Consider the following 45173-nt stretch of genomic DNA (forward strand, 5'->3'; position numbering starts at 1 on the left):
GCATATGACCCTGGGGGCCGGCCGGGTCGTCTACCAGAACTTCACCCGTATCAACAAGGCGATCGAGGACGGCGACTTCTTCAAGAATCCCGCCTATACCGCCGCCGTGGACAAGGCCATCGCCAACGACGGCGCCGTGCATATCATGGGACTGGCCTCCGCCGGCGGCGTCCACAGCCACGAGGACCATATCGTCGCCATGATCACCCTGGCGGCCCAGCGCGGCGCCAGGGCCATCTATGTGCACGCCTTCCTCGACGGCCGCGACACGCCGCCGCGCAGCGCCGAACCGACCCTGGCGCGCCTGGCGCAGGTGTGCGATTCCCTCGGCAGCGCCCGCATCGCCAGCCTTTCGGGCCGCTACTTCGCCATGGACCGCGACCAGCGCTGGGACCGCACCCAGTCGGTCTACGACCTGCTGACCCTGGGCGAGGCCGAGTACAGCGCCGCCGACGCCCAGGCCGGCCTGGCCGCCGCCTACGAGCGCGGCGAGAACGACGAGTTCGCGGCCCCCACCCGCATCGGCGAGGCGGCGCCGATCCGCGACGGCGATGCGCTGATTTACATGAACTTCCGCCCGGACCGCGCGCGCCAGCTGACCCGCGCCTTTACCCAGGCGGATTTCGACGGCTTCGAGCGCCGCTCCAAACCGCAGCTGGCGGACTTCGTGATGACCACCGAGTACGCGGCAGACATCGGGGCCAGCTGCGCCTTCCCGCCGGAGGAGCTGGTGAACTCCCTGGGCGAATACCTGGCCGGGCAGGGCCGGAAACAGCTCCGCATCGCCGAGACCGAGAAATACGCCCACGTGACCTTCTTTTTCAGCGGCGGCCGCGAAGAGCCCTACGCCGGCGAGACCCGCGAGCTGATCAAGTCCCCGAACGTGGCCACCTACGACCTGCAGCCGGAGATGAGCGCCCCCGAAGTGACCGAAAAGCTGGTGGCGGCGATCGAGAGCGACGAGTACGACGCCATCATCTGCAATTACGCCAACGGCGACATGGTGGGTCACAGCGGCGTCTTCGAGGCGGCGGTCGCGGCCGTGGAGGCGCTGGACACCTGTGTCGACCAGGTTACCAAAGCCGCACTGGCGGCCGGCGGCGAGGTACTGATCACCGCCGACCACGGCAATGCGGAGGAGATGTTCGACGAGAACTCCGGCCAGGTCAGCACCCAGCATTCCACCCTGCCGGTGCCCTTCGTCTACGTGGGCGAGCGCAAGCTGAGCCTGCGGGACGGCGGCAGCCTGGCGGACGTGGCACCGACCATGCTGGCGCTGATGGACCTGCCGCAGCCGGCAGAGATGACCGGCCAGAGCCTGGTTGAATTCGAGTAACCCAAGTTTCGGAGTTGGAGGTGCCTGCCGATGGCACAAGCCGGTGAAAACGCAGGATGGGCAGGGGAGCGCAGCGATGTGCCCGTCAAATATCGCATGATGGGCACACTCGCTGCGCTCGTTTTGCCCATCCTACTCCTGCTGTCTGCGCCATCGGCGCAGGCAGACTCGGACCAGCAGGCGCGCCTCAAAGAGATCAAGCAGCGCATCGAGTCGCTGCAGGAAGAGCTGGGCGAGGTGCGCAGCCGGCGCGACCAGCTGCTCAAGGATCTGGAAGACAACGAGAAGGATATTTCCGAGCTACACAAGCGCATCGACCAGATCAAGAGCGATATGCGCAGCCGCGGCGAGAAGCTGCAGGAGCTGAAGCGAGAGCAGCGGGAACTGGAGGAGTCGCGACGAAGTATGCAGCGGCGGGTCGAGCAGGAAGTCGCCGCCGCTTACCGACTAGGCAGACAGGAGCAGGTCAAACTGCTCCTGAACCAGCAGGACCCGCAGAACATCGCCCGCCAGCTCCACTACCACCAGTACTTCCTCCGGGAACGCAACCGCATCATCGGCGACTACCTCGCCACCCTCTCCTCCCTGCAGACCGTCAGCTCCAATATCGAGCGCGAGCGCGACACCCTGGCTGCGGAGCGGCGACAACTGCAGCAGCGCGAACGGCAACTGGTGGGCGCCCGGCGTTCGCGCCAGGCGACGCTGGACGAACTGGCCACGCAGCTGGCGGACAAGAGCGGCGAACTGCAGCAACTGAAGAGCGACCGCTCGCGACTGCAGAAATTGGTGGACGAAGTCGGCCGCGCCATCGCCTCGCTGGTGAGCCCCCAGGACCAACAACCCTTCGCCAAACAGCGCGGCCGCATGCAGTGGCCGGTGGAAGGCCGCCGCGCCAACGCCTACGGCCGGCGCCGCGCCAATGGCATCACCTGGAAAGGCGTCACCATCCGCGCCGACGCCGGTACCCCGGTGCGCGCCATCCACCGCGGCCGCGTGGTTTTCTCAGACTACCTGCGCGGCCAGGGCATGCTGATGATCCTGGATCACGGCGACGGCTACATGAGCCTCTACGCCCACAATCAGTCCCTGACCCGCAGCCTGGGCGAATGGGTGGAGCGCGGCGATACCATCGCCCGGGTCGGCAACACCGGCGGTCTCAACCGCAGCGGCGTCTATTTCGAAATCCGCCACCGCGGCCAACCGCAGGACCCCACCATCTGGTGCCGCGGCTGACGCCCCTCTCCCCCGGCCCCTCTCCCGGCGGGAGAGGGGAGCTCTGCAGAGGCACCTGTGCCAGCTCACCATCTACAGCCCCATACAATCCCCTCTCCCCCCGGGAGAGGGTTAGGGAGAGGGCGGCCGAATCAGCCACCCAACAACAAAAACCCACCCCACCCAGCTAACCTGACAACAAACCCCACAAACTCGCATTCGGCTATGCCCGCCCCAAAATCCATTCACTGCAAACGCGCCTACGAACCACCCGAGCGAAACGACGGCTACCGCGTACTGGTGGACCGCCTCTGGCCGCGCGGCGTCAGTCGCGAATCCCTGCAACTGGACGACTGGCGCAAGGACCTGGCGCCGTCCGACGAACTGCGCCGCTGGTTCAATCACGACCCCCGGCTGTGGGCCGCCTTTTACCAGCGCTACCACAGGGAACTGCGCGAGAGGGAAAAGGAAATCGGGACGCTCCTGAAAGCCTGCAACGGGCGCCCGCTGACGCTGCTCTACGCCGCACGGGATCCCGAACACAACAACGCAGTGGCATTGAAAATGTTCCTGCAGCGTCATTGAATTCACAGGCTCGAACGGAAGGTGATAACACAGACGGCTTTTCGCGCAGCAGAATGCCCCGCCAACTTGAAAACCCTGCCACCCCCCGCGGTCTACACTTTCGCAAAGAACGGACGCAATAAGGCAGAGGTCTCAACGATATGTTCACTCCCAAAGCGCTGACCACCTTCATCGGCGCAGCCGCGCTCACCGCCCTGCCGCTGATGGGTTTCAGCGAAGGCGATTCCGGCCAGAACCTGATCCCCGCGGCCGAAACCCGCCTGCCACTGGAGGACCTGCGCAGCTTTGCCAAGGTGTTCGAACAGATCCGCCAGGGCTATGTAGAGGAAGTGGATGACAGCACCCTGCTGGAATACGCAATCAAGGGCATGTTGCAGGGCCTGGACCCGCACTCCTCCTATCTGGACCGCGCCTCCTTCGACGACCTGCAGGCCAACACCACCGGCGAATTCGCCGGCCTGGGTATCGAAGTGGGGATTGAGAACGATTACATCACCGTCGTCACCCCCATGGACGATACCCCCGCCGCGCGCGCCGGCCTCAAATCCGGCGATATCATCCTGCGCCTGTCCGGCAAGTCCCTGAAAGGTGTCGGCCTGGACGAGGCGGTGGAGCGCATGCGCGGGCCCAAGGGTAGCAGCGTGACCCTGACCATTGCGCGCCAGGGCCACAAGGAACCGTTTGACGTTACCATCGAGCGCGACACCGTGCGCGTGCGCAGTGTGCGCAGCAAAATTCTCGACGACGGCTACGGCTACCTGCGCATCAGCCAGTTCCAGCTGGATACCGGCAGCGACGTGGCGGCGGAGATCCGCGAGCTGCAGGAAGAGGGCGACCTGAAAGGTATGGTCATCGACCTGCGCAACAATCCCGGCGGCGTACTGCAGTCCTCGGTGGAAGTGGCGGATGCGTTCCTCGACAGCGGCCTGGTGGTCTACACCGAGGGCCGCTCCAAATCCGCCAGCCTGGAATATTCCGCCGAACCCGGCGATATGACCGAAGGTATTCCACTGGTGGTGCTGATCAACGACGGCTCCGCCTCCGCCGCCGAGATCGTCGCCGGTGCGCTGCAGGACCACCGCCGCGCGGTGGTCATGGGGACCGACAGTTTCGGCAAGGGCTCTGTGCAGACGGTGATCCCGATCAACAGCGAGCGCGCCATCAAACTGACCACCGCCCTCTACTTCACCCCCAACGGCCGCTCCATCCAGGCCCAGGGCATCACCCCCGATATCGTGGTCGAGCGTGTAAAAGTCACGCGCATGGAATCCGGAGGCCGCACCACCGAGGCCGATCTCGCCGGCCACCTGGGCAACGGCAACGGCGGCCGGGACCGCAACGCCGCCGACCGCAAGCGGGCCATGGAATCCCGCGAAGACTGGTACGGCCGCGACAACCAGATTTTTGAAGCCTTGAATGTACTGAAGGGGATGAATCTCTACGCCCGGCAGCACGATAAAAAACGCGAGCGCGTGGCCCGCGTCGATTGATCCGGTCGGAAGGGGCGGGCTCCCGCCCCTTCCGAGTATTCAGACCCGCATTTCTATTCCCGCACTCTCCATATAGGCCTTGGCCTCGGCGATGCTGTATTCGCCGAAGTGAAAGATACTCGCCGCCAGCACCGCGTCGGCACCACCGTCGAGAACCCCTTCAGCCAGGTGCCGCAGGTTGCCGACGCCGCCGGAGGCAATTACCGGCACCGGCACCGCGTCGGAGACGGCACGGGTCAGGGCCAGGTCGAAACCGTTCCTGGTGCCGTCGCGATCCATGCTGGTCAGGAGTATTTCCCCGGCGCCGTAGTCGGCCATTTTTTTCGCCCATTCCACCGCGTCGATCCCGGTGGGCCTGCGGCCGCCGTGGGTGAAAATTTCCCAGCGCCCCTCGCCCACCCGCTTGGCATCGATGGCGACGACAATACACTGGCTGCCGAAACGTTCGGCCGCCTCGCGCACGAACTCGGGATTCTTGACCGCGGCGGAATTGATCGCTGTCTTGTCGGCGCCGGCGTTCAGCAGGTTGCGGATATCCTGCAGGCTGCGCACACCGCCGCCCACGGTCAGCGGGATAAACACCTGCGCGGCCATCTGTTCCACCGTGTGCAGGGTGGTGTCGCGCTCCTCGTGAGTGGCGGTGATATCGAGAAAGGTGATTTCATCCGCACCGGCTTCGTTGTAGCGCCGCGCAATTTCCACCGGGTCGCCGGCATCGCGGATATCGACAAAGTTCACGCCCTTGACCACGCGGCCGGCGTCCACGTCGAGGCAGGGAATAATCCGTTTCGCGAGCGCCATGACTATTTTCCCCAGCCGTCGCAGAGCTGTTGCGCCCGGCGCAGGTTCAGCTTGTCTTCGTAGATGGCGCGGCCGGTGATGGCACCGTGGATGTCGCCGGCTTCCAGCAGTTGCTCGATATCCCCGATACTGCTGACGCCGCCCGAGGCGATGATCGGCACATCCACCGCGCGCGCCATCTCCTGCGTGGCCGGGATATTCACGCCCTGCATCATGCCGTCGCGGGCGATATCGGTGTAGACGATGGCACTGACACCGCAATCGGCGAACTGTTTCGCCAGCTCGGTGGCCTTCAACCCGGACACTTCCGCCCAGCCCTCGGTGGCCACCAGGCCGTCCTTTGCATCCAGGCCGACAATGATATGTCCCTCGAATTCGCGACAGGCTTCCTTTACCAGGCCGGGCTGCTTGACCGCGGCGGTGCCGATGATCGCCCAGGTGACGCCGGCTTCCAGGTATTTTTCCACCGTGTACAGATCGCGTATACCGCCGCCGATCTGCACCGGCAGGTCCGGGAACTGCTTTGCGATGGCGGTGACCGCCTCGCCGTTGACCGGGTTGCCGGCGAAGGCGCCGTTCAGGTCCACCAGGTGCAACCGGCGCGCCCCCTCGTCGACCCAGTGCTGCGCGGTGGCCAGCGGGTCGTCGGAGAATACGGTGGCGTCGTCCATCTCACCCTGGCGCAGGCGCACGCACTGGCCGTCCTTTAGATCTATGGCGGGTATAACAATCATAACTGGAAAGAATCGTAGGATGGGCAAAGCGCAGCGTGCCCATCGGCCGAAATTTGATGGGCACGCTGCGCTTTGCCCATCCTACCAGGGGAAAAATCAGGCGCGGCCGCTCCAGCCGACAAAGTTTTTCAGCAATTGCAGGCCGGCGTCCGCACTTTTTTCCGGATGGAACTGGGTGGCGAAAATATTTTCGCGCGCGACGGCCGCGGCCAGAGGCACGCCGTAGTCGGTGCGCCCGGCAACCTGGTCATTGTCGTCCGCCGGTACATAGTAACTGTGTACGAAATAGAAACGGCTGCCGTTTTCGATCCCGGCCCACAGCGGATGTTCCCGCGTCTGCTCGACCCGGTTCCAGCCCATATGCGGGACCTTTAACCTTGAGCCGCAGGCGCCAACCGCTTCTGTTTCACGCAGATCGTCGCCGAAAAACTTCACCGGCTGCGGGAAGATATCCAGGCAGTCGACGCCGTCGTTTTCCTCGCTGCGGCGCATCATGATCTGCATACCGACACAGACGCCGAGAATCGGCAGGCCGGCGTCGATGGCGTCGCGCAGCAGCGGTTCGAAGCCGGTCTCGACGAAGCCGGCCATGCAATCGCGGATGGCGCCGACACCGGGTACCAGCAGCCGATCGGCCCCCTGCGCCTGCGCGGGTGTCGAGGCGAGCGCGATCTCCTCGTCCGGCGCCACCTGCTGCAGGGCACTGACCGCCGAGTGCAGGTTGCCCATGCCGTAGTCGAGTACTGCGATTTTCTGCATCAGAGATTACCTGTTTTCCCCTCTCGCACGGGGAGAGGAGAGCTTCAAAGAACACCCTTGGTGGACGGTGTGGTGCCGGCCATGCGCGGATCCGGCGTCAGCGCCATGCGCAGGGCGCGGCCGAAGGCCTTGAATACCGTCTCCACCTGGTGGTGGGCGTTGTGGCCGCGCAGGCAGTCGATATGCAGGGTCACCAGGGCGTGATTGACGAAGCCCTGGAAGAATTCGTAAAAGAGCTCGGTATCGAAATTGCCGATGCGCTTCTGGGTAAAGGGCACGTGCATCTCCAGGCCCGGGCGGCCGGAGAAATCGACCACCACCCGCGAGAGCGCCTCGTCCAGCGGCACATAGGCGTGGCCATAGCGGGTCATGCCCTTCTTGTCGCCGATCGCCTCGGCGATCGCCCTGCCCAGGGTGATGCCGATATCCTCCACCGTGTGGTGATCGTCGATATGCACATCGCCGTCGCAGGTGATATCCAGGTCGATCATACCGTGGCGGGCGATCTGGTCGAGCATATGCTCCAGGAAGGGCACGCCGGTGTCGAACCGGCCGCGGCCGTCGCCATCCAGATCGAGGCTGACCTCTATCCGGGTTTCCAGAGTGTCGCGCTTGACGCTGGCCTTGCGCATAGACGAATTCATCCTTATTTCAGGCGTTGAGATGGAAGGCGCGAATTATAGGACTAATAGCGGCCTCTGTGGCCACTTAGTGTCAGATGAAACTTGATTAGTGAGCCACAGCCCATATCATACAGGCCATGATCAATCGCTCCCGCCAACAGTCCCGCTTCTGGGCCAGCCTGTTTCTGCTGCTTGCACTGCTGGCAGCGCAGCCGCTGTGGGCGGAGCATATCCACCTGGACGACGGCCAGGTGGAGCTGTGCGATCTCTGCTTCAACCATATGCCCGGCGCCATCGGCAGCGACTTCCAGTTCGCCCAGCCGGTGCCGGTCGCGCCCTACAACAGCCAGTCCGCACCGGTACCGGGCGACTGCCAGCCGGAGCGCCAGAGCGCCCGCGCCCCTCCCGCCCCCCTGTCACTCAGCTGATCCAGCCCCATTTAGCGATTTCCGGCGACGGCTGTCCGCCCATGTCTGCGTATTGCGGTACGCGGCGCCCGTTGCCCGTGTGACAGGAATAAAAACCGATGTATAACACCAGCAAACTGGCCCTGGCGATCGCCGGCGCCCTGACTCTATCCACCTCCCATGCGAATGCCGCCGACACCGGCGAGCGCCTGGAACAGGTCAATGTAACCGTCTCTCCCCTGGAGAAGTCCGCCGACACCGTGGCGGCGCCGGTATCCGTGCTGTCCGGCGAGGCGCTCCGCGACGAAGCCACCGCTACCCTGGGCGAGACACTGAAGAACCAGCCCGGCGTCGCCAACGCCTCCTTCGGCGGCGGTGTGGGCCTGCCGGTAGTCCGCGGCCAGAGCGGTAACCGGGTCAAGATCCTCAACGACAACCTGGATACAGCGGATGCCTCCAGCACCTCCTCGGACCACGCCATCAGCGTCGAGCCGCTGCTGGCCAAGCGCATCGAGATACTGCGCGGCCCGGCCGCGCTGCGCTACGGCAGCGGTGCCATTGGCGGCGTGGTCAACGTGATCGACGGCCGCATCCCCACCGAAGTACCAGAAGACCTGGAAGGCGCACTGGAGATGCGCCACAACAGTGGCAACAGCCAGGACGCCGGCGTCTTCCGCCTGTCCGGCGGCGCCGGCCAGCTGGCCTGGTACCTGGACGGCGTCTACCGCGAGAACGACGACACCGAGATACCCGGCCTCGCCATCCGCCACCACGAAGAAGAACATCACGGGGAAGAGCACCACGAGGAGGAACACGCCGGCGAGGAGCATGAGCACGAAGAGGCATTCAACACCGACGGCTTCGTCGGCAACACCAACGGCCGTGCCCACAGCGGCAGCGGCGGTATCTCCTGGGTCACGGACACCGGCTTTATCGGCCTGTCGGTCAGTCGCCTGGAAAACAACTACGGCATTCCCCTGGGTGCTCACCAGCACAACCACGAGCACGGCGAAGAAGAGCACCACGAGGAGGAGCACGCCGGCGAAGAGCACCACGAAGAGGAACACGCACACGGCGAGGACCCGGCAGCGGTGCGCATCGATATGGCCCAGACCCGCTACGACCTGAAGGGCGAACACCGCTTCGGCGGCGACTACTGGGACAAGCTGAGCGTCCGCCTGGGCTACAACGACTACGAGCACGTGGAACTGGAACCCCACGGCGACCACTACCACGAGGGCACCCGCTTCACCAACGAGGCCTGGGAAGGCCGTGCCGAGCTGACCCACGATGACGGCGGCGAGTGGCGCGGCGCCTACGGCCTGCAGGTCTCGGAGAAGGACTTCGCCGCCATCGGCGAGGAGGCCTTCGTGCAACCCTCGATCACAAGCAGTATCGGCGCCTTCACCATGAAGGAACGGCAGTGGGACGACTGGCACCTGGACCTGGGCGGCCGCCTGGAACGGGTCAATGTGGATCCGCAGGCGGGCGCGGAGCGGGACTACAACCTGGTCGGCGCCAGCGCCTCGCTGCAGTACTTCCTCGCCGAGCACCAGCACGTCAGCCTGGGCCTGACCAGCGCGGAGCGCGCCCCGGTGGCGGAGGAGCTGTTCGCCGACGGCGCCCACGTGGCCGAGGCCCGCTACCTGCAGGGCGACAGCGAGCTGGACACGGAAAACTCCATCAACCTGGAACTGGGCTACCACCACCACAACCAGGAAGCCGACGGCTGGCACGCCGCGCGCGTGGAGGCGAGTCTCTTCTACAACCGCGTGGGCGACTATATCTACGCCGCCAACACCGGCCTGGAGAACGAGGAAAGCGAATTCCCGGTCTACGCCTACGCCAACCGCGACGCCACTTTCTATGGCGCCGAGGCATCGGTGGAGTTCCCCCTGGTCAACCGCCTCTCCCTGACTCTGTTCGGCGACAGCGTGCGCGCGCAGTTCGACAACCGCATCGACGGCCTCAGTCGCGACGTACCGCGCATGCCGCCGCTGCGGGTCGGCTTCGCCCTGGGCGGCGACTACGATCGGTGGAACTGGGAGTGGCGCACCACCGAAGCCGCCGAGCAGGAACGCGCCGGCGCCTTCGAGGAGCCTACCGACGGCTACACACGCATGGACCTGACCGCGCGCTACAACCTCGAGCTGGCCGGTACCGACGCCGTGTTCTTCGCCAGCGGCCGCAACCTGCTGGACGAGGAAATCCGCAACTCCACCTCGCTGCTGCGCGACTACGCCCCGGAGATGGGCCGCAGTGTCGAGGCCGGCGTGCGGTTTGTGTTCTGACCGTTAACACCCATCCACTGTAGGGGCGAACCTTGTTGTTCGCCCCGTCCCCACCGGGTACCCCAGCCCGGGCGAACACAAGGTTCTCCCCTACAAGCGATCGCCGCCGTGTCGGCAGCGATCGCTTTCTTCTACAATACCCCGGCAAACGATTGTCCGTAGCAGCGGCCTCGGCCGCTACTGCAGAATAACGACAGGGACCCAATCTCCATGGCCTGGATCAAGCACACTCTTATCGCCCTGCTGGTCGTATTCCTGCTGCTCGCCGGCGCCGTCGCCTGGCTGCTGGCCGGGGTCGACGTCAACCAGTACAAACCGCAACTGGAACAGCTCGCCGCCGAGCAGGGCGTCGCCCTCAAACTGGACGGCGATATCGGCTGGCAGCTCTGGCCCAATATCGCCCTGGAACTGGAGGGCGTACAGCTGGCGCCCCTGCCGCAACCGGACGAGCCGCTGGTGCGCGCCGAACGCGTGGCCGTGGGCGTGGCGCTGATGCCACTGCTGAAAAGGCGCGTCGAGGCAAAGGAAATAGTGCTGCTCGGCCCGCAGATAGACCTGAGCGTCGACGAACAGGGTCGCGGCAACTGGGAACGGATCACCGAGGCCATGGAGGAAAAACAGAAGCAGCGGGCCGAGGAGCCGCCCGAGCTGGAGGTTCCGCGAGAAGGGGAGCAACAGGCGCTGGACCTGGCACTGGAAAAACTGCGCCTCGAAGACGGCCGCCTGAGCTACAGGGACGCCGGTAGCGATACCGAGTACAGCGTCGAGCAGTTGCGCGTCTCCGCCGACAACCTGGTGCCCGGCGGCGAACCCGGCCGGATCGAGGCCAGTGCGGAGATGACCGGAAGCGCCCTCAAACAGCCGGTGCTGCTGCAACTCACCAGCACCCTGGCCCTGGACGAGGGCCTCAACGGCCTGCGCCTGCAACCGGCGACCATCGACCTATCCAGCGGCGAGGCCGCCGCCAGTATCAACCTGCGCGGCCATGTGCGCCGCAGCGCCGCTGATCGGCCCTGGCAGATTCAGATGCAGGTCACCGCCGACGCCGAACCGCTGCGCCCCTGGCTCGCCGTCACCGGCACCGAACTGACCACCCAGAGCGCCTCGGCGTTGCAGAAACTGAGCCTGGAAACCAGCATCGAAGGCACCGACAAGAAATTCGACCTGAGCCCGCTGCAACTGGAGCTGGATGGCACCCGCTTCACCGGCAACGCCCAGGTGCGCAACGCCAACATACCGGGCCTGGACCTGACCCTGCGCGGCGACACCCTGGTGGTAGACGACTACCTGCCGCCGCCCTCGCCGGAGGCGGAACAGCCACAGGAACCGGAGGCCGCCGCCGAGCCCACGCCACTGCCGCTGACCGCCATGCGCGGTTTCAAGGCCAACCTGGACCTGTCCCTGAAGCAGCTCAGGGCGGTGGACCTGCAGATGGACAACCCGCAACTGCAACTGACCGTCGACAACGGCCTCTACCAGCTGCAGAAACTGGCCGCCGACCTCTACGGCGGCGAGCTCAATACCGACGGCCGCTTCAATGCCCGCGGCCAATCCGCCGAGGCCACCCTGAACGGCGGCCTCACCAACGTGGAAATCTCCAGGGTGCAGCAGGCCCTCTTCCCCAGCGACAGGGTGAAGGTATCCGGCAAGAGCAGCGTCACCTGGGAGGCGCGCACCAGCGGCGCCGACACCCGGCAGTTGCAGAAGCAGCTGCGCGGCACGGTACAGGTCTCCAGCGACCAGCTGGCCCTGGCGCCCTTCAATCTGGAAAAGGGCATGTGCCAACTGATCGAGCTGGCCCAGTCCGGCGGCGATACCGGGGAAACGGAACAACCCCAGCGACAGTGGCCCGCCAGCACCCGCCTGCAGGACCTGCGCGCCAATATCACCATCGAGGGCGACAAGGTCACGGTGCAGGAAATACTCGCCGGCGTGGAGAAAATCGCCCTCACCGGCGACGGCGACGTCGACCTGGAAGAGGGCAACTTCGACTTCGCCCTGGGCCTCGCCGTCGTCGGCGAGCGCACCTCCGCCGACGGCTGCCGCGTGACCAGCGACCGCTGGCGCAACCACCCGCTGCCCCTGCGCTGCAAGGACAGCTTCGCCGACGCCAGCGCCACGAGCTGCAAACCCGACAGCCGCCGCATCGGCAAGCTGCTGGGCGAGGCGGCCAAGCAAGAGGCCAAACAGAAGGTAGAAGAAAAATACGGCGAAAAACTGAAGGAAAAAACCGAAGAGCTGAAAGACAAGTTCAAGGGCCTGTTCGGCAACGACTGACCCCCCTGGGTGCGCCGAGCTATCTATTTGAAGAGCTGAAGGCTCCAGCTCGGCCAGGCGGCCTAGTGGGCCGCTTGTAAAGTTCGGTAGCAAAGGAGCACAGCCAAATCGTTCAGATCAAGGCGAGAAAGCGCTGGAATAGCAGCGTTATTTCAAGCTTTCTCAACGCAGAGCTGGACGATTTGGCGAAGCGAACTGTTACCTAACTTTGCGAGCGGCCCACTAGCGACCGCCTTCCCCCTCGGCCCCACAAGTCTTAGCATGGGCCACCCAGCGAGCCGCAGTAACCCGAGCCCCATGACCCCAAGCCGATTCCAACAAGCCGTCCTCACCTGGTTCGACCGGCACGGCCGCAAGGACCTCCCCTGGCAGCGGGATATCACCCCCTACCGCGTCTGGGTCTCCGAGATCATGCTGCAGCAGACCCAGGTCACTGCCGTGATCCCCTATTTCGAGCGCTTTATGGCCAGCTTCCCCACCCTGGCCGACCTGGCCGCCGCCCCGCAGGGCGAAGTACTGGCCCACTGGAGCGGCCTCGGCTACTACGCCCGCGCCCGCAACCTGCACAAGTGCGCGCAGGTGGTGATGGAGGAACACGGCGGCGAATTCCCCCGCGATGTCGAGGCCCTGACCGCACTCCCCGGAATCGGCCGCTCCACCGCCGGCGCCATCGCCAGCATCAGCATGGGCCTCAGGGCCCCGATCCTGGACGGCAACGTCAAACGGGTACTGGCCCGCCTGCACGCCGTCGACGGCTGGCCGGGCCGGACCGCGGTGTCCAGGAAACTCTGGCAACTGGCCGAAACCTACACCCCGGCGCAGCGCTGTAACCACTACACCCAGGCGATGATGGACCTGGGCGCCACCGTCTGCACCCGCACGAAACCCGACTGCGAAGAATGCCCCCTGGAGCGGGCCTGCGCCGCCCGCAGCCAGGGCAACCCCCGGGACTACCCGGGCAAAAAACCGAAAAAGAAAAAACCGGTCCGCAGCGCCACCCTGCTGCTGCTGGAGCGGGACGGCGAGATCTACCTCGAACAGCGCCCGCCCACCGGCATCTGGGGCGGCCTCTGGAGCCCTCCGCAACTGGACGAGGAGAGCGGCGGCGAGGGCGGCGCGCGGGCGTGGCTGGCGGCGCGCGACCTGGACGCCGGCGAGATACAGCCACTACCGCCACTGCGCCACACCTTCACCCACTTCCACCTGGACATCAGCCCGGTCTGGGTGCAGCTGACGGATACACCGCCACAGGTAGCCGAGCGCGGCAGTGGCTGGTATAAACTGCGCCAGATCAACCGCCCCCGCGCGGCCCAGGAACTCGGCCTGCCGGCGCCGATCGTCAAACTGGCCAAACAACTGCTGGCCCTGCAGGCACCATTGCTGAGCGAATCCCCGGCGCCCTGACCACATCCCCCCGGCCTCTCTCCCCCCGGGAGAGAGGCCGGGGGGGAGACCGCCCGCCGGGAACGCCGAGCCCCAGCTCGGCAAACGGGCCGCAGGCCCACCCGGGAACGCGGAGCTCCAGCTCCGCACGCGGGCCACAGGCCCGCCGATCACAGCCAACAGACTCAAACCGACAACGGAGACCCCCATGTCCAGAACCGTACATTGCCGCAAATACAAGCAGGAACTGGAAGGCCTGGACGCACCGCCCTTCCCCGGCCCCAAGGGCCAGGACATCTACGACAACGTCTCCAAGAAAGCCTGGCAGGAGTGGCTGTCCCACCAGACCATGCTGATCAACGAAAAGCACCTCAACATGATGGAACCCTCCAGCCGCGCCTACCTGGGCGAACAGATGCAGAAATTCTTCAGCGGCGAGAGCTACGACGAGGCAGAGGGCTACGTGCCCCCGGAAGAAGGGAATGACAGCTAATCAGTAAGCGCCCACCAACCCAAAAACTATTTAGCAATCAAAGGCTTGACTCGGGCCCGGCAAGCGGGTTTAATACGCGCCTCGCCGCCGGAGACCCCGGCCACAAGGCGACGCCCGGATAGCTCAGTCGGTAGAGCAGGGGATTGAAAATCCCCGTGTCGGTGGTTCGATTCCGCCTCCGGGCACCATCCCATTAAAAGCCTGCAATTTATATTGCAGGCTTTTTTATTCCCCCTGATACCGCAAAACAGCTCCATGTCACGACACAATGGGTGCCAACCTCTTGCAAGTATCTATGTTAGAGTGGAAAATCTGTGGAATAACGACAACAATTGGGATGAAGACATGGACCCCAAGAAGCTCGAAATGAGAAAGTCTTCTGACAACCGCCTCCGGGATATCAAACTTCTGGAGAAATACTATGATATCCACGGCGAAGGCGTGTCTGCACTTCGGCTGGATAAGGCTTTCAACTCTCCCAGATTCAAAATTGCTGTCCGCAAGCTTTTTGACGCTGATCTCACCGAAAAACAAAGTCACTCTCGACATACTCGATAAATGTCCAGCGGCACAGGCCTCCTCCTAGTTGCGATAGCAGCGGCAGGTTATCGCTTCTCTACTTACTGTTACGCTCTCAAGTTTCGAGTGAGCAGGGAATCGGGCCATCGCCTTTATCTAACATCATTAACCGTTGGCCTTCTCTTTCTGCCCCCAGCATGGCTAATACTTCAAGTTTCAGAATGGGCGTGCTCCTTTGCCTTTGTAAATAACTACTGCATCAAGATTTCTGAACTTGAGTACATCATCATTCTATCCTTATGGACGCTTGTCTTCGGCTACTTGACCGCCTATGCCTACAACAAATTTAAAAAACACGCAAAAGCCGAACACATTATTCGCGAATGGCGCAAGAATGACTTTGATTCCATATATCTCCGTGCCCAGCTCGACTTCAAACCCTTGGCAATCTCTTTAGATACAGGAAAAGTCTACGTTGGCATGCCAGTGCTATCCCGAGAGCCAGGCTCACAGGATAGCCACATTTCAATACTGCCAATCTATAGTGGTTACAGGACAGACAAGGATCTGAAGTTCGTTCTCGCAACTCGCTATGAGTCAGTTGCCGGACTGGTAAGCAGAGGAGCCCAATTCTCAGATGATGCCAAAGACTTTTACATGGCACTCCCAAGAGAGCGCATTGTCAGCATCCATATCTTCAACAATCATCTATATAAACAAGTGGACGCCTCTTATACCTCCAAAAAGGCACACTCCTTCGAGACGCTGATGCAACGCCTTCAGGGCTCAGATAAAAACAAATCCTCTTCATGAAAATCAGTTGAGATCCACCGCATACTGCCGCAGCAACTTCAGCGGTATTATTTCCAGTGCCTTCACGTGCGTCCGCTGCAGGTAAACCCGCGGTGCCGCATCCGCTTCCTGCGCCTCCAGCCAGCGCGCCGCACACAGGCACCAGCGGTTGCCGGGTTTCAGGCCGGGGAAGCCGAACTCCGGCACCGGTGTGCCGAGGTCGTTGCCGCGGCTGCGGGAGAATTGGAGAAACTCCTCCGTCATCTCCACACAGACCGTGTGCGAGCCCAGGTCCTGTTCATTGGTGTTGCAGCAGCCGTCGCGGAAAAAACCGGTGACCGGATCCAGGCTGCAGGCCTGCAGTGGATCGCCGAATACATTGACCGAGTCTTCCATTTGCATGATAGGGGTTTCCCTCTTGTTCAGTTTTGTGGTGTTTCAGTAAGCAGGGCGATATCGACCAGGCGCCACCGCAATCCCTGCCGCTCGAGCATCAGGCGCAGTTCGTGCCGCCCGCCATCGCCGTAGTCGGCCGATGCGCGGTCGATACCGACAAGCCCCCAGCCCTGCAGTTGCCAGCTGTCGGGCGCATGGTCGCCCGTTTCGGGGGCGGCTTCGGGTCCGCCGCCCGGCGGTGGCACCTGCCGGTAGAGTTCGCGCTCGAGGGCGCGCAGGTCGCGGCCGCCGCGCAACAGCCCCGCCACACCCTTCGGCGTGACCAGCTGGCGCAGCAACGGTGCCATAAACAGGTTGGTGCCCGCGGTGAAAAGATCGCCCCACTCCGCCGGAAGATCGTCCGCCATGGACTCGCGCACCCTGCGCTGCAGGCGCGACTGCAGATTGTCGCGCAATGCAGGAAAGTCTACATAATCCTGCAGTGTTTCCAGATCTTCATCGCGGGCGGCATTCTCCAACATCTCGATGCTGTAACGGGGCCAGGCGATATAACAGCCGGCCAGAACCACCAGGGGAATCAACGTCCTCAGAAACCACTTTGTCATGCGTTCCGTTTCTCCAGATTGCTGGCTGCAGTCTATCGCCTGTCGCGTCCTTGAGGAACTCGTTGGCGCCCGCCGGTGTGGCGCGGGATTGTTCATTGCCCTCAGCTGTGCGATATTTCGCTCCCAAAGGCTCTGTGTACACATTAAGGGAACTGACAAAGGACATTTGACAATGAGTGATATTTACAAGGCCCCGGACGCGGAGCTGACCAGCGGGGACGAGAGCGGCACATACGGCTCGCTGGAGAAGGGCATAGCGGGGGATTACACCCTTTCTATCGGCGATATTTGCAGCGAGGCCTGGCGCCGTACCAAGGGCAACAAGGGCACCATCTGGCTGGCTGTGCTGTTGTATCTCGCCGCCTTTTTGGTGGTGAGCTTTGTAGCCGGCCTGCTTACCGGCTATTCGGCCTTCAATATTGAGCAGCAGGTCAACGCCTCCCTGACCTCCTCCCTGCTGTACAACCTGATCGTCAATATCGTGGCGGGACCGCTGATGGCGGGCATGATAATGATCGGTGTCAAGATCGCCCGCGACGAAGAGACTTCGCCGACGGAAATCTTTGCCTATTTCGACAAGCTGCTGCCGCTGGTCGTGGCCTCCATACTGATGACCATCCTCACGATGCTCGGTTTTGTGCTGCTGATTCTTCCGGGCATTTACCTGGCGGTGGCCTATACGCTGGCGCTGCCGCTGATCGCGGACAGAAACCTGGGTCCCTGGCAGGCCCTGGAAACCTCGCGCAAGGCAATCACCAAGCACTGGTTCGGTTTCTTCGGCTTCCTGATCGTGTGCCTGCTGCTGTATATCGCCGGCGCCATTCCGCTGATGATCGGCCTGATCTGGGTGATTCCGCTGGTCTCCATCGCCGTCGGCATCGCCTATCGCAATATCTTCGGCGGTCCGGAATCCGGACAATCCGCTTAACCCGGAGAGGAGCGGTGGTTTGCTGGATACCGCCTACAACGTCGAGACACCCGAGGGGATCGATCTGCGCGCACAGGCCGCCGGGCCTGTGCCGCGCATCCTCGCCTATGCCGTCGACGTCTTTTACCGTTCGCTGATACTGGCCGCACTCGGCATCGCGCTGGCGTTCGCCGACCGCGCCGGTGTCGGTATCTGGCTGCTCTGCTCCTTCCTGCTGGAGTGGTTCTACCCGGTCTTTTTCGAAGTGGTCCGCGGCGGGCAGACGCCCGGCAAAAAGGCTTTCGGCCTGATGGTGGTCAACGACAACCTCACCCCCATCTCCTGGAGCGCCTCGCTGCTGCGCAACCTGCTGCGCTTCGCCGACTTCCTGCCCTTCGGCTACGCCGCCGGCACCATTGCCATGACCCTGAACCGGGATTTCCGCCGGCTGGGCGACCTGGCCGCCGGCACCCTGGTGGTGTACCGCCAGCAGAACAGCAGCGAACGCTCGCTGCCGCAGGCGGCACCGCTGGCACCGCCGCGCGGCCTGTTAATGCAGGACCAGCTGGCCATCATCAGCCTGGCCGAACGCCACCGGGACCTGAGCGAGGCCCGACAGCGGGAGCTGGCCGAGCTGCTGCAACCGGTAACCGGCAAATCCGGCCGCGACGGCCTCCATTATCTCCACGCCGTGGGCAACTGGCTGTTGGGCGGAAAATGAAACAACAGGACTTTGAACAGCGCTACGGCGAAAGCTGGCAACGGCTGGAGCAATGGCTGCGGACCGGCGACACGGATTCCGACCGGCCCGCGCCCGACCTGCCAGTGGCCTACCGCAGCTTGTGCCAGCAACTGGCGGTGGCCAAGGAACGCCAGTACACCAACCAGTTGATCGAACGCCTCAACCAGTTGGTAATGGCCGCGCACCACCGCGTCTACCGCCAGCAGACGCTGCGCAGGAATACCTGGGTGCGCTACCTGCTGGCCGGTTTCCCCCGGGCGGTGCGCGAGCAGATCCGCTATGTCTGGCTGGCTGCGGCGCTGTTTGTACTGCCGGCGCTGGTCATGGGAATCGGCAGTTACCACAACGACGCGCTGATCTATGCGGTCATGTCCCCGGAACAAGTGCTGCAGTTCGAATCCATGTACGATCCGGGCAACGACGTCATGGGGCGCGAGCGCGGCTCCGACTCGGACCTGCAGATGTTCGGCTTCTACATAAAGAACAATATCGGCATCGCCTTCCGCACTTTTGCCGCCGGCATCCTGTTCGGGCTGGGCTCCATCTTTTTCCTGGTGTTCAACGGTGTCTACCTGGGGGCGGTGTTCGGGCATATCACCCGCGTGGGCTTTACCACCACCTTCTACCCCTTCGTGATCGGCCACGGCGCCTTCGAGCTGACCGCCATTGTGCTGGCCGGCGCCGCCGGCCTGCGCCTGGGCCAGTCGCTGATCGACCCGGGCGGGCACCGCCGCCCCGCGGCCCTGCGCCTCGCCAGTATCGAGGCGATGAAAATCGTCTACGGCACCTTCCTGATGCTGGTGGTGGCCGCCTTCCTGGAGGCCTTCTGGTCCTCCAGCACCGAGCTGGGAGTCGGTGTGCGAGTGGCGGTGGGCAGCATTTTCTGGCTGCTGGTATTCGCCTATTTCGCGCTGGCCGGTCGCGGCGGCAATCCCGAAGGGGAGGCGCGCCATGGATCTTGAACGGCTGGCAGTGCGCGCGCGGCTGCGCTCGCCGTGGGAATCCGTCGACCTGGGCATCGCCCTGGCCCGCCGCCAGTGGGGCTCCCTGTTCCTGGTGTGGCTGCTGCCGGCGGCGCTGGTGTTCGCCGGTAGTGCGACATTCCTGTGGGAGTCCCCCGGGCTGGCCAGCCTGCTGCTCTGGTGGCTGAAGCCGGTGTACGACCGCCTGCCGCTGTTCATCTCGAGCCGCGCGCTGTTCGGCGAAAAGGTCGGCGCCGGCGCGGCGCTGCGGCAGTTCTTCGCCCAGAACCGGCGCGACTGGTTCGCCTGGCTGAGCTGGCGCCGCCTGAGCGCCACGCGCTCCTTCGATATGCCGGTCACACTGCTGGAACAGAACAGCGGCGCCGCGCGCAGCCGCCGGGTGGCAGTGCTGCACCGCAAGCACGCCGGCACCGCCACCTGGCTGACACTGACACTGGTACACCTGGAAATGATCCTGGCCCTGGCGGTGGTGGCGCTGGTCTACCTGTTCATTCCCGAACAGGTGCAGATTGACTGGCTGCCCTTCCTGAGCAGCGGCGAACTCTGGCTGCAGTGGGGCCTCAACGGTATCTACCTGCTGGTCATGGCCGCGGTGGCCCCCTTCTACGTGGTGGGCGGCTTTGCCCTGTATATCGGCCGCCGTATCGAACTGGAGGGCTGGGATATCGAAATCCAGTTCCGCCAACTGCGCGAGCGCAGCCGGCGTACCCGGCGCGGCGTGGCGCACGGCCCCGTCGCCGCGCAACTGCTGTTGCTCTGTGCGCTGGGCCTGGCGGGGGCCCTGCACGGCAGTCCGGCGCGGGCGGAAGCGGGGACGACACCGGAAGAGGCCCGCGAAACCGTCGACGGCATCCTCGTCGGCGAGGACTTCCACCGTATGGAAACGGTCGAGCGCTGGCGGCTCAAGGATTTCGAGTGGAAGGCGGACGCCTTTCCCGAGTGGATGATCAACTTTATCGAGCGGCTGGAACGCCTGTTGGCCGACGACGGTGACGACGCCAAAGACGGCCCCGGGTTCGGCCCGCTGATCGGCGGCCTGATCGAACTGCTGCTGTGGACCGGAGCCATCGGCCTGCTGCTGTACCTGCTGTGGCGCTACCGCGAGCCGCTGCGCCAGAGCCTGCAGCTCCGCCGGCGTGAAAAACCCGGACACACACCGCCGGAAACGCTGTTCGGCCTGGACGTGCGCCGCTCAAGCCTGCCGGACGACGTCTGCGCCGAAGTGCTGAGACTCTGGGCCGCCGGCGACCGCCGCAACAGCCTGGGCCTGCTCTACCGGGCCACCCTGTCGCACCTGATCGAACGCTACCAGTTCGAGTTCGGCGATCACCTCACCGAGAGCGAGTGCGCGCAGCAGGTGCAGATGCGCCGCCAGCGCGGCGCCGACGACGAACAGCAACCGGTCAGCGGCGCGCTGGGGGATTTCGTGCAGCAGCTCACCGGTGTCTGGCAGCAACTGGCCTACGCCCACCGCGCGCCGGCCACGGAGCGCGTGGAAAATCTCTGCGACTGCTGGCGGGAGGTGTTTGCCGATGACCGCTAAACGGATCCTTCTCGTGCTTGTGTCGCTGCTGATCGGCGCCCTGGTGGCGCTGTTCCTGACGTTTTTCGAGCGCTACGAACGGCAACTGGATCGCGGCTGGAGCGCGAAGGCCATCCGCAACCCCTATCTCGCCGCCGAGCGGTTTCTCGACGCCCGGGGGCTGGAGACGCGGCGCGCCGACAATATCGCCGCCGTCGCCGGACTCTCGCCGCAGGACACCCTCTACGTGGCCAGTTCCAGCCAGGTCTACAACGGCGAGCGCGCCCGGGAACTGCTGGACTGGATCGAGCGCGGCGGCAACGCCGTGGTGGTGGCCCGCCGCGGCACCGAGGGCGAGCGCGACTGGCTGCTGGAAGAGCTGGGCGTCACCGCGGAAACCGGCAGCGGCGACTTCTTTTTCACCAACCCGATGCGCCGCTTTATCGGCGAGGAAGCCGAGGAGTACAGCGGCAAGAGCGCCAGCGAACTCCTGCGCGAACACAACCGCAAACTGCGCGAAGGCGAAAACACCGACGGCGAAACACCCGAAGACAGCGGGGCGGATGCCGCCGAACCCGCGGCGCCCGAACCGCCCGAAGATCCCGATGTGGACCCGTCGGCACTGGTGACACTGACCTCCGACAGCGGCCACGACTACCGGCTGCACTTCAACCCCACCACATTACTGTGGCACCCGACGCTCGACAGCGAGGGCGCGAGCGGAGACAGCGACCCGGCCTTCTGGGCGAACATGGAAAACGAAACCGCGGGCGGAGACAGCGACCCGGTCTTCTGGGCGGACATGGAAAACGAAACCGCAGGCGTGCCCTTCATACAGTTCGAACGCGGCGACGGCCTGCTCACCCTGATGGCCGACGCCGGCCTCTGGCAGTCGGACCGCATCGGCCATTTCGACCACGTCTTCCTGCTGGAGCAGCTCGCCTCCGACGGCGATTTCGTCTTCCTGACCCGGCCGCAGTTCGACTCACTGCCGGTGCTGGCGCGCCGCTACGCCCGCGAGTTTTTCGGCGCCGGCGCGCTGGCGCTGCTGGCCTGGCTGCTGCTGCGCTCGCGCCGTTTCGGCCCGCGCGCGGCGGAACCCGAAACCGCGCGCCGCTCGCTGCTCGAGCATATCGCCGCCTGTGGCCACTACTACTGGCGCGAAGACAGATGCAGCGCACTGCTGGCGCGCTACCGCGACAGCCTGTTGCGGCGGCTCGGCGGCGACAACGCCTCACAGAAGACCCGGCGCCGACTCTGCGAACAGCTGAACGCGGCCACCGGGCTCGGCGAAACCCGGATTACCGACAGCCTCTGGGGCCAGCCCCCGCACAGCGAAGAGGCGTTTACCGAAAGAATGCGCAACCTGCAGCAAATCGAGGCAGTCCTATGAGCGACACCACTTACCAACCCGAACAACCCGAACAACAGAAGGGCGAACAGGCACCGGGCCCGGACTGGCAGGCCGCGTCCGAACAACTGGCGCTGCTGCGCAACACCGTCAACCGGCTGCTGATCGGCCAGGAAGCGGTGGTCGACCAGGTGCTGATCGCCCTGCTGACCTCGGGCCACGTGCTGCTGGAAGGGGTGCCCGGCCTGGGCAAGACCCTGCTGGTGCGCGCCCTGGCCAACTGTTTCGGCGGCAGCTTCCGCCGCATCCAGTTCACCCCGGACCTGATGCCGGCGGACGTCACCGGCCACGCCATCTACCAGATGGCCGAGGGCCGCTTCGAGGTGCGCCGCGGGCCGGTGTTCACCAACCTGCTGCTGGCGGACGAAATCAACCGCGCCCCGGCCAAGACCCAGGCGGCGCTGCTGGAAGTGATGCAGGAAAAACAGGTCACCATCGACGGCGAGGCGCTGCCGGTACCGCGGCCCTTCATGGTGCTGGCCACCCAGAACCCGATCGAGCAGGAGGGCACCTACCCGCTGCCGGAGGCGGAGCTGGACCGCTTCCTGCTCAAGATCCTGATCGATTTCCCCGACCACGAGGCGGAACTCAAGCTGGCCGCGGCCGCCAGCAGCGGCCGCATCGAGCAGCACCTGCAACAGCAGCCGGCGGGGCAGCTGACCATTGAGCAACTGCAGGAGCTACAGGCGTTGATTCCGCAGGTGGCGCTGGACCGCCAGGTGCTGGACTACGCCGTGCGACTGGTGCGCGCCACCCGCGACGCCGCCCAACTGCGCCGCCCGGCCGGGCCTCGGGCGAGTATCGGCCTGCTACAGGCGGCGCGCGCCCGGGCCCTGCTGTCCGGCCGCGAGTTCGTGCTGCCGGACGACGTCAAGGCCATGGCCGTACCGGTGATGCGCCACCGCGTGGGCCTGTCACCGGATATGGAAATCGACGGCGAGACGCCGGACTCGGTGCTGGCGCAGATCATCGACACCGTGGAAGCGCCCAGGCTGTGAAGAGTGCCGCCGCCCTGATTCCGCACACGCGCCCCAGCCGCCGCCTGGTGCGGCTGCTCGGTTACTGGTGCCTGGCGGCCCTGCTGATTTCCGCGGCCCGTATCTGGCTGCCGCAGGCGGCCGGCGCCGTCGCCGCCGGCTGGTGGACGGCCGGGGCGCTGCTGCTGGGCGCCGCGCTGCTGGACTGGCTCACCGGGCGCCGCGTAGCGGGCCTGGACGGCCAACGCTCGCTGCCGGGCAACCTGGCGCTGGGCGTGGAGAACCGCGTGCGGCTGCTGCTGCGCAACGACGGCGCACGCCGGCTGCGCCTGACGGTCTGCGACCGGTTGCCGCAACAACTGCAGGCGCGGGAGCTGCCCCGCGACGCGCAACTGGACCCGGAGCAGGAAGTCCGCATCGACTACCCGCTGGTGCCGCGCCGCCGCGGCCACGCGGTGTTCGGCCCGATCGAGGTACTGGCGGCCTCCCCCTGGGGCCTGTGGCAGAAACACCTGACCCTGGGCCGGGCGGATGCGGTCAAGGTGTACCCCAACTTCCTCGGCATCTCCTCACTGCAGTCCCTCAGCACCGAGCAGAGCCTGCGCTTCCTGGGCCTGCACCAGCAGCAGCGCCGCGGCGAGGGCATGGATTTCCGCCAGCTGCGCGAGTACCGGGAAGGGGACAGCCAGCGCCAGATAGACTGGCGCGCCAGCGCCCGCATGCACAAGCTGATCAGCCGCGAGTACCAGGACGAGCGCGACCAGGAAATCGTCTACATGCTCGACTGCGGCCGCCGCATGCGCGCCAAGGACGGCGAACTCAGCCATTTCGACCACGCCCTCAACGCGCTGCTGCTATCCGCCTATGTGGCCATCAAGCAGGGCGACGCCGTGGGCCTGCAGGCCTTCGCCCACCCGGGCGGCGCCGGCCGGCTGCCGCCGGTCAAGGGCGAGAGCGCCATCAACCTGCTGCTGAATCACGTCTACGACCTGCACTCCGGCACCGCCAGCGCGGACTTCAGCGGTGCCGCCCAGCAGATGCTCGCCGATCACAGCCGCCGCGCGCTGGTGATACTGGTCACCAACCTGCGCGACGAGGACAGCGACGAACTGCTGGCCGCGGTACAGTTACTGTCGCGCCGCCACCTGGTGATGGTGGCCTGCCTGCGCGAATCCGCCCTGGACGATCTCACCCAGCGCCCGGTGGCCGGTTTCGGCGACGCCGTGGAACTGGCGGCCACACGCGACTTTCTCGACCGCCGCGGCCGCCTGTTGCAGCAGTTGCGCGCGCGCAACGTACTGGTGGTGGACTCCGCCCCGGACAAACTGCATATGGCGCTGGTGGAAAGCTACTGGCAGCTGAAGCGCAGCGGTCGTATTTAAAGTTTACGGTGGCACAAGCCCCGAAACCCGAGTCGTTAGTCGCGTCAGAGTTGCTGTGACCAAAACTCACGCGCTGCAGCCGTCATCGCGCCCGCTTATGCCCGCCGTGGTCATCCCCGGACTCGATACGGGATCCAGTTGAGGGGCCCGTTCTCTGGATTCCGGCCTTCGCCGGAATGACGGTAGAGGGGGCCTTGTCATCCCGGACTTGATCCGGGATCCAGTGAGGGGCCCCATTCACTGGATTCCGGTACCGGATCAGGTCCGGCATGACGTTCCTTCGCCGGAATGGCGACTGGACTGACTGCACCGCGCACTAGCCCGCCGGTGGCAGAATCGCTATATTGACTGATCGGCCACAACAACGGCGATCAAGCGCATCATGCAAGCCACCCGAATACCGCCACAGCGCCCCATCTGCCGGCTGCCACGCGGCCTGGCGCTGCTGCTGTTGTGTGTGTTCCTCAGCGCCCGCGGCCTGGTGCCTGCGGGCTTCATGCCCGCGCCCCTGTCCGCCGGTGCGCCCTACGACCTCTGCCACGGCGACAGCCGCAGCCTCGAACTGCTGAACTGGCTGGCGGATCGGCGTGACAACCACCGCCCAGGTCACCAACACGATACGCTGACGGCCCAATCGTTCGCCGACAACCACTGCAACTTTTCCGCCGGCGCCATCCTTGCCGCGGCGCCGATCGCCGAGATCCCCCCCGCAATCGCCGGCGTGCGGGAACCGATACCGGCACTGCCGGCCCCGCCCGCACGGCACCGCCACTACACTCGGCCCCCCGGCCGCGCCCCGCCTTTTCTCCCCGACAGCTGATTCATTCAATACTTTTAATCCGAGGCGCGGCGGCCCGACTGTCGCGCGCGAAATCTGCTGCCGCCGCCCGACGCCGGCGGCGGCACCTGTATGGGGAAAATCTCAATGCACACATCCCACAACAACCACTTTCGCCCGGCCCTGCTGGCCACTTCCATCGCCCTCGCCGCGCCGCTGGCGGGCGCCCACGACGGGGGGCCGGCCATCCTGCCGGAAGGCCACGCCCCGGCCGGCGTGATGGCGGATCACCTGCACAACCAGGGCGAGTGGATGATCGGCTACCGCTATATGCAGGAAGACTACAGCGACGTCTATCGCGGCTCCCACAAGGTGGACGCGATGGATCTGCAGACGGCCGGCTATTCCATGATGCCCACCGGCATGAGCATGGAAATGCATAAGCTCGACATCATGTACGCCGTCTCCGACGACCTGACACTGATGTTCATGCCGCAGACCATGCACATGGATATGTCGATGGAGATGATTGGCGATGGCCACGGCCATACGGAGGGCGCAGGCGGAATGGCCGGCATGGACAATATGCACACCGGCGGCCACGACCACGGCGTTTCCGGCACCGGCGATACCGTCATCGCCGGCCTCTTCCGGCTGGTGGACAGCAGCACTTACAAACTGCACGCAACCCTGGGCGCCAACGCGCCCACCGGTTCGGTGGAGGAGAAAAACGCCGACGGCACCTTCACCCACTACGGTATGCAACTGGGCAGCGGCACCTGGGACCTGATGCCGTCGGTGACCTATACCGGCACCCTGGACCGTTTGAGCTGGGGCGCACAAGTGTCCGCGCGCCTACCGATGGAGGGGGAAAACGATTCCGGCTTCGCCTTCGGCGAGCGCTACGGCGCCACGGCCTGGGGCGCCTACCGCATTGTGGACTGGCTGAGCCTGTCGGCGCGGCTGGAATATTCGAAGGAGGGGGATATCAACGGCCACTACAATGGCCCGCATAACCACGCCAGCCCGGCGGACCTGCAGGCGAATTACGGCGGCGAGCTGCTGGACTACGGCATCGGTTTCAATACGGTACCGCAGGGCGGCCCGCTCGCCGGTGTGCGCCTGGGGCTGGAGTGGGTCGGCAATCTGTCCGCGGACTACAACGGCTACCAGCTGGCGCGGGAGGACGGGCTGAACATGAGCCTGAGTTACGCTTTCTGACCGCTCGCCGGCTGTCGGGCTGACCCTAGGCTCTCATCCTCCCGGACTTGATCCGGGATCCAGTTGAGAGGCCTCGTTCGCTGGATTCCGGCATTCGCCGGAATGACGGCAGGGGGGCCTCGTCATCCCGGACTTGATCCGGGATCCAGTGAGGGGCCCCGTTCCCTGGATTCCGGCATTCGCCGGAATGACGGCAGAGGGGGCTCGTCATCCCGGGCTTGATCCGGGATCCATTGAGGGGCCCGTTCCCTGGATTCCGGCATTCGCCGGAATGACGGCAAGGGGGCTCGTCATCCCGGACTTGATCCGGGATCCAGTTGGGGGCCCCGTTCTCTGGATTCCGGTACCGGATCAGGTCCGGCATGACGTTCCTTCGCCGGAATGACGGTAGGGGGCGGGGACGTCAAAAGCGGTAGCTGAGGTTCACCGTCAGTGAGCGCAGGTGGCCGAGGTCGAAACCGGAGACCCGCCCCACGTCGTTGTAGTTGTACTCGATCGAGGTATCGAAATCCCGTGTCCACATATAGCGATAGCCGACGCCGGCGTTCCAGTAGTTGTCGTCGCCGTCGTTGTTCACCGGGACAATCACGTGGCGATTGTCGCGGCGCACCGTGTCCACATCGAACTCGCCGTAATTCCAGCCGGCCATCCAGTAGAGGCACTGGACATCACAGTTCAGGGTAAAATCCACCTTGAAATTGATCCCGTACTGATCGACGGAGAGATGACCGTCGTCAAAATTGGAGTAGCGCAACTCCACCTGCCAGAGGCCCACGGAGGGGGTGATACCCACGCTGGCATAGCCGAATGTATCCCGCTCCTTGTTGATCTGGATCTCCCCGGTACCGGCGCCCAGGGTGCCGATCACCCGATACTCCCCGGCACAGATTCCCTCGACGGGGTTATTCCACTCCACAGCGCCGGCTGTGGACGAACACATCAGGGCGAAAGCCAACAAAAATTTCTTCATTATTACCTTCCTTGGTCCGTCGCTACTGCGAATCGATCAACGTTCTGATTTATTCGGGTAAACCTCGGAGTGCGCCACATCGATGATGGCCCAGATACCGCCGGCGAAAGCCGGGTTGTCGCGCAGGGTATCGATATCGCCCGGCTCCGGCAGCGCCTCGCCGGCAGCGTGGACATCCTCCAGCCGCTGCACAATGGTCTCTGCCATCTTCTGCAGGGTGTCGTCCAGGGTTTCGGCGTGGCAATGGCAATGGGGGAGGTCCGGCGCTATGGCGCCGAAGCCGGCGTACTCGATATTGTGAACCACAACCGGATAACGCATCGGGAATTACTCTTATTACATTAACCCACCAAGCGTAGACGGAATTGACAGTTTTTTGGCCCGGGCAGGCAAAAAATGGCGCGGCGAAATCCGGGCAGTAGCAGAGAGGGAGTGTGCAGTTTTGTGAAAGGAAAAAAGAATTTCCCGCTAGCGCGGGATCCTGCCCAGCAGGGCGCGCCGGGAAAAAATCATTTCCCGGTAGGTCTGCATCAGGGAGAGATCCAGTTCGGATCCGGTGCCGTACATTTCATCCATCTGCCGGTGCAGCCAGTTGATCTCGCTTTCCAGCTGGCGGCGCAGCTTGCGGGTCTCGCTCTCGCTGATATTGACGTGCGCACTGCGGGGTCGGGACATGGCTCTACCTGAACAAAACGCGCTCGCCGGCGGTGGCGGGCAGACATCTCGCCCGCCGCCGGTAAAGCGGGGGCGCTCAGGTAAAGCCTAGCCAAAAATTGGTTATTTTGTGAGCAGTGGACGCCAGTCGAACGACGAGTCACCGATAACATAAAAGAAGGGGTTCAGCAGCGAATCCTTGCTGTTGTAGCGCAGCAGCCGGAACTCTTCATCCACCACGGTACCGCCGGCGGCCTCCACCACCGCCTGGGCCGCGGCGGTATCCCACTCGCAGGTGGGGGCCAGGCGCGGGTAGAGGTCCGCGGCGCCCTCGGCCACCAGGCACAACTTCAGGGAGCTGCCCATGTTCTTGCAGGCCACCTCGCCCACGGCGGATTCGATGCGCTCCACCAATCGGTCCACCGCGCCGGCGCCGTGGCTGCGGCTGGCCACCAGTTCCACCGGCTCACCGGCGTCGAGGCGCGGCTGCAGCGCCCGCACCCGGATCGGCGTCTCGCCGTCGGCGGTACGCTTGAAGGCAACCGCTTCGCTGTCGGCACCGCCCCTACAGCCGGCGTAGGTGATATCCAGTACCGGCACATAGACCACCCCCAGCACCGGCTCGCCGCCGTCGATCAGGGCCACATTGACGGTGAACTCGCCGTTTCGGCGGATAAATTCCTTGGTGCCGTCCAGCGGATCCACGATCCAGTAGCGCTGCCACTGCCGGCGCTCCTCGAAAGACGGCATCTCCTGCTCTTCCGACAGCACCGGCACGCCGTCGAGCAGCTCCGCCAGTGCCGGCGCCAGGACCCTGTGCGCGGCCAGGTCGGCGGCGGTCACGGGGGAGTCGTCCGCCTTGGTGTCCACTTCCAGCTCGGCGCTGCTGTTGTATACCTCGAGAATGGCATCGCCGGCGCGGCGACAGATATCGATGGTCTGTTCCAGTAATGCTTTATCCATAAGTCCCCCGTTTGATTGGACCGGGCATTATACGCACTCGCCCGCGCCGGGCCACGAACGGTAGGAGCCTGCTTGCAGGCGAATGGAGCGGGGCCCCGTTCTTTTCGCCTGCAAGCAGGCTCCTACCGCCCACAATTCCGTAGGATGGGCACAAATCGGCAGGGACTGCCGATTTGGACGCCCAAGGCGCCCGCGAAGCGGACTAGTGGTTCATGCGGTAAATTCGGTGACTCTAGCTCACAGCCACGGGTTCCAGGGCAAGGCGAAAAAGCGCAGGACTAGCAGCGCTAATTCAAGCTTTTTCAACGCAGCACTGGGGCCTGTGGCGAAGAGATAGTGTTACAGAATTTGCCGCATGGACCACTAGGCCGGGAACAGATCGTCGATGGACAGGTAGCGCTCGCCGGTGTCGTAGCTGAACACCAGCACTTTGCTGCCGGCGGCGAAGTCGTTCTCGCGCTGTTTTACCGCCGCCAGGCTGGAACCGGAGGAGATGCCGACGAAGATCCCTTCCTTCCGCGCGCACTGGCGCACCATCTCGAAGCTGTCCTCCTCGCTGACCTGAATGGTGCCGTCGAGTGCCCCGGTGTTGAGAATATCCGGTATAAAGCCTGCGCCGATGCCCTGCAGCCGGTGCAGTCCCTTTTCGCAGCCACTGATCACCGCAGACTTCTCCGGCTCCACCGCGAACGTCTGCAGGCCCGGGAAGCGCTCCTTCAGCACTTCACTGCAACCGGTGATGTGACCGCCGGTGCCGACACCGGTGATCAGGTAGTCCAGGCCCTCGGGAAAATCCTCGACGATCTCCCGCGCCGTGGTATCCCGGTGCACCTCGACATTGGCCGGGTTGCGGAACTGCTGCGGCATCCAGCTGTTGTCGTACTCCGCCAGCAGCTCCTGGGCTTTGTCTATGGCACCGCCCATTCCCTTCTCCTTGGGTGTGAGCACCAGCTCCGCGCCCATCGCCTTCATGATCTTGCGCCGCTCCGTCGACATGGATTCCGGCATCGTCAGGATCAGCCGGTAGCCCTTCACCGCCGCCACCATCGCCAGGCCGACACCGGTATTGCCGGAAGTGGGCTCGACAATCACACCGCCGGGCACCAGCTCGCCGCTGGCCTCGGCCGCCTCGATCATCGACAGCGCGATGCGGTCCTTGATACTGGCGCCCGGATTGAAGCGCTCCACCTTCATCCACACCTCGATTTCCGGGCGGAACAGATGGTTGATGCGGACGTGGGGTGTATTGCCGATGGTCTCGAGAATATTGGCTGCTTTCATGTGCGATGCTCTCCCTGAGGCTCAAATTGACGTGTTGGCCGGCGGCGATTGCACCGCCACCCGCTTTGCCGAATACTGGCCCGGAGCAGACCACAAATACAACAAGAATACGAGTGAGACCATGACCACAGCCGCTCCGGCCACCGGCCGCTCTTCCCGTTCCGACGCGCCTTTCCTCATCGCTTTTGCCGCCGCTGCGATGCTCTATATGGGGCTCGACGCCACCGGCCTGGGCGGTCCCTGGATGGCCTCGCTGAAAATCCTGCCCATCGCGGTTCTGGCGCTGCTGGCCCGGCGCAGCCTGGGCGGCCCGACCCGTACCCTGGTGCTGGCCGCTCTCGGCTTCTCCGCCCTCGGCGACGTACTGCTGGCACTCGAATTCCCCCACCAGTTCGTGTTCGGCCTGGGCGCCTTCCTGCTGGCGCAGCTGATCTACGCCGGCAACTTCCTGCGCGCCGCGGACTTCCGCTGCCGGCGCTTCTGGCTGCGCGGCGCGCCGGTACTGGCCGCCGCCTTCCTGCTGGCACAACTGCTGCTGCCGGCGGCGGGGGAGCTGGCACTGCCGGTACTCGTCTACCTGGTCACAATCGTCGCCATGACCCTGTGCGCGGCCGGCCACCGCGGCGATTCGGCGCTGTTGTTCGCCGGCGCCGTCACCTTCATGGCCTCGGACACCCTGATCGCGCTGAACCGCTTTATCGCGCCGCTGCCGCTGGCCGGCACCGGTATCATGCTCACCTATTATGGCGCTCAACTGGCGCTGCTGTACGGCATAGGGCGCGCGCGGGCATAATACGGCGTTCACAGGGGCGGAGGACAATGGCCTGTGCTCATTTCCCTTCCCGCCCCGGAATACGAGGTAGTTTGACCCGATGCTCGACTGGCACGATATCGACACGGTGCTGCTGGATATGGACGGCACCCTGCTCGACCTGCATTACGACAACCACTTCTGGCTCACCCACCTGCCGCGCCGCTACGCCGAAATCCGCGGTATCCCGCTGGAGCGCGCGCAGACGGAACTGGGCGCCGAGATGGACGCGCGCCGCGGCACCCTGGACTGGTACTGCCTGAACTTCTGGTCGCGGGAACTGGAACTGGACGTGGCCGCCCTCTACCGGGAGACCGCCGACCGCATCGCCCTGCGCCCGCAGAGCGAGGCCTTCCTGGACGGCCTGCGCAGGCTGGACAAGAGGGCCCTGCTGGTCACCAACGCCCACCCGGACGGCCTCGGCCACAAACTCGAGATCACCGGTATCGACCGCAGGCTGGACGGCATCGTCACCTCCCACGAGCTGAAGCACGCCAAGGAGAGCGCCCACTTCTGGCCGGCGCTGCGCGAGCATACCGGCTTCGACCCGGCGCGCACCCTGTTCGTCGACGACAACGAGAGCGTGCTGGCCGCCGCCCGCAACTACGGCATCGCCCACCTGCTGTGCATACGCCAGCCGGACAGCCGCGGGCCCATGCGGGATATCACCGAGTTTCCGGCGATTCACCGGTTTGATGAGATTATGGCGATCTGAATTGGAGACTCGGGTAGGGTGCGCCGTGCGCACCGACCGATCAACGGTGCGACACTCGAAAAAGAATACCCAGGTCAGAAGCAAAGGCCCTGATGCCGGGGGAGGTTTGCGGGACTGTCTGCGAGAGGGGCCGAAGGCGCCGTGAATACCTGGAGCGGCCGGGACACCTCGCAGACAAGCCTACAGGGACGTATTCACGGCGTGTCCCGCAAACCTCCCCCGGCAGCAGGGCCGCCACTGACTCTTCTTACTGGCAAGTGGGAGCTCCTGTTCGCCTGCAAGCAGGCTCCTACAGCAGACAAAGACCGACATCCGAATGGAAAAAGTACGTATCGACAAATGGCTCTGGGCCGCCCGCTTCTTCAAGACCCGCAGTCTGGCCAAGCGGGCCATCGAGGGCGGCAAGGTGCACGCCGACGGCCAGCGGGTCAAAGCCAGCAGGGAGATCGGCACCGGTATCACCCTGACCGTGCGCCAGGGCTGGGACCGGATGGAGGTGGAGGTACTGGCGCTGTCCGACCAGCGCCGCGGCGCCGATATCGCCCGCACCCTCTATCGCGAAACCGAAGCCAGCGCCGCCGGGCGGGAACAGGCCCGCGCCGAGCGCAGGGCCAGTAACGCCGGTATCCGCAGCGAGCGCCCCAACAAGAAACAGCGCCGCCAGATACACCGCTTCCTGCGCGAACAGGAATAACACAGGGGAACCGCCCGCCACCGCCCGCGCGCCTGCTAAACTGGCAAGCCCATCAATAACGACGCCGCAAATCATGATGAAACGACTCCTGGCCCTCACGCTGCTGCTCTTCGCCGTCACCCAGGCAGCCAGTGCCGACAGCGAACACGAACAGCTCAAGCGCTCCATCATCAAGATCTACACCACCGCCGCCGCGCCGGACTACTTCAACCCCTGGGCACTGCTGAATGCCCAGCAACTGTCCGGCTCCGGCGCGGTGATTGGCGGCGAGCGAATACTCACCAACGCCCACGTGGTCGCCAACGGCAGCTTTATCCAGGTACAGCGCCACGGCGACCCGCGCAAATTCCGCGCCCGGGTCGAATTCGTCTCCCACGACGCCGACCTAGCCCTGCTCAAGGTGGAGGGCGAAAGCTTCTTCGACAGCACCCGCCCGCTGAAATTGGGCGAGCTGCCGGAGCTGCAGCAGGAGGTCAGCGTCTACGGCTACCCCATCGGCGGCAAATCCCTGTCCATCACCCGCGGGGTACTGTCCCGGGTGGAGCACCAGTACTACGCCCACGCCGAGAGCTATCTGATGGCCGGCCAGATCGACGCCGCCATCAACCCCGGCAACAGCGGCGGCCCGGTGATCTCCGACGGCCGCGTCGTCGGCGTGGCCATGCAGACCAACCACAGCCGCGGCGCCGAGAACCTGGGCTACTTCGTGCCGCCGAGCGTGATCGAACACGTGCTGGAAGACGCCGAGGACGGCGTGCACCAGGGCTTCCCGGAATTCGGCGTCCTCACCCAGAGCATGGAGAGCCCGGCAATGCAACGCGACGCCGGCCTCAGTGAGGGGCAGGAAGGGGCGCTGGTGGTCAAGGTCTTCAGCGGTTCCGCCGCCGCCCGGGTGCTGCGCCCCGGCGACGTGCTGCTGGAAGTGGACGGCTTCCCCGTCGCCGCCGACCGCACCGTCGAGTGGCGCGAAAACCAGCGCACCAACTACCACTACGCCGTGGACCGCTACCACGTCGGCGACCGCCTGCCAATACGCTTCTCCCGCGACGGCGAAGTACAGACAGCGGAAGTCACACTGGGTGAAGCACCGTCATCGCGCTCGCTGGTGGTGGGTGAAAAATACGACCAGCGCCCCCGCTACTACATCTACGGCGGCGTGGTGTTCGTGCCACTGAACATGAACCTGATCAAGCGCTGGGGCAAGAACTGGCACTCCAAGGCCCCCACCGAATACCTCAATGCCCGCAACCAGTGGGGCGACGAGGACCGTCGCGAGCTGGTGGTGGCCCTGAAAGTGCTGCCCTCCGGCGTCAACCTCGGCTACCACGACTGGAAGAACTGGATCATCCACTCGGTGAACGGCCGCGAGGTAGCGGATTTCGCCCAGTTCGCCCGGCTGATGGAGAGCAACGAAGAATCCTTTGTGGAGCTGCGGGACGACTCCGGCTATCGTATGGTGCTGGATGCAGCCGCGGCCGCCGAACAGCAGCCGCTGATCCTGCAGACCTACCATATTCCCAGCCGCCATTCCCCCGGCCTGTTCAGCACCCTGGCGCGGGAAGACGGCAGCGGGGGATCCGTAGCCAGTGACTGAAGGGTACCGGGGGAAGGGAAAGACCGATGATAAAAACAGGGATCTGCACACTTGCAATCGCGCTGGCCGCCGCAGCTAGCGCCGACGAGCTCTACCGCTGGGTCGACGAGGACGGCAAGGTCCACTTCGGCGACCGGCCGCCGATGCAGGCCGAGGCGGACAACATCGGCGACGAACTGCAACCGATCAACGCCGCCGACGCCACCAGGGCCCGCAAGGCCACCCAGCGCGGCCAGCGGGACGACCTGCAAAAGAACTACGAGAGCCGCAAACAGCGCAAGCAGAGACAGCGGCAACAACAGATGGCACGCGCCTGCCAGAAGGCTCGCAAAAGGCTGCGCGCACTGCAGGGCAGGGTGGCGTTTGTCGACGAAAACGGCAAAGAAATCAAAACGACCGAACGGGAGCGCCAGCGCATGGCGGAAAAACTCCAGCGCGAGATCCGCCGCGTGTGCCGCTGAAAAACCACCGGGCTCCCCGGCCCTTTTTGTTGGACTTCGCGGATCGATGCGTAGCACGGGAGCCCAACACTGAGCTCCCCTCTCCCACCGGGAGAGGGGCTGGGGGAGAGGGGACCGAAGAGCCCCGAGGCCTCCCCTGCCCCCGAACCGCAGGCTGCGCCGTGCGCACCGCTGACCCAGGCGGTACCCCACCTGAGCCCCGAATCCCAGATCCCGAAATTCAGTGCAACGTAGGCGGCGGGGCGTTGAAGAGGTTTTCGATATCCGCCCGGTCGAAGCGGTAGTGGGTATTGCAGAATTGGCAGTCGGCGCTGATCTCGCCGCCCTGCTGTTCCAGTAACTGGTAGACTTCCTCGGCGCCGAGGGAAACCAGCGCGCGGGCGCTGCGCTCGCGGGAGCAGCTGCACCGGAAGCGGATATTGGCGGTGCCGAGTGCCGCGGGCTTCATCTCGTGGAACAGGCGGTGCATCAGCTGGTCGTGGGGCAGTTGGTGCAATTCCTCGGCGGTGACGGTTTCCGCCAGGTACTGGGCGGTCTCCCAGCCGTCGCGGTTTTCCTCCTCGGAGGTGGCGTTGTTGCCGGGCAACACCTGCAGCATGATGCCGCCGACGGTGTCGGGGCTGGATTCGATCCAGAAGCGCGTCGCCAGTTGCTCCGACTGGGTAAAGTAGTCCTCCAGGCACCCGGCCAGGGTCTCCTTTTCCAGCGGTACTATGCCCTGATAGCGCTCGCCGTCGCGGGGCTCGATGGTGATGGCGAGGGTGCCGCGCTTGCCGATCAGTTGCGACAGGCTGGCGTCGCCGTCTACCTGAGCACCCTCGGCGATGCGGGCGATACCGCGCAGATCGCTCTGGTGGGTGCACTCGGCCATGATCAGCGGTACATCCCCCTCGCCGCGGGCCTGCAGGGCCAGCAGCCCCTCGAACTTGAGGGTAGTGGAGAGCAGGCAGGCAGCGGCGAGGAATTCCCCCAGCAACTGGTCCACCGGTTGCGGCAGGCGGTTGTTCTCCAGCACCTCGCGGTAGGAGTCGGTGAGGGTCACCATCTGCCCGCGGATATCGTGTTGGGAAAAGATAAAGCGTTCCAATTGATCGGACATAGGGCCTTCGCCTCGGTCAAAACCGCGGGATTTTAGAGGTGGATGCCCTTAAATGGTAGCCGCGGCAATAGATGGCGCGCCGCAGGCGGCGTGGCGCAGGCTGGAGTTCACGGAACTCGCTCCAATCTGCCCTCCCACCATTCACTCAGTTTATTTTTAGAAGACCAGCAATAACCCAAGAAAATCAAGCAGCGCAAATTTTTCCAAGACAGCGCTGTCAACGCGCAGGAAACAGCCAATCTTTCTACCCGCCCAAATTGAAGTTTGCCATAATGCGCCCCCGAACATGCCCGGTCGCCGTTTTCAGCGGCGACCCCTACTATTTGCAGTATCAATACAACTTTTACGGGTAATCGACGAATGGCACAGATCGACGATACGGCGCAGGTGCTGAAAAACCTGGCGCCGGCGCAGCTGGTGGAAGAAGCGCTCAAACGCGGCGAGGGCAAGCTGTCCGACACCGGTGCACTGGTGACCGAGACCGGCGCGCGCACCGGCCGCTCGCCGGCGGACCGCTTTGTAGTGGAGGAGGCCTCCAGCAGCGACAGCATCGACTGGGGCAGCGTCAACCGCGCCTTCCCGCAGGAGAAGTTCGATGCGCTGTGGAACCGCGTCGAGGAGTTCGTCGCCGCCTCCGATACCTTCGTCCAGCAGTTGCACGTGGGCCAGCACGAGGGCTACTACCTGCCGGTGGTGGTCACCGCACAGACCGCCTGGCACAGCCTCTTCGCCCGCAACATGTTTATCCGTCCGGACAAGTACAACCCCAAAGACAAAAAGGAGTGGCGCATCCTGCACGCGCCGGACTTTGCCTGCGAACCGGAACGCGACGGCACTAACTCCGAGGGCTGCGTGGTCATCAACTTCGCCAGCCGCAAGGTATTGCTGGCGGGTATGCGCTATGCCGGCGAGATGAAAAAGGCCATGTTCTCGGTACAGAATTTCCTGCTGCCGGAGAAAGACGTAATGCCGATGCACTGCGCTTCCAACGTGGGCAAGGACGGCGATGTGTGCCTGTTCTTCGGCCTGTCCGGCACCGGCAAGACCACCCTGTCTGCCGACCCGGAGCGCTACCTGATCGGCGACGACGAGCACGGCTGGGCCAAAGGCGGTGTGTTCAATATCGAGGGCGGCTGCTACGCCAAGACCATCGACCTCAGCAAAGAGAACGAACCGGTCATCTGGGATGCCATCCGCTTCGGCGCCATCGTCGAGAATGTGGTCACCGACGAGAAGGGCACCCCCGACTACCACGACACCAGCCTGAGCGAGAACGGCCGCTGCTCCTATCCGCTGGAACATGTGGTCATGCGCCAGCCCGGCAACCAGGCGGGCGAACCGAAGAACGTGATCTTCCTGACCTGCGACGTCTCCGGCGTACTGCCGCCGGTGTCCGTCCTGTCCAAGGAGGCCGCCGCCTACCACTTCCTGTCCGGCTACACCGCCCGCGTGGGCTCCACCGAGCTGGGCGCGGAAGCCGGCATTCACCCGACCTTCTCCACCTGCTTCGGCGCGCCCTTCATGCCGCGCGCACCGCGCGAGTACGCCGACCTGCTGATGAAGCGCATCGAGGATTTCGGCTCCCGGGTCTACCTGGTCAACACCGGCTGGACCGGCGGCTCCGGCGGCGCTTCCGAGAACCCGGGCAAACGCTTCCCCATTCCGGTGACCCGCGCCGTGGTGGCCGCCATCCAGAGCGGCGCGCTGGAAGACAGCGAAACCGAGCACCTGGATATCCTCAACCTGGATATCCCGCTGGAGGTGCCCGGCGTCGACAGGGCCTACCTGAACCCGCGCCGGGCCTGGGCGGATCAGGGCGCTTACGATGAACAGGCCGGCAAGCTGGCCAGGCTGTTCGCCGAAAACATCGAGAAGTTCCAGGTGGGCGAAGACGTCAGGGCCGCGGGGCCCTGGACCTAGCCCCTTTGTAGAACTTCGCGGCACCGAAGCTCAACGCAAAGCTCCCCCCTCCCACTGGGAGAGGGGAGCGGCGACCCCCTGGCCTCATTGGACTTCGCAGCGCCCCTCCCCGACACACCAGCCCCACCACAAAAACCCCACAGAACCATTCCGGACGGCTTTCCCCAGCCGCCAAAAACCGCGCCGCGAGCAGCTATAGTGAAATGGAAAGGTCGCCGATGTATCCGCATCGCCCCAAGACCACAAGGAGCGACTTCTCCCCATGGCGCCGCTCACTGCAGGAACCTACTTTTCACGGCAGCCCCCCGGCCAGCGGACCAACCGCGTGGTGGTGGCCGGCATCACACTACTGCTATTGCTGGTGGTGGCATCGCTTTGGCTGTACCTGTATTTCAAATCGCTGGAAAAGCCCTACCGCGAGCTGAAAGGCTACCGGGTCGCCACCACCGAGCACTTCAACAGCTTCCTGCGCCGCGGCGATAACCGCGAGCGCACCGCGCGGCTGTTCGACTACCTGAAAGCCGAAGGCGTCGACGGGGTGCTGGACGCCGAAAACCTGCTGCGCCAGGGCACCGACTGGCTGGACATCAACGAGTCCGCCTTTGCGATTCCGCCGCGGAATCTGTGGCGCAATATGGTCGCCACCCTGGTAGTCGTCCGGGACGAACTGGAGCCCAGCATCGGGCCGGTGAGCGTACTGTCCGCCTATCGCACCGCCAATTACAACCGCAGATCCGGCGGCCGGTCCAGCAGCCGGCACCGCGACTTCTGCGGCCTGGACCTGGTGCCGAAATCCAATATCAGCCGCAAGGAACTAGGCGAGGAGCTGCGCAGCCTGCACGCACGCCTGGGTCCCGACAGCGACATGGGGCTCGGCATCTACCACAGCGTGCGCTTCCATATCGACACCTGCGGCTACCGCAGTTGGTAGCGGGGGCCAGCGAGATCGGCAATGGATATCAAAGAGAGCAAAGACCACGAGTATTTTGACATCCATATCGAACGCCGCCGGGCCATCTGGATCAGTGCACTGGTACTGGCGGGGCTGCTGGTACTGGTGGTGCTCACGGTCGACAAGGTGCGGGAACTGGCCGAACGCATAGTCACCCCGGTCGAGTACGAGCCGATTCCCGAGGTCTACGACATCAAGGGCTACGCCGCCGCCTCGGAGAGCGCCTTCGAAAAATTCCTGCAGAAGGGCGACAACCGCGAGAAATTTGCCAGGCTGGAAAACTTCCTGCAGCTCAATCACGTGGACGACGTGGTCCCCCTCTACGAACTCCTCCGCCAGGGCAGCGACTGGCAGGAAGTGGGCGAGCCCCCGTTTGCCATTCCACCGGAGGACGACTGGGAAACGATGGTGGATACCCTCAAGGTGCTGCGGGAGGAAATCATTCCCGTCGTGGGGCCGGTGACGATACTGTCCGGCTGGCGCACCTCCAGCTACAATGCCAAGGCCGGCGGCGCCAAGACCAGCAAGCATATGCATTTCTGTGGGCTGGACATGGTCCCGCAACGCAAATTCAACCGCAAACAACTGATACCGATACTGCGCGATATCCACAAGCGCACCGGCCAGAAATGGGATATGGGGCTTGGCATCTACAGCGGCATCCGCTTTCACGTGGACACCTGCGGCTACCGCCGCTGGTAAGCCACTGGTAAAAAGCACTGCCATCTGATTACATAGGCGCCTCCCGCAGCGGTAGCGTGCGCCGTGCGCACCACTCGTGTCCTGCGGCTACCCCGGTGCCCAGTGGGGCCTCGACTTTTCCGCCAGAATAATCAAGGAAATACAGTGCAGGAAAAACTGGAACGGTATTCATTTATCCTTTCGCTTCTGCTGGTAACCCTGGCATTCGCGCTGTTGCTGAAGCCCTTTTTTACACCGGTTTTCTGGGCCTGCGCCATCGCGCTGATTTTCTTCCCGGTCTACCGCCGCCTGCTACAACGCCTGCCCCGCTGGCCCAACCTGACGGCACTGCTCACGCTGTTGCTGTGTATCGTGGTGGTGGTAATCCCGGTACTGCTGGTGGCCAGCTCCTTCATCAATGAAGGGGTCACCATTTTCCAGAAAGTGCAGAGCGGCGAGATAGACCTGTCGCAACAGATCGAACAGGTGCGCAGCGCCTTCCCCGGCATCAATGCTTTTTTCGAGCGCTTCGGTCTCGATTTCGATCAACTGCAGGAACGGCTGATGAACGGGCTGATGAGCGCCGGCAGTTTCCTGGCCCGCAACGCCCTGGCGCTGGGCCAGAACACGCTGAATTTCTTCGTGATGCTGGGCCTGATGCTCTACCTGACCTTCTTCCTGATCCGCGACGGCGAGAAACTGGTCGCCCTGCTGATCCGCGCCCTGCCGCTGGGCGACGAGCGCGAACACCTGCTGCTGGCCAAGTTCGCCGAAGTCACCCGCGCCACCATCAAGGGCAACCTGGTGGTGGCGGCAACCCAGGGCACCCTGGGCGGGCTGATCTTCTGGATCCTGGGCCTGCCGGCGCCGCTGCTGTGGGGCGTAATGATGACGCTGCTGTCGCTGCTGCCGGCGGTGGGGGCGGCGATCATCTGGTTTCCCGCGGCACTCTACCTCTACGCCACCGGCGACCTGGTGAAGGCCTCGGTGCTGATGGTCTACGGCGTGACGGTGATCGGCCTGGTGGACAACCTGCTGCGCCCGATCCTGGTGGGCCGCGACACCAAGCTGCCGGACTATATCGTGCTGTTTTCCACCGTCGGCGGCCTGATCATGTTCGGTATCAGCGGCTTCGCCATAGGTCCGCTGCTGGCGGCGCTGTTTATGGCGTTCTGGGAAATCTTCATGCGCGAGTTCGTGAATCCGTCGGGAATCCACGGGCCCGGCACACCAGCGCCCGAAGAAGTGCACGGCGAATAAACCCTGCGGCGATTACCGCAGCTTCCACAGGCGCCGGTCCAGTTCCGACCCATCGCACAACGCCGATGGAGTGGCTAGTGGGATGTGTATAAAGTTCGCTAGAAAGTCACAACCCGAGAGAGTATTTAAACCTCTGCACCAGTCATGGGCTGAGAGGCAGATGTAATTTCTCCAGGCGGCCCGGGGAGAGGATTGCCAGTTGAGACAGCGCCAGATGCCAGCCCTAGATCGGGCGCGTCCAGTGCTCGGTGGCTTCCAGTAATCGGCGTGCAGAAATGGGAGGGTTAGCCACTTACCGCGCCACTAATACGGCCCACGGTCGCAATATTGGCTGCCGCAAGACACCGGCAATGACTTCCACCCTTTCCAGCGGGTAGGATGTTTGCGGATATTCTCACTCAACGGATACAGGAAGCCCCATGATACGTCTGATTACTCTCCTGCTCACCACACTATTCAGTCTGCCACTGACAGCGCTCGAAGTCGGCGATCCAGCGCCAGACTTCAGCCTGCAGGCCTCGGACGGCAAGACCTACACCCTCTCGGACTTCAAGGGCAAACAGGCCGTCGCCATCGCCTGGTACCCGAAGGCCTTCACCAAGGGCTGCACCATCGAGTGCAAGTCCCTGGCCGAAAACGGCCACCTGATCCGCGAATACGACGTCGCCTATTTTATGGCCAGCACCGACGAGGTGGATACCAACACCAAATTCGCCGAGGAACAGGAGGCCGACTTCCCGCTGCTCAGCGATCCAGAGGGCGAAGTGGCCGAGGCCTACGGCGTCAAGATGCCGGTCATGAACATCGCCCGCCGCATCACTGTTTATATCGGCAAAGACGGCCGCATCCTGAAGATCAACAAAGATATCCAGCCGGCCACCAGCGCCGAGGATATGGCAAAAACCCTGGGTGAGCTGGGCGTTGCCCGCAAGGGCTGACGGATAACGAGGCAGCAAAAGAAAAAGGCTCCGACACTATCGCAATGCTGTTCACTCAACGAATTTGCGGGCGAAAGTGTCGATAGCAGAGAGCGTTTTCTTCCCGGTAACACAGCCGCTCCAGCGCGTCTGCCAGCAGGCAGTTGACCTCCGTATTGCGGCGAGGGAATGCCACTGTTGCCAATCTTTCCGGATTTTCTTTGAACCTCACGGCCAGTCGGTGCGACTACCTCAACGGAAACCCCGTTTAGCCAAGCAACCGAAGAGGCCATCGCATGGACAAGCTGCCGCACAATAAATCCATCACTTACCTGAAAACTCTCTCCTTCGCACTGTTGACCACCGCCCTGTTCGCCTGTGACGGCAACGGCGGCAATTCGCTGCCGGGCAGTGATACCGACGAGCCGGACCCGCCTTCCAGCGCCATCGATCTCAGCTTCCTGGTGGAAACCCACGATGGCGCCCGCCTGCCAGGTGCCGCGGTCACCCTGGATGAAACCAGCGGCCAGAGCGATGAAACCGGCTGGGTGCATTTCAGCCCGGAGGAACAGGAATCCTATGTGGTCCGCGCCCGGGCCGACGGCTTTGTGACCCAGGCGTTGAAAGTCGACGGTGTGCACGAAAGCGTGATGCCCATCCGGCTGACACCGGTAAAACAGACTCTGAGCCTGAACGATATCGAATCCGCCCGCACCCTGAGTGGAGCGGACCAGGGCGCGCGTATCACCTTCCCCGCCAATGCCTTCGTCACGCCCGACGGCGATCCGGCCAACGGTGCCGCGACCGTACAGATCACGCCCTGGGACATTGCCAACGGCGACCTCAATGCCATGCCCGGCAACGGCCAGGCGGTGGACGCCATGGGCGCGCCGACGGAACTGATCAGCGCCGGCATGTTGGCCGTGTCCGTGCACAACGATAGCGGCGACTACCTGCAGCTGGCCCCCGGCGCCACCGCGGAGATCCAGGTGGACCTGCCCCAGGGCAGTATCAATAACGAGGCGCTCTCCATTGGCAGTACCGTGCCCATGTGGCACTTCGACGAGAGCCAGGGCGTGTGGGAGGAGGATGACTCCACCACCGGCACCGTGGTCGCCTCCGCCACCTCGCCGGTGGGCCTGGCGGTGCACGCGGAAGTCAGCCACTTTTCCATCTGGAACTGGGATTTCAAGTTCGAAAACGGCGGCAGCATCAATGTAGAGTGCCGGCTGTTCGACAACAGCGCCGTGCCCTGCGGTATCAGTGCCGAGGTAACACTGGACGACGGCTCTGTTTTTACCCGCAGCGGGCAATTGCCGGCGGGCGGCTCCACCATCATCAATATGCCCGACAGCGCCACCATCGGCTGGCAGGGCACGTCCTTTGGCGGTTTTATCGGTGAGCAGACCAGCGATATGTCTTCGGACGTGCTCATCGAACTGGGCGAGCCCAGCAGCGAGAACTTCGTGCGCTGCGAGCTGCCAGACGGCGTACCGGTGATCTGCTCCGTGACCCTGACGGACGGCAACCACAGCCTCACCCAGACGGTTCCCGCGGGGGGCGCCACCATCGTTACCGCCTGGCCGGGTCTGGATGAATTCAGCGAGTTGAGCTGGACGGCGGAAACCCCCTACCCGGTGAGTTTCAACGGCCAGCAGGTGCAGGGAGCGGGCAGCGCCGACTCCGGTATTACCGACGAGGTGCCACTGTCCCTGGCCACCACCCCGATCGAACAGGTCAATGCGCAGTGCCTGTCTTCAATCGGAAGCAACATCCCCTGCACCCTGGACCTGGTCGCCACGCTGCCGGACGGCAGCCAGTTCACGGAAACCGGTTTAACGGTCAACAACAACCTCGATATCACCGTCCCCGCCGAGGCCACGCTGATCCAGTGGTCCGCCACCGCCAACGATGCCCACAGCCAGAACGGCCAGTTTGTCACCCTGTCCGGCAGCCAGGAGACCGGCCTCGTCAGCAGTGTCGCCGTGATCCTGGATGAAGAATCCGCGCAGGGCCCGGCGGCGCAGAGTATTCAAATCCACTGCAGCAACAGCCAGGACAGCGCCGCCACCAGCTGCGATATCGAAGCCCACCGGGAAGGTAACGGCGTCGGCTACGTGCAGCTGGACAGCTTTGACGGCGTGCCGGTGGGCGATATGGTCACGCTCGAGTTTCCGGAGGGGATGGCCGCGAACAACGACACGGTGCAGCTCACGGCCAGCGGCGACGACGGCTCGTTCGCCCACGATTTCTCTGCCTACGGATCGCTGAACGACGGTGAAAGTATCGAGCTGGAACTGCAGTGTACGGGGGCGTCCGGCAACAACACCTGCCCCTAGCCAGCACCACTGATCCACCAACCCAAGCCGGCTCCCGGGAGCCGGCTTTTTTATTGATTGAAAAAAGTAACCGTAGGATCGGCAAAGACTTCGTAAGGTGTGCACAACGCACCCTACCGACACCCCGCCGCCACCTGCACCAACCCCCAGCCAAAGCGGTCGTCGCGGCCGTCGGCGCCCAGGTCTTTTACCGCCCGGGTCAGATCCACATCGCGCTGTTGCGCCAGCAGCAGGGCGGCGGTCACAAAGGGGGCGGCGAAGGATGTGCCGGTGTGGTAGCGGCCCCGGGCCTCGCCGTCTGCGGCCCAGATATCCACACCGGGTGCCGCCAGGTCGATGTAATCGCCCCGGTTGGCGTCCGGGTAGAGTCGCTCCAGGGCATCCACCGCGGTGACCGCGATCACCCCCGGCTGCGCCGCGGGAAATACCGGCGGCGCGTCCGGCCCGCCATTGCCGGCCGCCGCCACCAGCTGGATATCGCGCTCGAGCAGCCGCTCCAGCGCCAGCTCGAATACCCGGTTACGCTCCCCGCCCAGGCTCAGGTTGACGACCTGCACATCGCGGCCGGCCAGCCAGTCCAGTGCGTCCAGCAGGGTGTCCGCGGTGGTGTCGGCGATGTCGCCCCGCTGGCGGAAAACTTCCGCCGCGAAAAGCCGGCTGCCCGGCAGCAGGCCCGGCGCCGGCGAGCCCGGCTCGCCGATCAACAGGCTCGCCACCGCCGTACCGTGTACCGCCGGGGCCGCCTCGCCGCGCGCGAAATTGCGCCGCTCCAGCGCGGTATTGGCCAGCGCCGGGTGCCTGTCCGCAACGGCGGTATCCAGCATGCCGATACGGAAGTCGCGATCGCAGGAACCGAGCGGCTCGGGCCAGGCGATCAGCCGATGCGCATATCGCCGCCGGGCATTGAGCGCCCGATAGCGCTGATTGGTGTCCAGCTGCAGGTCCGACAGCTCTGTCCGCAAGCGGGCCACCAGCTCGGGCGCGCTGCTGCCCGCGGGCAGGCGAAAGACACTGACCACCAGCCCCAGGTTGGCCAGGCGCTGCCGGGACTTCACGCGCAGTTGGTAGGCCTGAAGCTGGCGCGCCGCCGCTTGCGCCGCGGCCATATCGGCACTCACCAGTAACATTTCGCCCGCTTCGTAATTCTGTGCCTTCGGCTCGGGAGCCTGCTCGGCGGCTTGGGTTTGCCGCGCTGGCGGCGCGGGCGGAGGCGGCGGGGCCGCACGCCCCAGCAGG

General features: G+C 64.3%; 44 protein-coding genes and 1 tRNA gene (1 of these 45 running past the window's edge). 31 read left to right on the top strand and 14 right to left on the bottom strand.

Annotation, left to right across the window (positions count from 1 at the left end; all coding sequences use genetic code 11):
- From gpmI to OQE62_RS06680, 4 genes are all read left to right on the top strand, one after another.
- A protein-coding gene (gene gpmI, locus OQE62_RS06665) for a 2,3-bisphosphoglycerate-independent phosphoglycerate mutase (RefSeq protein ID WP_265721228.1) crosses the window boundary here: on the top strand, positions 1-1336 show its 3' portion. 212 nt of this gene lie to the left of the window's left edge; the window shows 1336 of its 1548 coding nt (coding positions 213-1548); its start codon lies off the left edge, out of view; its stop codon occupies positions 1334-1336.
- Positions 1337-1366: 30 nt separating this feature from the next.
- A complete protein-coding gene (locus OQE62_RS06670) occupies positions 1367-2569 on the top strand; it encodes a murein hydrolase activator EnvC family protein (protein ID WP_265721229.1) in 1203 nt (400 codons plus the stop codon).
- Positions 2570-2773: 204 nt separating this feature from the next.
- Positions 2774-3133 carry a DUF488 domain-containing protein gene (locus OQE62_RS06675; protein WP_265721230.1) on the top strand — a complete coding sequence of 120 codons (360 nt, stop codon included), beginning with the start codon at positions 2774-2776 and terminating at the stop codon, positions 3131-3133.
- A gap of 140 nt (positions 3134-3273) precedes the next feature.
- Positions 3274-4623: a S41 family peptidase gene (locus OQE62_RS06680; protein ID WP_265721231.1), complete on the top strand. Its 1350-nt coding sequence runs from the start codon at positions 3274-3276 to the stop codon at positions 4621-4623.
- Between the two features lie 39 nt (positions 4624-4662).
- Here the strand turns inward: OQE62_RS06680 and hisF are convergent, their stop codons facing one another.
- From hisF to hisB, 4 genes are all read right to left on the bottom strand, one after another.
- Positions 4663-5424, bottom strand: coding sequence for an imidazole glycerol phosphate synthase subunit HisF (hisF, locus tag OQE62_RS06685; protein ID WP_265721232.1), 762 nt, complete (start codon positions 5422-5424; stop codon positions 4663-4665).
- 2 nt (positions 5425-5426) lie between these two features.
- Positions 5427-6158 (bottom strand): 1-(5-phosphoribosyl)-5-[(5-phosphoribosylamino)methylideneamino]imidazole-4-carboxamide isomerase, encoded by a 732-nt coding sequence (gene hisA / locus OQE62_RS06690; protein WP_265721233.1) that lies wholly within the window; start codon positions 6156-6158, stop codon positions 5427-5429.
- Between the two features lie 96 nt (positions 6159-6254).
- The gene (gene hisH / locus OQE62_RS06695) at positions 6255-6917 is read right to left on the bottom strand and encodes an imidazole glycerol phosphate synthase subunit HisH (protein WP_265721234.1); all 663 of its coding nucleotides are present in this window, start codon (positions 6915-6917) and stop codon (positions 6255-6257) included.
- Between the two features lie 44 nt (positions 6918-6961).
- Positions 6962-7549, bottom strand: coding sequence for an imidazoleglycerol-phosphate dehydratase HisB (gene hisB, locus OQE62_RS06700; RefSeq protein ID WP_265721235.1), 588 nt, complete (start codon positions 7547-7549; stop codon positions 6962-6964).
- Between the two features lie 128 nt (positions 7550-7677).
- Here hisB and OQE62_RS06705 point away from each other — a divergent pair, with 128 nt between their 5' ends.
- The 6 genes from OQE62_RS06705 (at position 7678) to OQE62_RS06730 (ending at position 14579) form a co-directional block, all read left to right on the top strand.
- On the top strand, positions 7678-7968 hold the full coding sequence (locus OQE62_RS06705) for a hypothetical protein (protein ID WP_265721236.1): 291 nt from the start codon (positions 7678-7680) through the stop codon (positions 7966-7968).
- A gap of 98 nt (positions 7969-8066) precedes the next feature.
- Positions 8067-10238: a TonB-dependent receptor gene (locus tag OQE62_RS06710; protein WP_265721237.1), complete on the top strand. Its 2172-nt coding sequence runs from the start codon at positions 8067-8069 to the stop codon at positions 10236-10238.
- 210 nt (positions 10239-10448) lie between these two features.
- Positions 10449-12515 (top strand): AsmA family protein, encoded by a 2067-nt coding sequence (locus tag OQE62_RS06715; RefSeq protein WP_265721238.1) that lies wholly within the window; start codon positions 10449-10451, stop codon positions 12513-12515.
- 297 nt (positions 12516-12812) lie between these two features.
- Entirely contained in the window at positions 12813-13919 is a 1107-nt protein-coding gene (mutY, locus tag OQE62_RS06720) for an A/G-specific adenine glycosylase (protein ID WP_265721239.1), read from the top strand.
- Positions 13920-14106: 187 nt separating this feature from the next.
- Entirely contained in the window at positions 14107-14391 is a 285-nt protein-coding gene (locus OQE62_RS06725; protein ID WP_265721240.1) for an oxidative damage protection protein, read from the top strand.
- 112 nt (positions 14392-14503) lie between these two features.
- Positions 14504-14579: transfer RNA gene (locus OQE62_RS06730), tRNA-Phe, on the top strand.
- Between the two features lie 70 nt (positions 14580-14649).
- Here the strand turns inward: OQE62_RS06730 and OQE62_RS06735 are convergent.
- Entirely contained in the window at positions 14650-14940 is a 291-nt protein-coding gene (locus OQE62_RS06735) for a hypothetical protein (protein ID WP_265721241.1), read from the bottom strand.
- A gap of 96 nt (positions 14941-15036) precedes the next feature.
- Between OQE62_RS06735 and OQE62_RS06740 the strand changes: the two genes are divergently transcribed.
- Positions 15037-15723: a hypothetical protein gene (locus OQE62_RS06740; RefSeq protein ID WP_265721242.1), complete on the top strand. Its 687-nt coding sequence runs from the start codon at positions 15037-15039 to the stop codon at positions 15721-15723.
- 3 nt (positions 15724-15726) lie between these two features.
- Here the strand turns inward: OQE62_RS06740 and OQE62_RS06745 are convergent, their stop codons facing one another.
- A complete protein-coding gene (locus OQE62_RS06745) occupies positions 15727-16104 on the bottom strand; it encodes a DUF2237 family protein (RefSeq protein ID WP_265721243.1) in 378 nt (125 codons plus the stop codon).
- 20 nt (positions 16105-16124) lie between these two features.
- A complete protein-coding gene (locus OQE62_RS06750) occupies positions 16125-16703 on the bottom strand; it encodes a DUF2939 domain-containing protein (RefSeq protein ID WP_265721244.1) in 579 nt (192 codons plus the stop codon).
- A gap of 172 nt (positions 16704-16875) precedes the next feature.
- Here OQE62_RS06750 and OQE62_RS06755 point away from each other — a divergent pair, with 172 nt between their 5' ends.
- The 9 genes from OQE62_RS06755 (at position 16876) to OQE62_RS06795 (ending at position 26626) form a co-directional block, all read left to right on the top strand.
- The gene (locus OQE62_RS06755; RefSeq protein ID WP_265721245.1) at positions 16876-17631 is read left to right on the top strand and encodes a DUF2189 domain-containing protein; all 756 of its coding nucleotides are present in this window, start codon (positions 16876-16878) and stop codon (positions 17629-17631) included.
- Positions 17632-17650: 19 nt separating this feature from the next.
- On the top strand, positions 17651-18331 hold the full coding sequence (locus tag OQE62_RS06760) for an RDD family protein (protein ID WP_265721246.1): 681 nt from the start codon (positions 17651-17653) through the stop codon (positions 18329-18331).
- Positions 18328-19314, top strand: a complete 987-nt coding sequence (locus OQE62_RS06765) for a stage II sporulation protein M (RefSeq protein WP_265721247.1) — start codon at positions 18328-18330, stop codon at positions 19312-19314. The genes OQE62_RS06760 and OQE62_RS06765 overlap by 4 nt, the downstream gene beginning before the upstream one ends.
- Positions 19304-20878 (top strand): DUF4129 domain-containing protein, encoded by a 1575-nt coding sequence (locus OQE62_RS06770; protein WP_265721248.1) that lies wholly within the window; start codon positions 19304-19306, stop codon positions 20876-20878. Before OQE62_RS06765 ends, OQE62_RS06770 begins: the two co-directional genes overlap by 11 nt.
- Positions 20868-22250, top strand: coding sequence for a DUF4350 domain-containing protein (locus OQE62_RS06775; protein ID WP_265721249.1), 1383 nt, complete (start codon positions 20868-20870; stop codon positions 22248-22250). The genes OQE62_RS06770 and OQE62_RS06775 overlap by 11 nt, the downstream gene beginning before the upstream one ends.
- Positions 22247-23266 carry an AAA family ATPase gene (locus OQE62_RS06780; protein WP_265721250.1) on the top strand — a complete coding sequence of 340 codons (1020 nt, stop codon included), beginning with the start codon at positions 22247-22249 and terminating at the stop codon, positions 23264-23266. The genes OQE62_RS06775 and OQE62_RS06780 overlap by 4 nt, the downstream gene beginning before the upstream one ends.
- The gene (locus OQE62_RS06785; protein WP_265721251.1) at positions 23263-24627 is read left to right on the top strand and encodes a DUF58 domain-containing protein; all 1365 of its coding nucleotides are present in this window, start codon (positions 23263-23265) and stop codon (positions 24625-24627) included. Before OQE62_RS06780 ends, OQE62_RS06785 begins: the two co-directional genes overlap by 4 nt.
- A gap of 382 nt (positions 24628-25009) precedes the next feature.
- Complete coding sequence (locus OQE62_RS06790; RefSeq protein WP_265721252.1) at positions 25010-25447, top strand: hypothetical protein; 438 nt, start codon at positions 25010-25012, stop codon at positions 25445-25447.
- 105 nt (positions 25448-25552) lie between these two features.
- Positions 25553-26626, top strand: coding sequence for a hypothetical protein (locus OQE62_RS06795; RefSeq protein ID WP_265721253.1), 1074 nt, complete (start codon positions 25553-25555; stop codon positions 26624-26626).
- Positions 26627-27029: 403 nt separating this feature from the next.
- Here OQE62_RS06795 and OQE62_RS06800 read toward each other — a convergent pair whose 3' ends face one another.
- The 5 genes from OQE62_RS06800 to cysK all read right to left on the bottom strand — a co-directional run bounded on the left by OQE62_RS06800 (position 27030) and on the right by cysK (position 30494).
- On the bottom strand, positions 27030-27596 hold the full coding sequence (locus tag OQE62_RS06800) for an outer membrane beta-barrel protein (protein WP_265721254.1): 567 nt from the start codon (positions 27594-27596) through the stop codon (positions 27030-27032).
- Between the two features lie 36 nt (positions 27597-27632).
- The gene (locus tag OQE62_RS06805) at positions 27633-27917 is read right to left on the bottom strand and encodes a type II toxin-antitoxin system HicB family antitoxin (protein ID WP_265721255.1); all 285 of its coding nucleotides are present in this window, start codon (positions 27915-27917) and stop codon (positions 27633-27635) included.
- A 147-nt stretch (positions 27918-28064) separates the two neighbouring features.
- Positions 28065-28271 carry a hypothetical protein gene (locus tag OQE62_RS06810; RefSeq protein WP_265721256.1) on the bottom strand — a complete coding sequence of 69 codons (207 nt, stop codon included), beginning with the start codon at positions 28269-28271 and terminating at the stop codon, positions 28065-28067.
- A 102-nt stretch (positions 28272-28373) separates the two neighbouring features.
- Positions 28374-29213: a 3'(2'),5'-bisphosphate nucleotidase CysQ gene (gene cysQ, locus OQE62_RS06815; protein WP_265721257.1), complete on the bottom strand. Its 840-nt coding sequence runs from the start codon at positions 29211-29213 to the stop codon at positions 28374-28376.
- A 363-nt stretch (positions 29214-29576) separates the two neighbouring features.
- Positions 29577-30494: a cysteine synthase A gene (gene cysK / locus OQE62_RS06820; RefSeq protein WP_265721258.1), complete on the bottom strand. Its 918-nt coding sequence runs from the start codon at positions 30492-30494 to the stop codon at positions 29577-29579.
- Positions 30495-30615: 121 nt separating this feature from the next.
- Here cysK and OQE62_RS06825 point away from each other — a divergent pair, with 121 nt between their 5' ends.
- From OQE62_RS06825 to OQE62_RS06845, 5 genes are all read left to right on the top strand, one after another.
- Positions 30616-31287 (top strand): lysoplasmalogenase, encoded by a 672-nt coding sequence (locus OQE62_RS06825; protein ID WP_265721259.1) that lies wholly within the window; start codon positions 30616-30618, stop codon positions 31285-31287.
- Between the two features lie 79 nt (positions 31288-31366).
- Positions 31367-32020: a GMP/IMP nucleotidase gene (gene yrfG / locus OQE62_RS06830; RefSeq protein WP_265721260.1), complete on the top strand. Its 654-nt coding sequence runs from the start codon at positions 31367-31369 to the stop codon at positions 32018-32020.
- Between the two features lie 316 nt (positions 32021-32336).
- Positions 32337-32714, top strand: a complete 378-nt coding sequence (locus OQE62_RS06835) for an RNA-binding S4 domain-containing protein (RefSeq protein ID WP_265721261.1) — start codon at positions 32337-32339, stop codon at positions 32712-32714.
- A 73-nt stretch (positions 32715-32787) separates the two neighbouring features.
- Entirely contained in the window at positions 32788-34308 is a 1521-nt protein-coding gene (locus OQE62_RS06840; protein ID WP_265721262.1) for a S1C family serine protease, read from the top strand.
- A 26-nt stretch (positions 34309-34334) separates the two neighbouring features.
- Positions 34335-34769, top strand: a complete 435-nt coding sequence (locus tag OQE62_RS06845) for a DUF4124 domain-containing protein (protein WP_265721263.1) — start codon at positions 34335-34337, stop codon at positions 34767-34769.
- Between the two features lie 220 nt (positions 34770-34989).
- Here the strand turns inward: OQE62_RS06845 and hslO are convergent, their stop codons facing one another.
- Positions 34990-35868, bottom strand: coding sequence for an Hsp33 family molecular chaperone HslO (hslO, locus tag OQE62_RS06850; RefSeq protein ID WP_265721264.1), 879 nt, complete (start codon positions 35866-35868; stop codon positions 34990-34992).
- Between the two features lie 360 nt (positions 35869-36228).
- On the opposite strand from hslO, the gene OQE62_RS06855 reads away from it, so the two are divergent.
- From OQE62_RS06855 to OQE62_RS06880, 6 genes are all read left to right on the top strand, one after another.
- On the top strand, positions 36229-37788 hold the full coding sequence (locus OQE62_RS06855) for a phosphoenolpyruvate carboxykinase (protein WP_265721265.1): 1560 nt from the start codon (positions 36229-36231) through the stop codon (positions 37786-37788).
- Between the two features lie 262 nt (positions 37789-38050).
- Positions 38051-38719: a D-Ala-D-Ala carboxypeptidase family metallohydrolase gene (locus OQE62_RS06860; RefSeq protein WP_265721266.1), complete on the top strand. Its 669-nt coding sequence runs from the start codon at positions 38051-38053 to the stop codon at positions 38717-38719.
- Positions 38720-38740: 21 nt separating this feature from the next.
- Positions 38741-39442 carry a D-Ala-D-Ala carboxypeptidase family metallohydrolase gene (locus OQE62_RS06865; protein ID WP_265721267.1) on the top strand — a complete coding sequence of 234 codons (702 nt, stop codon included), beginning with the start codon at positions 38741-38743 and terminating at the stop codon, positions 39440-39442.
- Positions 39443-39586: 144 nt separating this feature from the next.
- Positions 39587-40681, top strand: a complete 1095-nt coding sequence (locus OQE62_RS06870; protein ID WP_265721268.1) for an AI-2E family transporter — start codon at positions 39587-39589, stop codon at positions 40679-40681.
- Between the two features lie 419 nt (positions 40682-41100).
- Positions 41101-41619, top strand: coding sequence for a peroxiredoxin (locus tag OQE62_RS06875; RefSeq protein WP_265721269.1), 519 nt, complete (start codon positions 41101-41103; stop codon positions 41617-41619).
- Positions 41620-41894: 275 nt separating this feature from the next.
- Positions 41895-43937, top strand: coding sequence for a hypothetical protein (locus tag OQE62_RS06880; RefSeq protein ID WP_265721270.1), 2043 nt, complete (start codon positions 41895-41897; stop codon positions 43935-43937).
- Positions 43938-44050: 113 nt separating this feature from the next.
- On the opposite strand, the gene OQE62_RS06885 is transcribed toward OQE62_RS06880, so the two are convergent.
- A partial coding sequence (locus tag OQE62_RS06885) for a S8 family serine peptidase (protein ID WP_265721271.1) occupies positions 44051-45173 on the bottom strand: 1123 nt, incomplete at its 5' end.

The organism is Microbulbifer halophilus, from assembly GCF_026183675.1.
Classification (GTDB): domain Bacteria; phylum Pseudomonadota; class Gammaproteobacteria; order Pseudomonadales; family Cellvibrionaceae; genus Microbulbifer; species Microbulbifer halophilus.

Coding starts and splice junctions, on each gene's coding strand:
- OQE62_RS06670 (WP_265721229.1), top strand. CDS start 1,367: ATGGCACAAGCCGGTGAAAACGCAGGATGGGCAGGGGAGCGCAGCGAT.
- OQE62_RS06675 (WP_265721230.1), top strand. CDS start 2,774: ATGCCCGCCCCAAAATCCATTCACTGCAAACGCGCCTACGAACCACCC.
- OQE62_RS06680 (WP_265721231.1), top strand. CDS start 3,274: ATGTTCACTCCCAAAGCGCTGACCACCTTCATCGGCGCAGCCGCGCTC.
- hisF (WP_265721232.1), bottom strand. CDS start 5,424: ATGGCGCTCGCGAAACGGATTATTCCCTGCCTCGACGTGGACGCCGGC.
- hisA (WP_265721233.1), bottom strand. CDS start 6,158: ATGATTGTTATACCCGCCATAGATCTAAAGGACGGCCAGTGCGTGCGC.
- hisH (WP_265721234.1), bottom strand. CDS start 6,917: ATGCAGAAAATCGCAGTACTCGACTACGGCATGGGCAACCTGCACTCG.
- hisB (WP_265721235.1), bottom strand. CDS start 7,549: ATGCGCAAGGCCAGCGTCAAGCGCGACACTCTGGAAACCCGGATAGAG.
- OQE62_RS06705 (WP_265721236.1), top strand. CDS start 7,678: ATGATCAATCGCTCCCGCCAACAGTCCCGCTTCTGGGCCAGCCTGTTT.
- OQE62_RS06710 (WP_265721237.1), top strand. CDS start 8,067: ATGTATAACACCAGCAAACTGGCCCTGGCGATCGCCGGCGCCCTGACT.
- OQE62_RS06715 (WP_265721238.1), top strand. CDS start 10,449: ATGGCCTGGATCAAGCACACTCTTATCGCCCTGCTGGTCGTATTCCTG.
- mutY (WP_265721239.1), top strand. CDS start 12,813: ATGACCCCAAGCCGATTCCAACAAGCCGTCCTCACCTGGTTCGACCGG.
- OQE62_RS06725 (WP_265721240.1), top strand. CDS start 14,107: ATGTCCAGAACCGTACATTGCCGCAAATACAAGCAGGAACTGGAAGGC.
- OQE62_RS06735 (WP_265721241.1), bottom strand. CDS start 14,940: ATGTCGAGAGTGACTTTGTTTTTCGGTGAGATCAGCGTCAAAAAGCTT.
- OQE62_RS06745 (WP_265721243.1), bottom strand. CDS start 16,104: ATGCAAATGGAAGACTCGGTCAATGTATTCGGCGATCCACTGCAGGCC.
- OQE62_RS06750 (WP_265721244.1), bottom strand. CDS start 16,703: ATGACAAAGTGGTTTCTGAGGACGTTGATTCCCCTGGTGGTTCTGGCC.
- OQE62_RS06755 (WP_265721245.1), top strand. CDS start 16,876: ATGAGTGATATTTACAAGGCCCCGGACGCGGAGCTGACCAGCGGGGAC.
- OQE62_RS06765 (WP_265721247.1), top strand. CDS start 18,328: ATGAAACAACAGGACTTTGAACAGCGCTACGGCGAAAGCTGGCAACGG.
- OQE62_RS06770 (WP_265721248.1), top strand. CDS start 19,304: ATGGATCTTGAACGGCTGGCAGTGCGCGCGCGGCTGCGCTCGCCGTGG.
- OQE62_RS06775 (WP_265721249.1), top strand. CDS start 20,868: ATGACCGCTAAACGGATCCTTCTCGTGCTTGTGTCGCTGCTGATCGGC.
- OQE62_RS06780 (WP_265721250.1), top strand. CDS start 22,247: ATGAGCGACACCACTTACCAACCCGAACAACCCGAACAACAGAAGGGC.
- OQE62_RS06790 (WP_265721252.1), top strand. CDS start 25,010: ATGCAAGCCACCCGAATACCGCCACAGCGCCCCATCTGCCGGCTGCCA.
- OQE62_RS06795 (WP_265721253.1), top strand. CDS start 25,553: ATGCACACATCCCACAACAACCACTTTCGCCCGGCCCTGCTGGCCACT.
- OQE62_RS06800 (WP_265721254.1), bottom strand. CDS start 27,596: ATGAAGAAATTTTTGTTGGCTTTCGCCCTGATGTGTTCGTCCACAGCC.
- OQE62_RS06805 (WP_265721255.1), bottom strand. CDS start 27,917: ATGCGTTATCCGGTTGTGGTTCACAATATCGAGTACGCCGGCTTCGGC.
- OQE62_RS06810 (WP_265721256.1), bottom strand. CDS start 28,271: ATGTCCCGACCCCGCAGTGCGCACGTCAATATCAGCGAGAGCGAGACC.
- cysQ (WP_265721257.1), bottom strand. CDS start 29,213: ATGGATAAAGCATTACTGGAACAGACCATCGATATCTGTCGCCGCGCC.
- cysK (WP_265721258.1), bottom strand. CDS start 30,494: ATGAAAGCAGCCAATATTCTCGAGACCATCGGCAATACACCCCACGTC.
- OQE62_RS06825 (WP_265721259.1), top strand. CDS start 30,616: ATGACCACAGCCGCTCCGGCCACCGGCCGCTCTTCCCGTTCCGACGCG.
- yrfG (WP_265721260.1), top strand. CDS start 31,367: ATGCTCGACTGGCACGATATCGACACGGTGCTGCTGGATATGGACGGC.
- OQE62_RS06835 (WP_265721261.1), top strand. CDS start 32,337: ATGGAAAAAGTACGTATCGACAAATGGCTCTGGGCCGCCCGCTTCTTC.
- OQE62_RS06840 (WP_265721262.1), top strand. CDS start 32,788: ATGATGAAACGACTCCTGGCCCTCACGCTGCTGCTCTTCGCCGTCACC.
- OQE62_RS06845 (WP_265721263.1), top strand. CDS start 34,335: ATGATAAAAACAGGGATCTGCACACTTGCAATCGCGCTGGCCGCCGCA.
- hslO (WP_265721264.1), bottom strand. CDS start 35,868: ATGTCCGATCAATTGGAACGCTTTATCTTTTCCCAACACGATATCCGC.
- OQE62_RS06855 (WP_265721265.1), top strand. CDS start 36,229: ATGGCACAGATCGACGATACGGCGCAGGTGCTGAAAAACCTGGCGCCG.
- OQE62_RS06860 (WP_265721266.1), top strand. CDS start 38,051: ATGGCGCCGCTCACTGCAGGAACCTACTTTTCACGGCAGCCCCCCGGC.
- OQE62_RS06865 (WP_265721267.1), top strand. CDS start 38,741: ATGGATATCAAAGAGAGCAAAGACCACGAGTATTTTGACATCCATATC.
- OQE62_RS06875 (WP_265721269.1), top strand. CDS start 41,101: ATGATACGTCTGATTACTCTCCTGCTCACCACACTATTCAGTCTGCCA.
- OQE62_RS06880 (WP_265721270.1), top strand. CDS start 41,895: ATGGACAAGCTGCCGCACAATAAATCCATCACTTACCTGAAAACTCTC.